Genomic DNA, 55,360 nt, shown 5'->3' on the forward strand with positions numbered 1-55,360 from the left:
CATGCGCCGGTAGGCCATGCGGTGATACGGCGCGGGCAACTCGGCCCAGGCCAGGAGACGGTATTCCTTCATGTGGATCCCCCAACGACTCTCATATTTGTGCCCCGGCGCACGCAGGTTTCGGGCCGGGACGCGCAGGGTAGAGCGCCAATGCGGTGCACGGGAAGCGGGTCGTGGGCCCATCCTGCGGTATTCGCGGGAAAACACCGATGCGAAGCTGTAGGGATCCACAGGCATTCAAGGGCGAAGTGTTGCGCTCGGTACACTCTTCCGAATGAACGTACTGGGAGTCGAGTCGTCGTGCGACGAAACAGGTGTGGCCTTGGTCGATGCCGATACGAGCGGCGTGCCGAAGCTCCTGGCCCAGGCCCTGCACAGCCAGATCGACATGCACCAGGCCTATGGCGGCGTGGTGCCCGAGCTCGCCTCGCGTGACCACATCCGACGTGTGCTGCCGCTGACGGGGCATGTGCTGTCCGAGTCGGGCCGCAGCCTCGAAGACATCGACGTGGTGGCGTACACCCGTGGCCCTGGGTTGGCCGGCGCGCTGCTGGTGGGCGCGGGTGTGGCTTGTGCGCTGGCGGCAGCGCTCGGCAAGCCGGTGGTGGGCGTGCATCACCTGGAGGGGCATCTGCTGTCGCCGTTCCTGGCGGCCGATCCGCCGGAGTTTCCGTTCGTGGCCTTGCTGGTGTCGGGTGGGCACACGCAGCTGATGCGCGTCGATGACGTCGGCAGCTACGAGTTGCTGGGCGAGACCATCGACGACGCGGCGGGCGAGGCCTTCGACAAGTCGGCCAAGATGCTCGGCCTCGGGTACCCGGGGGGGCCGGCGCTCGCACGGCTGGCCGAGTTCGGCAGCGGCGACGCCTTCGAACTGCCGCGCCCGCTGCTGCACAGCGGCAACCTCGATTTCTCGTTCGCCGGGCTGAAGACGGCGGTGCGCACCCAGGTGCTCAAGTTCGGCACCAACGTCTGCGAGCAGGACAAGGCACATCTGGCGGCCTCGACCCAGCAGGCGATCGTCGACGTGCTGGTGAAGAAATCGCTGGCGGCGCTCAAGCAGACGGGGCTCAAGCGCCTGGTGGTCGCGGGCGGGGTGGGGGCCAACGCGCGCTTGCGCGAGCAACTCAACGCCGCCTGCGCGAAGCGGGGCGTGAAGGTGCACTACCCGGAACTCGCGCTGTGCACCGACAACGGCGCCATGATCGCGCTCGCGGCGGCGATGCGGCTCCAGCGGGGCTTGGCGCAGCCGCGGCAGGAGTACGGGTTCGATGTGCAGCCGCGCTGGGATCTGTCGACCGTATGAGAAAGGCGATTGCGGGCCTGCCGGCCTCCAGGATCCGCGAAGTGGCCAACGCTGGCCTCGGCCGCAGCGACGTGCTGGCCTTCTGGTTCGGCGAGAGCGACGAGGTCACGCCCAGCCTGGCGCGCGACGCGGCCATCGCGTCCTTGCAGGCGGGTGAGACCTTCTATTCGCACAACCTCGGCCTTCCGGCGCTGCGCGAGGCGCTGAGCGCCTATACGAGCGAGCTGCACCGGCCGGTGGAAGTGGAGCGGATCGCGGTCACCTCGTCCGGCGTGAGCGCGCTGATGATCGCAGGCCAGCTGATCCTGGAGCCGGGCGACGACGTCGTGGCCGTGGTCCCGGTGTGGCCCAACGTGACGGCGCAGCCGGTGATCCTCGGCGCACGGGTGACGCGCATGTCGCTCGCCCCGCGCGACGGCGCCTGGGTGCTCGATCTGCAAGCGCTGCTCGACGCCATCACGCCGCACACGCGGGCCGTGATCCTGAATGCGCCCAACAACCCCACCGGCTGGACGCTCACACACGACGAGCAGCGTGCCATCCTCGACCGATGCCGCCAGACGGGCACCTGGATCCTGGCCGACGAGGTCTATGAGCGCCTCTATTTCGAGCCCGGAAGCCGGACAGCTCCAAGCTTCCTCGACATCGCAGACCCGACCGACCGCTTGATCGTCGCGCACAGCTTCTCGAAGAGCTTCCTCATGACCGGCTGGCGCCTGGGCTGGCTGGTGTTGCCCGAGGGACTGTCGGGCGAGGTGGCCAAGCTGATCGAGTTCAACACCTCCTGCGCCCCGGTGTTCGTGCAAAAGGGCGGCCTCGCGGCCTTGTCGGAGGCGGGTGAGTCGGTGCCCGGGCTCGTCGCCCGGCTTCAGGCCTGCCGCGACACGCTGGTCCCGCGCCTGGCCGCGCTCCCCGGGGTCACCGTTGCCCTGCCGCGAGGCGGGATGTACGCCTTCTTCCGGGTCGACGGGGAAGACGACTCGCTGGCTTTCGCAAAACGGCTGGTGGAACGCCACGGGCTCGGGCTCGCACCCGGTTCGGCCTTCGGCGACGAGGCCGAAGGGTGGCTGCGCTGGTGCTTCGCCGCCCGCGACCCCACGCGGCTCGTGCAGGGCGTGGGCCGGCTGGCCGACGCCCTTCGGCTATAATCGACGGGCTTTGTGCCGCCGGTCTGCCGGTGGCCCATCGCATTAGCACGGCGCGGGAAGGTTTCTCCCGCTACCGCAAGTCGCAACACCGGAAACCGCAGCGTCATCATTTGCAGGCGCCGGCGACCGGATTTTTCTGGAAACTGACATGTCTGTCGCTGATCTGAACAAGGCCGAAATCGTCAAGGCCAACGCCCGCGGTGCCGCCGATACCGGCTCCCCCGAAGTCCAAGTCGCACTGCTGACTGCTCGCATCAACGAGCTGACCCCCCACTTCAAGACCCATCTGAAGGACCACCACGGCCGCCGTGGCCTCCTGAAGATGGTCAACACCCGCAAGAGCCTCTTGGCTTACCTCAAGAACAAGGACGCAGAGCGCTACACCGCTCTGATCCAGAAGCTGGGTCTGCGCAAGTAAACCGAAGCGAAAAGTGAAGAGCCTGTCTGGACCTGCCAGCACAGGCTCTTTGCATTTGGAGACCGACAGCCACTGATGACGATGTGTCATTCCACCGGCGCTTCAACCGAAGCAGAGCCCCGCTGGAATGGCATCGCGCCAGGTTGTTGTGCTCCGGGCAGAAGGCGCCGCCCGTGAAGGCGCTGACAAGCAATAGGAGAGACGCATGAGCATGTTCAACAAAGTCACCAAGACCTTCCAATGGGGCCAGCACACCGTGAAGCTGGAAACGGGCGAGATTGCCCGCCAGGCTTCCGGCGCGGTGCTGGTCGATGTCGAAGACACCGTGGTGCTCGCCACCGTCGTGGGCGCCAAGAACGCCAAGCCCGGTCAAGACTTCTTCCCCCTGACCGTCGACTACCTCGAAAAGACCTATGCCGCTGGCAAGATTCCCGGCAGCTTCTTCAAGCGTGAAGGCCGCCCGAGCGAACTCGAGACGCTGACCTCGCGCCTGATCGACCGCCCGCTGCGCCCGCTGTTCCCGGATGGTTTCTACAACGAAGTGCAGGTCGTGATCCACGTCCTGTCGCTGAACCCCGAAGTCTCGGCCGACATCCCGTCGCTGATCGGTGCGAGCGCTGCGCTGGCCATCTCGGGCATTCCGTTCAACGGTCCCATCGGCGCTGCGCGCGTGGGCTACATCAACGGCCAGTACGTGCTGAACCCCGGCAAGACCCAGCTGCTTGACTCGCAGATGGACCTGGTGGTCGCTGGCACGCAAGCCGCCGTTCTGATGGTGGAAAGCGAAGCGCAGCAGCTGAGCGAAGAAGTGATGCTTGGCGGCGTGGTCTTCGGCCACGAGCAAGGCAACATCGCCATCGCCGCGATCAACGAGCTGGTGCGTGACGCCGGCAAGCCGGCCTGGGACTGGCAGCCGCCCGCGAAGGACGAAACCTTCATGGGAAAGGTGACCGCGCTGGCCGAAGAGAAGCTTCGCGCCGCCTACCAGATCCGCTCCAAGCAGGCCCGCACGCAAGCGACCCGCCAGGCCACCGCCGACGTCTTCGCCGCGCTGGACGCTGAAGGCACCGCCTATGACAAGGTGAAGGTCGAGACCATCCTGTTCGAGATCGAAGCCCGCATCGTTCGCAGCCAGATCCTCTCGGGCGAGCCCCGCATCGACGGCCGCGACACCCGCACCGTGCGCCCCATCGAGATCCGCAACGGCGTGCTGCCGCGCGTGCACGGCTCGGCACTGTTCACACGTGGCGAGACGCAGGCGCTGGTCGCGGCCACCCTCGGCACCGACCGCGACTCGCAGAAGATCGACGCGCTGGCGGGTGAGTTCAGCGAGCACTTCATGCTCCACTACAACATGCCCCCGTTCGCCACCGGCGAAACCGGCCGCGTGGGCTCGCCGAAACGCCGCGAGATCGGCCACGGCCGCCTGGCCAAGCGGGCGCTCGTCGCCGTGCTGCCGGATCGTGTCGAGTTCCCGTACTCGATGCGCGTGGTCTCAGAGATCACCGAGTCGAACGGCTCCTCTTCGATGGCCTCCGTCTGTGGCGGTTGCCTCGCGCTGATGGACGCTGGTGTGCCGCTCAAGGCGCACGTGGCCGGCATCGCCATGGGCCTGATCAAGGACGGCAACCGTTTCGCCGTGCTGACCGACATCCTCGGTGACGAAGATCACCTGGGCGACATGGACTTCAAGGTGGCCGGCACCACCGCCGGCGTGACCGCCCTGCAGATGGACATCAAGATCCAGGGCATCACCAAGGAAATCATGCAGGTGGCTCTGGCCCAGGCCAAGGAAGCCCGCCTGCACATCCTCGGCAAGATGACCGAAGCGATGGGTGAGGCCAAGGCCGAGGTGTCGCAGTTCGCGCCGCGCCTGTACACGATGAAGATCAACCCCGAGAAGATTCGTGACGTGATCGGCAAGGGCGGCGCCACCATCCGCGCGCTGACCGAAGAGACCGGCACCACGATCGACATCGGCGAAGACGGCACCATCACCATCGCCTCGGCCGATGCCGACAAGGCGGCCTACGCCAAGAAGCGCATCGAAGAGATCACCGCCGAGGTGGAAGTGGGCAAGATCTACGAAGGCCCGGTCACCAAGATCCTGGAGTTCGGTGCGCTCGTGAACCTGCTCCCGGGCAAGGACGGCCTGCTGCACATCAGCCAGATCGCGCACCAGCGTGTCGAAAAGGTCACCGACTTCCTGAAGGAAGGCCAGATCGTCAAGGTCAAGGTGCTCGAGACCGACGAGAAGGGCCGCGTCAAGCTGTCGATGAAGGCGCTGATCGAACGCGAGCCGCAGGCTTCCGCCACGCAGGAGTGATGCTGCTGGGCGGTGTGTCTGCCGCCCAGCGAATCGTTGTGCCATGAAAGCCATCGAAATCTCGTCCTACGGCAAGCCGGACGTGCTGCGGCCGGCCGAACGTCCTACGCCCTCTGCGGGCGCGGGTGAGGTGCTGATCCGCGTGAGCGCTTCGGGGGTCAATCGGCCCGATGTGCTCCAGCGCAAGGGGCACTATCCGGTGCCGCCTGGTGCGTCTGACCTGCCGGGGCTCGAAGTCGCGGGCGTCATCATCGATGGCGACCGCGAAGCGATGCGCGCTGCGGGCTTCAAGCCCGGTGATCGTGTGTGTGCGTTGGTGGCCGGTGGTGGTTATGCCGAGCAGTGCGTGGCGCCGATCGGGCAGTGCCTGCCGGTCCCGGGCTCGCTGAGCGATGTCGAAGCCGCCAGCTTGCCGGAGACCTTCTTCACTGTCTGGTCGAACGTGTTCGACCGTGGCGGGCTGCAGGCGGGCGAGACCTTCCTCGTGCAAGGTGGCACCAGCGGCATCGGCGTGACGGCCATCCAGCTCGCTAAGGCGGCCGGTGCGATGGTGATCGCGACGGCCGGGTCCGACGAAAAGTGCGATGCATGCCGCGCGCTGGGAGCCGACCACGCGATCAACTACCGCAGCCAGGATTTCGCGGCGGAAGTGGCGCGCATCACCGAGAAGCGCGGCGTTAATGTCGTGCTCGACATGGTGGCCGGCGAGTACGTGGCGCGCGAGCTGGGCTGCCTCGCCGAAGATGGCCGGCTCGTGATCATCGCGGTGCAAGGCGGCGTGGAAGCGCGCATCGATGCGGGTGTCGTCATGCGCAAGCGCCTCACCGTCACCGGCTCGACGCTGCGTCCGCGCCCGGTGGCGTTCAAGGCGGCGATTGCACAGGCACTGCGCGCAAAGGTATGGCCGTGGCTGGCGTCGGGTGCTGTCAAGCCGGTGATCTTCAAGACCTTCCCGGCCGAACAGGCAGCGCAGGCCCACGCGTTGATGGAATCGAACGAGCACATCGGCAAGATCGTGCTCACCTGGTGAAACTCTAGGAACTGAATTGATGCGTCGCAAACTGGTGGTTGGCAACTGGAAGATGAACGGCGGCCGTGTGGCCAACGCCGAGTTGCTGGCCGCATTGAAGGAAGCTGAGCCGTGGGATGCCGCGGTCGCGGTGTGTGCGCCATTTCCTTATCTCGCCGACACGGCGCTGTCGCTGCAGGGCAGCCGGATGCAATGGGGCGCGCAGGACTGCTCGGCCCACGAGTCGGGCGCCTACACCGGTGAGGTGTCGGCTGGCATGCTGGCCGAGTTCGGCTGCCACTTCGTGATCGTGGGTCACTCCGAGCGCCGCGCGTTGCACGGGGAGTCTGACCAGTTGGTGGCCGACAAGGCCAAGATTGCGCTGGCCCACAAGCTCACGCCGATCGTGTGCGTCGGCGAAACCCTCGCCGAGCGTGAAGCAGGGCAGACCGACGCGGTCGTCAAGCGCCAGCTGTCGGCGGTGATCCACACGCTCGGCCATTGCATCTCGCAGGTGGTGGTGGCGTATGAGCCGGTGTGGGCGATCGGCACAGGCAAGACGGCCACGCCCGAGCAGGCGCAGGCCGTGCACGCCGTGCTGCGTGCGCAACTGCATGCCGCCACGGAGAAATCGGCCGAGATGCTGATCCTCTACGGCGGCAGCGTGAAGGCCGACAACGCCAAGCAGCTGTTCGCACAAGGCGACATCGACGGTGGCCTCATCGGTGGTGCGTCGCTGAAGGCGGCCGATTTCGCCGCCATCTGCAAGGCCGCCGCCTGAGCGCCGGCCCTCAAGAACAAAACCAGGAGCTCGTAGCAATGCAAGTGTTGATGAATGTCGTGTTGGTGGTGCAGATCCTCGCAGCGCTGACGATGATCGGATTGGTGCTGATCCAGCACGGCAAGGGTGCGGACATGGGCGCGTCCTTCGGCAGTGGTTCGTCGGGCAGCCTTTTCGGGGCGACGGGCAGCGCCAACTTCCTCTCGCGCTCGACGGCCGTGTGCGCCGCCATCTTCTTCTGCTGCACGCTCGCCCTGACGTACTACTCCAGTGGTCGCTCGGCGTCGAGCACCGGCAATAGCGTGCTCGATCGCGCAGGTGCGGCACCTGCCGCTGCCAGCGCAGCGGCAAGTGCGCCCGCCGGTTCGATCATTCCGGGTGCCGTGCCTGCTGCGTCGGCCCCTGCGCCCGTGGCGTCTGGCCCGGCGCAGATCCCGGTCGACAAGTGATGTGACGCGCCGGGCGTTTGCCCGGCGTCAAATCACGCTGTAGGTAATACTGCAGCAGTGAGTTTGCGTGGTGTTTGAGGTTAGAATTGCGGGCTGTCTGGTGAGCTACTCCTCATGCAATCCAGGCGCCGTTGCTGGTAGTTGAACGGCAGACCCGTTAGGCCGACGTGGTGAAATTGGTAGACACGCTATCTTGAGGGGGTAGTGGCGAAAGCTGTGCGAGTTCGAGTCTCGCCGTCGGCACCAGATCTATCGACAAGGTACCTACCCGGCGCCTTGTCGAAATCACCAGCCCAGACGCCACCATGAACCTCGGCCCCTACCTTCCTGTGATCTTGTTCATCCTGGTAGGTGTGGCAGTAGGTGTGGCGCCCCAGGTGCTGGGTTTCCTTTTCGGGCCGCGTCGTCCTGACGCCGCCAAGAACTCCCCCTACGAATGCGGTTTCGAGGCGTTTGAAGACGCTCGCATGAAGTTCGACGTGCGCTACTACCTGGTGGCCATCCTCTTCATTCTCTTCGACCTCGAAATCGCGTTTCTTTTCCCCTGGGCCGTGTCGCTGCACGAGATCGGCGCTGCCGGCTTCTGGGCCATGATGTTGTTCCTGGGCATCCTCGTCGTCGGCTTCGCCTACGAGTGGAAAAAGGGCGCCCTCGACTGGGAATGATCGCGAGGTAGTACCGTGGGTATTGAAGGTGTCCTCAAGGAAGGCTTCATCACGACCAGTGTTGATGCCCTCGTGAACTGGTCCAAGACCGGATCGCTGTGGCCCATGACCTTCGGTCTGGCCTGTTGCGCGGTCGAGATGATGCATGCGGGCGCGGCCCGCTATGACATCGACCGCTTCGGCATGCTGTTCCGTCCAAGCCCGCGCCAGAGCGATCTGATGATCGTGGCCGGCACGCTGTGCAACAAGATGGCGCCGGCGCTGCGCAAGGTGTACGACCAGATGGCCGAGCCGCGCTGGGTGCTCTCGATGGGCTCCTGCGCCAACGGTGGCGGCTACTACCACTACAGCTATTCCGTCGTGCGCGGTTGCGACCGCATCGTCCCGGTCGACGTCTACGTGCCGGGTTGCCCGCCCACCGCAGAAGCGCTGCTCTACGGCATCCTGCAGCTGCAAACCAAGATCCGCCGCGAGAACACGATCGCCCGCTGAGCGCCCGCATGAGCAGACTCGACACACTCCAAACCGCTCTTGAGGCCGCGCTCGGTGACAAGATCAAGTCGCTGGTCAAAGACCGCGGCGAGATCACCATCACCGTGTCCGCCGCCAACTACCACGACGTCGCCACCCAGCTGCGCGATGACGGCACGCTTTACTTCGAGCAACTCGTCGACCTCTGTGGCGTCGACTACTCCTCGTACAAGGACGAGCCGCGCGATGGGCCCCGTTTCGCCGTCGTCTCGCACCTGCTGTCGGTGCGCCACAACTGGCGCGTGCGCCTGAAGGTGTTCTGCCCCGACGACGACCTGCCCTCCGTGGCGGCGCTCACGCCGGTCTGGAACTCCGCCAACTGGTTCGAGCGTGAGGCTTTCGACCTCTACGGCATCCTCTTCGAAGGTCACCTCGACCTGCGCCGCATCCTCACGGACTACGGCTTCATCGGCCATCCGTTCCGCAAGGATTTCCCGGTCAGCGGTCACGTCGAGATGCGCTACGACCCCGAGCAGAAGCGCGTGATCTACCAGCCGGTGACCATCGAGCCGCGCGAAATCACGCCGCGCATCATTCGCGAAGACAACTACGGCGGCCTTCACTGACATGGCTGAGATCAAGAATTACACGCTGAACTTCGGGCCCCAGCACCCAGCCGCACACGGCGTGCTGCGCCTCGTGCTCGAACTCGACGGCGAAGTCATCCAGCGTGCCGACCCGCACATTGGCCTGCTGCACCGCGCGACCGAAAAGCTCGCCGAGACACGCACCTACATCCAGTCGCTGCCCTACATGGACCGGCTGGACTACGTCTCGATGATGTGCAACGAGCACGCCTATTGCCTCGCCATCGAGAAGCTGCTGGGCATCGAGGTGCCCGAGCGCGCGCAGTACATCCGCGTCATGTTCTCCGAGATCACCCGCTTGCTGAACCACCTGATGTGGCTCGGCGCGCACGGCCTCGACTGCGGCGCGATGAACATGCTCATCTACTGCTTCCGCGAGCGTGAAGACCTGTTCGACATGTACGAGGCCGCTTCCGGCGCCCGCATGCATGCCGCCTACTTCCGACCGGGCGGCGTCTACCGCGACCTGCCGGACTCGATGCCCCAGTACAAGGCCTCGAAGATCCGCAATGCGCGCGCGCTCGCGCAGATGAACGAGAACCGCCAGGGCACGCTGCTCGACTTCATCGAGACCTTCGCGAACAATTTCCCAAAGCGCGTCGACGAATACGAGACCCTGCTCACCGACAACCGCATCTGGAAGCAACGCACCGTCGGCATCGGCGTCGTCTCGCCCGAGCGTGCGCTGAACCTAGGCTTCACCGGCCCGATGCTCCGCGGCTCTGGCATCCAGTGGGACCTGCGCAAGAACCAGCCCTATGACGTCTATGGCCGCATGGACTTCGACATCCCGCTGGGCAGCAACGGCGACACCTACGACCGCTACCTCGTGCGCGTGGAAGAGATGCGCCAGGCCAACCGCATCATCCAGCAGTGCGTGAAGTGGCTGAAGGCCAACCCTGGCCCGGTGATCACCGACAACCACAAGGTCGCACCGCCGTCGCGCGTGGACATGAAGTCCAGCATGGAAGAGCTGATTCACCACTTCAAGCTCTTCACCGAAGGCTTCCACGTGCCGGAGGGTGAGGTCTACTCGGCTGTCGAACACCCGAAGGGCGAGTTCGGCATCTACATCGTGAGCGATGGCGCCAACAAGCCGTATCGCCTGAAGATCCGTCCGCCCGGCTTCCCGCACCTCGCGGCGCTGGATGAAATGTCGCGCGGCCACATGATCGCCGACGCGGTCGCCGTGATCGGCACCATGGACATCGTGTTTGGAGAGATCGACCGGTGAGCGCCGCAACCGCAACCCTCAGCGAGGCCACGCGCGCTCGCTTCGACCGCGAGGTCGCCAAGTACCCCGCCGACCAGAAGCAGTCGGCTGTGATGGCTTGTCTGGCCATCCTGCAGCAGGAGCAGGGCTACGTGTCGGCCGACGGCGAGCGCCTGGTCGCCGACTACCTCGGCATGCCGCCCATCGCGGTGCACGAGGTCACGACCTTCTACAACATGTACAACCAACAGAAGCTGGGCACCTTCAAGCTCAACGTCTGCACCAACCTTCCGTGCCAGCTGCGCAACGGGCAGGGCGCGCTCAACCACCTGTGCGAGAAGCTCGGCGTGGAAGAGGGCGGCACCACCGCTGACGGCATGTTCACCGTTCAGAAGAGCGAGTGCCTGGGTGCCTGCGCCGACGCGCCGGTGATGCTGGTCAACGATCGCCAGATGTGCAGCTTCATGGACAACCAGCGGCTCGACTCGCTGGTCGACACCCTGCGCGCCGGCGCCAAGAAGTGAGTTCGACGATGCAACCCCAGATCGACCTGTCGCAGTTCCAGGCCAAGGGCACGGAGACCTGCTTCCACGGCCGCCACATCGGCGCGCAGATCTATGACGGCCTCGACGGCAAGAACTGGTCGCTGAAGGACTACGAAGCGCGCGGCGGCTACCAGGCGCTACGCCGCATCCTGACCGGCGGCAACGGCCTCGAGCCGATGACTCCCGAGCAAGTGATCGCAGAGGTCAAGACCTCGGGCCTGCGTGGCCGCGGCGGCGCAGGCTTTCCGACCGGCCTCAAGTGGAGCTTCATGCCCCGCATGTACCCGGGCGCGAAGTACCTCGTCTGCAATTCCGACGAAGGCGAGCCGGGCACCTGCAAGGACCGCGACATCCTCATGTTCAACCCGCACATCGTGATCGAAGGCATGGCCATTGCCGCCTTCGCGATGGGCATCGCCACCGGCTACAACTACATCCACGGCGAGATCTTCGAGGTGTACGAGCGCTTCGAAGCCGCGCTTGAAGAAGCGCGCGCTGCGGGCTATCTCGGCAACAACATCTTCGGCTCGTCGTTCAGCTTCCAACTGCACGCCGCGCACGGCTTCGGCGCCTACATCTGCGGCGAAGAAACTGCGCTGCTGGAGTCGCTCGAAGGCAAGAAGGGCCAGCCGCGCTTCAAGCCGCCGTTCCCCGCGAGCTACGGCCTGTACGGCAAGCCGACCACGATCAACAACACCGAGACCTTCGCGGCGGTGCCCTGGATCATCCGCAACGGCGGCCAGCAGTACCTCGAGATCGGCAAGCCCAACAACGGCGGCACGAAGATCTTCTCGGTGGTGGGCGACGTCAACAAGCCCGGCAACTTCGAAGTGCCGCTCGGCACGCCGTTCCCCAAGCTGCTCGAACTTGCCGGCGGTGTGCGCAGCGGCCGCAAGCTCAAGGCGGTGATCCCCGGTGGCTCGTCGGCCCCGGTGTTGCCGGCGTCGATCATGAACGAGTGCACCATGGACTACGACTCCATCGCCAAGGCCGGCTCCATGCTCGGCTCGGGTGCCGTCATCGTGATGGACGACTCGCGCTGCATGGTCAAGAGCCTGCTGCGTCTGTCGTACTTCTACATGCACGAAAGCTGCGGCCAGTGCACCCCCTGCCGCGAAGGCACGGGCTGGCTCTTCCGCATGGTCGAGCGCATTGCCAACGGCCAGGGCCGCATGGAAGACATCGACCTCTTGAATTCGGTGGCCGACAACATCCAGGGCCGCACCATCTGCGCACTGGGCGATGCCGCCGCGATGCCGGTGCGCGCCATGATCAAGCACTTCCGCGATGAGTTCGTCCACCTCATCGAGCACAAGACCAGCGTGGTCCCGGCCTACGTCTGACGCGGGCCCCCAAGGCAACACGACATGATCGAAATCGAACTCGACGGGAAGAAGGTAGAGGTCGCCGAAGGCAGCATGGTGATGCATGCGGCCGACAAGGCCGGCACCTACATCCCGCACTTCTGCTACCACAAGAAGCTCTCCATCGCCGCCAACTGCCGCATGTGCCTGGTCGAGGTGGAGAAGGCTCCGAAGCCCATGCCCGCCTGCGCCACGCCGGTCACGCAGGGCATGATCGTGCGCACCAAGAGCGACAAAGCCATCAAGGCCCAGCAGGGCGTGATGGAGTTCCTGCTCATCAACCACCCGCTCGACTGCCCCATCTGCGACCAGGGCGGCGAGTGCCAGCTGCAAGACCTGGCCGTGGGCTACGGTGGATCGGCCTCCCGCTACACCGAAGAAAAGCGCGTCGTCTTCCACAAGGAAGTCGGCCCGCTGCTGTCGATGGAGGAGATGAGCCGCTGCATCCACTGCACCCGCTGCGTGCGCTTCGGCCAGGAAGTGGCCGGCATCATGGAGCTTGGCATGGTGCACCGGGGCGAGCACTCCGAGATCACCACCATCACCGGCGACACCGTCGACTCCGAGCTCTCGGGCAACATGATCGACCTGTGCCCTGTGGGCGCGATCACCAGCAAGCCCTTCCGCTACAGCGCCCGCACCTGGGAGCTGTCGCGTCGCAAGAGCGTGAGCCCGCATGACAGCACCGGCGCCAACCTGATCGTTCAGGTGAAGAACCACAAGGTGCTGCGTGTCGTGCCGCTCGAGAACGAAGACGTCAACGAGTGCTGGCTGGCGGACCGCGACCGCTTCTCCTACGAAGCCGTCAACAGCGAAGATCGCCTGACCGCCCCGATGCTCAAGCAAGGCGGCGAATGGAAGACGGTCGACTGGACCACCGCGCTCGAATACGTGGCCAATGGCCTGAAGCAGATCAAGACCGATCACGGTGCCAAGGCCATCGGCGCGCTGGGCTCCGCCCACAGCACGACGGAAGAATTGCACCTGCTCGCGAAGCTGGTGCGTGGCCTCGGCAGCGAAAACATCGATCACCGCTTGCGCCACGCCGACTTCTCGAACACCGCGGGCGTGCGTTGGCTGGGCACTTCGATCGCTTCGCTTTCCACGCTGCAGAGCGCGCTGGTCGTCGGGTCCTTCCTTCGCAAGGACCACCCGCTCTTTGCCCAGCGCATCCGCCAGGCCGCACGCAAGGGCGCCAAGGTGTCGCGCATCAATGCGGTGGCCGATGACTGGCTGATCCCGACCTCGAACGACCTCATCGTGGCTCCGAGCCTCTGGACGCAGGCGCTGGCCGAAGTGGCAAGTGCCGTTGCCGCCAGCGAGGGTGTTTCGGCCCCCGTGCAAGCCGAAGCGACCGATGCCGCCAAGGCCATCGCGGCCGCACTGCTGGCAGGTGAACGCAAGGCTGTGCTGCTCGGCAACGCCGCCGCCCAGCATCCCCAGGCCAGCCAGCTGCTGGCCCTGGCGCAATGGATCGGCGAGCAGACCGGCGCGACCGTCGGCTACCTCATCGAAGCCGCCAACACGGTAGGCGCACAACTCGTCAACGCAATGCCCGGCAACGGCGGCCTGAACGCTGGCCAGATGCTGTCGACCGGCGGCCTGAAGGCCGTGCTGCTGCTCAACACCGAGCCTGCCTACGACGCCGCGAACCCGGCCGCCGCACGCGAAGCCCTCAACGGCGCGCAGATGGTGGTCGCGCTCACCTCGTTCAAGAACGCCGCGGTCGACAACGCCGACGTGCTGCTGCCCATCTCGCCGTTCAGCGAAACCTCGGGCAGCTTCGTCAACGCAGAAGGGCGCGTGCAGAGCTTCCACGGCGTGGTGCGCCCGCTCGGCGACACCCGCCCGGCCTGGAAGGTGCTGCGCGTGCTCGGCAACATGCTGGGCCTGAAAGGCTTCGAGTTCGAAACCTCGGAAGAGGTGAAGGCCGAAGCGCTGGGCGATCTCGCCACCGTGGCGGGCCGCCTGAGCAACAAGGCCGCCGTGGCGCCTGCCGACGTGGTGAAAGCCGCCGCCGGCCTCGAGCGCATTGCCGATGTGCCGATCTACTGCACCGACTCGTTGGTGCGCCGTGCCACCTCGCTGCAGCTCACCGCCGATGCGAAGCCGCCGGTGGCCGACATCCCGTCGGCGCTGTGGCTGCAACTCGGGCTGAGCGAAGGTGCTTCGGTGCGTGTCTCGCAAGGTCAGGCCCAGGCGGTGCTGCCTGCGCGCCTTGATGCCTCTCTCGCGTCGACCTCCGTGCGCGTGCCGGCCGGTCACCCGTGCACCGCCTCGCTGGGTGCGATGTTCGGCGCCATCACCGTGGAGAAGGCCTGACCATGGTCGACATGTTCAACCAGTTCACCCAGGCCTGGCCCAACACCTGGGCGGTCGCCTGGAGCCTGATCAAGATCATCGCGCTCGTCGCGCCGCTGATGATTTGCGTCGCCTACCTCACGCTCTGGGAGCGCAAGGCCATCGGCTGGACGCAGATCCGCCCCGGCCCGAACCGCGTGGGCCCTTGGGGCCTGCTGACCCCGATCGCCGATGCGGTGAAGCTGATCTTCAAGGAGATCATCCTCCCGACGGCGGCCAACAAGGGCCTCTTCCTGCTCGGCCCGATCATGACCATCATGCCGGCGCTGGCCGCCTGGGCGGTGGTGCCGTTCGGGCCCGAAGTGGCGGTGTCCAACATCAATGCCGGCCTGTTGTTCCTGATGGCGATCACCTCGATGGAGGTCTACGGCGTCATCATTGCCGGCTGGGCGTCCAACTCGAAGTACGCCTTCCTGGGCGCCCTGCGTGCGTCGGCGCAGATGGTCAGCTACGAAATCGCGATGGGCTTCGCGCTGGTCGTGGTGCTGATGGTCTCGGCCAGCCTCAACATGACCGACATCGTGCTCGGCCAGAACAAGGGCACCTTCGCATCGATGGGCGTCAACTTCCTGTCGTGGAACTGGCTGCCGCTGCTGCCGATCTTCGTCGTTTACTTCATCTCGGGTCTGGCTGAAACCAACCGCCACCCGTTCGACGTGGTGGAAGGCGAATCCGAGATCGTCGCCGGGCACATGATCGAGTACTCCGGCATGGCCTTCGCCATGTTCTTCCTGGCCGAGTACGCCAACATGATCCTCGTGTCGGCGCTGGCCGTGACCATGTTCCTCGGCGGTTGGCTGGCCCCGATCTCGTTCGCGGCGATCGGCATGCAGACGCCGGCGTGGATCCAAGCGTCTGCGTGGTTCTGGGACTGGTTCTGGTTCTTCGGCAAGACCTTCTGCGTCGTGACCATCTTCCTGTGGGTGCGCTCGACCTTCCCGCGCTACCGCTATGACCAGATCATGCGTCTGGGCTGGAAGATCTTCATCCCCGTCACCCTCGTCTGGCTGGTGGTCGTCGGCCTGTGGATCCAGTCGCCCTGGAACATCTGGAAGTAATCAGAGGGCAATGCCATGAGCGCTGTTGCATCCGTCAAGAATCTGTTTTCGAGCTTCCTGCTCGCCGAACTCTTCAAGGGCATGGCCCTGACCGGCCGCCACTTCCTGTCGCGCACGATCACCGTGCAGTTCCCGGAAGAGAAGACGCCGCTGTCGCCGCGTTTCCGCGGCCTCCACGCGCTGCGCCGCTATGACAACGGTGAAGAGCGTTGCATCGCCTGCAAGCTGTGCGAAGCGGTGTGCCCGGCGCTCGCGATCACCATCGAGTCGGACATCCGCGACGATGGCTCGCGCCGCACCACGCGCTACGACATCGACCTGACCAAATGCATCTTCTGCGGCTTCTGCGAAGAGAGCTGCCCGGTCGACTCGATCGTCGAGACGCACATCTTCGAATACCACGGCGAAAAGCGCGGCGACCTGTACTTCACCAAGGACATGCTGCTGGCCGTGGGCGACCGCTACGAAAAGGAAATCGCGGCCAACAAGGAGGCTGACGCGCGCTATCGCTGACCCTTCAGGGCCTTCATGCCCGTTCAGCGTGACCGTCACAAGAACCACATGGATACATCCACCGCGCTCTTCTACGTCTTTTCTGCCGTGCTGCTGGTCGCCGCGTTTCGCGTGATCACGGCCCGCAGCGCCGTGCATTCGGCGCTCTTCCTCGTGCTCGCCTTCTTCTCGGCTTCGTGCGTGTGGCTGCTGCTGCGCGCCGAGTTCCTGGCCATCTCGCTCGTGCTCGTCTACGTGGGCGCGGTGATGGTGCTGTTCCTCTTCGTGGTGATGATGTTGGACATCAACGTCGATGCACTGCGGGTCGGCTTCTGGAAGCACTTTCCCGTCGCAGCGATCGTCGGCGTGGTGATCGTCCTGGAGATGGCGCTCGTGCTCATTCCCGGCTTTGACGTTGTCAATGCGCCGCCCGCCGACGCCAAGTCGATCTCGATGGGCAACACCAAGTTGCTCGGCATCGAGATCTACACCAACTACCTTTACCCGCTGCAGATTGCGGCCCTGATCCTGCTCGTGGCCATCATCGCGGCGATCGCGCTGACCCTGCGCCAGCGCAAGGACAGCAAGGCGATCGACCCGTCGCAACAGGTCAAGGTGAAGAAGGCCGATCGCCTGCGCATCGTGAAGATGCAGCCGGTCGTCGAGCCGCCGCCTGCGCCCCCAGCACCCCCGGCCGCGCCGGCTGGAGAGACCAAATGACAAGCCTCTTTGCCGGCCCGGTCGCACTCGGGCACTACCTCACGCTGGGCGCGATCCTGTTTGCGCTGTCGGTGATTGGGATCTTCCTCAACCGCAAGAACCTGATCGTGCTGCTGATGGCCATCGAGTTGATGCTGCTGGCGGTCAACCTGAACTTCGTGGCCTTCTCGCACTACCTGGGCGACATGGCGGGCCAAGTGTTCGTGTTCTTCATCCTCACCGTGGCCGCCGCCGAGTCGGCGATCGGCCTCGCGATCCTGGTGGTGCTGTTCCGCAACCGCTCGAACATCAACGTCGACGAGCTCGACGCGCTGAAGGGCTGACGGCATGACCGCGACTCTCAATCCGAACCTGCTCCTCGCCGTTCCGCTCGCGCCGCTGGCCGGCGCCATCCTCGCCGGCTTTTTCGGCAAGCTGATCGGCCGCCGTGGCAGCCACGTCGCCACCATCCTCGGTGTGCTGGTGTCGTTCATCATCTCGGCGTTTGTGCTGAAGGACGTGATCGACGGCGCGCGCTTCAACGCCACTGTCTACGAGTGGATGGTGCTCGGTGGCCTGAAGATGGAAGTCGGCTTCCTCATCGACGGGCTGTCGGCGATGATGATGGTCGTCGTGACCTTCGTGTCGTTGATGGTGCACATCTACACCATCGGCTACATGGAAGAAGACCCGGGCTACCAGCGCTTCTTCTCGTACATCTCGCTCTTCACCTTCTCGATGTTGATGCTCGTGATGAGCAACAACTTCCTGCAGCTCTTCTTCGGCTGGGAAGCGGTGGGCCTGGTGTCGTACCTGCTGATCGGCTTCTGGTTCACCAAGCCGACGGCGATCTTCGCGAACATGAAGGCCTTCCTGGTGAATCGGGTCGGCGACTTCGGCTTCATCCTCGGCATCGGGCTGATCGTCGCCTACGCCGGCACGCTGAACTACAGCGAGACCTTTGCCAAGGCGGGTGACCTCGCGAAGCTCACGTTCCCCATGCCCTTGTGGGGTGGCGAGTGGATGCTGCTCACCGTCACCTGCATCTGCCTCTTCATCGGCGCGATGGGCAAGAGCGCGCAGTTCCCGCTGCACGTGTGGCTGCCCGACTCGATGGAAGGCCCGACGCCGATCTCGGCGCTGATCCACGCGGCCACGATGGTGACGGCCGGCATCTTCATGGTGGCGCGCATGTCGCCGCTCTTCGAGCTGTCGGACACGGCGCTGAGCTTCATCCTCGTGATCGGTGCCATCACGGCGCTCTTCATGGGCTTCCTCGGCATCATCCAGAACGACATCAAGCGCGTCGTCGCGTACTCCACGCTTTCGCAGCTTGGCTACATGACGGTGGCGCTGGGTGCGTCGGCGTACTCGGTCGCGGTCTTCCACCTGATGACGCACGCCTTCTTCAAGGCGCTGCTGTTCCTCGCTGCAGGCTCGGTGATCATCGGCATGCACCACGACCAGGACATCCGCAACATGGGCGGCCTGCGCAAGTACATGCCCATCACCTGGATCACCTCGCTGCTGGGCTCGCTCGCGCTGATCGGCACGCCGCTGTTCTCGGGCTTCTACTCGAAGGACAGCATCATCGAAGCGGTGCACGAGAGCCACCTGTGGGGCTCTGGCTTCGCCTACTTCGCGGTGGTGGCGGGCGTGTTCGTCACGGCCTTCTACTCGTTCCGGATGTACTTCCTCGTCTTCCACGGCAAGGAGCACTTCCACCACAAGCCGTTCCCCGGTGAACACGATCACCACGACGATGAGCATGGCCACCATGAGCCTCATACGCCGCACGAGCCGCCCTGGGTGGTGTGGCTGCCGCTGGCGTTGCTGGCCATCCCGTCGGTGGTCATCGGCTACCTGACGATCCAGCCAATGCTCTACGGCGAGTTCTTCAAGGATTCGATCTTTGTCGACCTCAGCAAGCACCACGCGATGAAGGAGATGGCCGAGGCCTTCCACGGCGCGGGCGCGATGGCGCTCCACGGTCTGCAGACGGCGCCTTTCTGGCTGGCGCTCGCGGGGGTGGTCACGGCCTACGTGTTCTACATGGTCAAACCCGAGATTCCTGCCGGGATCAAAGCCCGCACCGGCTTCATCAATCGCATCCTCGAGAACAAGTATTACTTCGACGCCTTCAACGAGAAGGTGCTGGCCGCGGGCGCACGCCTGCTCGGCACGGGCTTGTGGAAGGGCGGCGATGCCGGGCTGATCGACGGCGTGCTCATCAACGGCACGGCACGCGGCGTGGGTGGCATCGCCTCGCTGGTGCGTGAAGTGCAGACCGGCCGCCTGTACTGGTATGCGCTGGTCATGATCCTCGGGGTGCTGGGTTTGATGACCTGGCAGTTGTGGCCCTACCTCAGCACGACGCTGGGGCGCTGATCGGGCACGGAGAACAAGAACATGGGTTTGATCAGTCTCGCCATCTGGCTGCCGATCGTCGCGGGCGTCTTGCTGCTCGCGCTCGGCCGCGATGAACACGCCAAGGCCGTGCGCTGGATGGCGCTCATCGCCGCCGTCGTCAGCTTCCTCGTCACGATCCCGTTGATCACGGGCTTCGACAACGGCACCGCGGCCATGCAGTTCCAGGAGAACTTCGCCTGGATCGAACGCTTCCGCGTGCGCTACCACCTGGGCCTGGACGGCATCTCGGTGTGGTTCGTGCTCCTCACTGCCTTCATCACCATCATCGTGGTGATCGCCGCGTGGGAAGTGATCGACGAACGCGTGAACCAGTACATGGGCGCGTTCCTGATCCTCTCGGGGATCATGATTGGCGTTTTCTCGGCACTCGACGGCCTGCTGTTCTACGTGTTCTTCGAGGCGACGCTCATCCCGATGTACATCATTATCGGCGTGTGGGGTGGCCCGCGCCGGGTGTACGCGGCGTTCAAGTTCTTCCTCTACACGCTGGCCGGCTCGCTCCTGATGCTGATCGCGCTGATCTTCCTGTACTTCAAGTCGGGCAGCAGCTTCGAGATCCAGACCTGGCACAACGTGCCGCTCACCATGGGTGAGCAGACCTTGCTCTTCTTCGCCTTCTTCGCCGCCTTCGCGGTCAAGGTGCCGATGTGGCCAGTGCACACCTGGCTGCCCGACGCCCACGTCGAGGCACCCACCGGCGGCTCGGTGGTGCTGGCCGCCATCATGCTGAAGCTCGGGGCCTACGGCTTCCTGCGATTCTCGCTGCCGATCACGCCCGATGCCTCGCACAAGTGGACCTGGGTCATCGTGGCGCTGTCGCTCATCGCGGTGATCTACATCGGCCTCGTCGCGCTGGTGCAGCAGGACATGAAGAAGCTGGTGGCGTACTCGTCGATCGCTCACATGGGTTTCGTGACGCTCGGCTTTTTCATCTTCAGCGAGTTGGGCGTCTCGGGCGGCCTGATCCAGATGATCTCGCACGGCTTCGTGTCGGGAGCCATGTTCCTGTGCATCGGCGTGCTCTATGACCGTGTGCATTCGCGCGAGATCGCAAGCTACGGCGGCGTGGTCAACACCATGCCCAAGTTCACCGCGTTTGCGGTCTTCTTCGCCATGGCGAACTGCGGTCTGCCAGGTACCGGCGGGTTCGTCGGGGAGTGGATGGTGATCCTGGGGACCGTGAAGGCGAGCTTCTGGCTCGGTGCCTTGGCGGCGACGGCGCTGGTGTTCGGTGCGGCCTACAACCTGTGGATGGTCAAGCGCGTCTACTTCGGCCCCGTCGCCAACGACAACGTGCGCGCCCTGAAGGACATCAACGCCCGCGAATTCGCGATGCTGGCAGCGCTGGCCATCGCGACGCTCTGGATGGGCCTCTATCCGAAGCCTTTCACCGACACCATGCACGTGAGCGTGACCGAGCTGCTCAAGCACGTTGCAGTGTCCAAGCTGAACTGAGCCCGACAACATGAAAGACATGAACTGGTTGGCCGTCTATCCCGAGCTCGTGCTCCTGGTGATGGCCTGTGTGGTGGCGATGGTGGACCTGTGGGTCAAGCATCCGCGCCGCACGCCGACCTACCTGCTGACGCAAGCGACGCTGGCCGTGGTGGCCGTCATGCACTGGCTGTATTTCGACGGCGGCTTCACCATCTACGGCATGCAGCGCATGGTCGTGACCGACCCGCTCGGGCACCTGCTGGGTGTCTTCGCTGCGATCTCGGTGATGATCGCGCTCGCCTATGCCCGGCCCTATGCCGAGCACCGCGAGATCCTGAAGGGCGAACTCTTCACGCTGAGCCTCTTCTCGCTCCTGGGCATCTCGATCATGCTCTCGGCCAACAACTTCCTCGTGGTCTACCTGGGCCTGGAGTTGATGTCGCTGTCGCTCTATGCCCTGACCGCGATGCGCCGCGATCACACCGAGTCGACCGAAGCGGCGATGAAGTACTTCGTGCTGGGCGCGCTGGCCAGCGGCTTCCTGCTGTACGGCCTGTCGATGATGTACGGCGCGGCCGGCTCGCTCGACATCCCGAAGGTCTTCGAAGCCATCGCCACCGGCCAGATCAACAAGGCCGTGCTGGTGTTCGGCGTGGTGTTCATCGTCGCCGGCCTGGCCTTCAAGCTCGGGGCCGTGCCATTCCACATGTGGATTCCCGACGTGTACCAGGGTGCGCCGACGGCTGTCACGCTGCTGATCGCAGGCGCCCCGAAGCTGGCTGCCTTCGCGATCACCTTCCGCCTGCTGGTCGAGGGTATGTCGGGTGTCGCGACCGACTGGCAGCAGATGCTGATGTTCCTCGCCGTCGCGTCGCTCGTGGTCGGCAATCTGGCCGCCATCGCGCAGAGCAACTTGAAGCGCATGCTGGCCTACTCGACCATCGGCCAGATCGGCTTCATGCTGCTCGGCTTCACGCCGACCGTGGTGTCGAACAACACCTTCTCGGCGGCCAATGGCTACTCGTCGGCGCTCTTCTACCTGGTGAGCTACGTGCTGACCACGCTCGGCACCTTCGGCATCATCATGCTGCTGTCGCGCCGCGGCTTTGAAAGCGAAGAGATCGACGACTTCAAGGGTCTGGCCAAGCGCAGCCCCTGGTATGCCGCCGTCATGGCGATCTTCATGTTCTCGCTGGCCGGCATCCCGCCGACGGTCGGGTTCTACGCGAAGCTCGCCGTGCTGCAGGCACTGGTCTCCACCAACGACCCGACCTTCATCACGCTGGCCATCGTCGCGGTGGTGCTGTCGCTGATCGGCGCGTTCTACTACCTGCGCCTCGTGAAGGTCATGTACTTCGACGAGCCGGCCGAGACAGCTCCCATCACCAGCACCGGCGACGTGCGTGTGCTGCTGTCGCTCAACGGTGCGGCCGTGGTGCTCTTCGGCCTGCTGCCAGGCGGGCTGATGATGGTCTGCGCCAACGCCGTGCTGCTCGCGCTCAAGACCTGACGGCGCCCTTCATGAGCGACCGTCATCTGACCGAAGAGCGCATCAGCTCGCAGCAGGTCTACCGCGGTCACTTCCTCGACGTCCGCCGCGACGAGGTGCGGTTGCCCGACGGGACCGTGGCCGCGCGCGAATACATCGTCCATCCGGGCGCCGTGATGATCGTGCCGCTGCTCGACGACGGTCGCCTGGTGGTCGAGCGGCAATACCGCTACCCGATGGGCCAGGTGATGCTCGAATTCCCGGCCGGCAAGCTCGATGCAGGCGAGCCGCCGCTGCGGTGTGCCATCCGCGAGCTGGCTGAGGAGACTGGCTATACGGCTCGCGAATGGGCAAGGGCGGGCATCCTGCACAACGCTATCGCGTACTCCAACGAAGGCATCGAGGTCTGGTTCGCCCGGGGCCTGCAGGCAGGCGAGCGGTCGCTCGATGCGGGAGAGTTTCTCGACGTCGGCATCGCGACCGTCGACGAACTGGAGGCCCAAGCTGCCCGCGGCGAGCTGACCGATGCCAAGACCCTGATCGGCCTCCTGTGGTTGCAGAATTGGCGCTCGGGCCGCTGGGCCTTGAGTTGGGGGCCTGCGGAGGCTGCATCCCCCCGCCCATAATGTGGGCATCATGAAGGTCCTGAACCTCCGCTGTGCCCACGACCACGCCTTCGAAGGCTGGTTCGCATCCGAAGACGATTACCAGTCGCAAAACGATCGCGGGCTGATCGAATGCCCGATGTGCGGCGAAAAGGCCATCTCGAAGCTGCCGTCGGCGCCGCGCCTGAACGTTTCGGGCGCCCGCGAGCCGAGCGTGCCGGCCGCGGCTGACGTTTCAGGCGAGACGACCCAGGCGATGACGCTGCAGTCGATGTGGATGAAGGCAGTGCAGCACGTGATGGCGACGACGGTCGACGTCGGCGACAAGTTCGCCGAAGAGGCCCGCCGCATCCACTACGGCGAAACCGAAGAGCGAGCCATTCGCGGCAAGGCTTCGGCCGAAGATGCCCGGGCCCTGCAGGAAGAAGGCATCGAGGTCATGGCCTTGCCGATCCCGGCCGCGGCCAAGGGCAAGCTTCAGTAGGCTGCTGCCGCGCAATCGGGCAGCGCGAGCTTGTCTTCTGCCGCGGGCCTGGGGTTTTGGGCCAGGCTGGCCGACCGGCGGTAGACGAAGGCGGCATCCTTCAGGGCTGACACCACTGCCGTGCCCGCGCGGTCGAGCGTGAAGCACTCCCGCGGCCCGAGGATGATGTCGCGCGGGTCGCCGTCTTGCGTGACCCACAGTTCGCCGCTCTGGCATTCGATGCGCTCGCCGCGGCGGGCGCGCAGTTGGAAGGTCTGGCGCCGTTGCAGGCGGGTGACGGGAACGATGGCGACTTGCATGGTGAGCTCCTTCAGGTGGGGCCTGCATGCCTTGCCGTCATGTGATCGATCGGTGGCTGCGGGCTTGTGCTCAGTGTCGGCAGCCGACGGTTGCATGACAAACGATCGTTTGGCATCCTTTGTATGCAGATTTGGAATGCGAGGTGACTCCCATGCGACGCTACAGACTGCCCCCGCTCGACCTGCTCGAAGCCTTCGAAGCCGCCGCCCGGCATCTGAGCTTCACCCGTGCGGCCGATGAACTGGCGCTGACCCAGTCGGCCGTCAGCCGCCAGATCGCGGCGCTCGAAGAGAGCCTGGGTGTGCCGCTCTTCCAGCGCATGCACCGCGCCTTGCGCCTCACTGAGTCGGGCGAGTTGTTCGCCCGCACCGCCACGGGCGTGCTGATGCAGCTGCAGGGCGCCACCGAGCAGCTGCGCCACATCGAGCGGCAGAAGACAGTGGTCGTGACCACCACGCCTGGCTTTGCGGGCCTGTGGTTGATCCCCCGGCTGTCGTCGTTCACGGCGCGCTACCCCGGGGTCGATGTGCGCATCTCGGCCAGCTTCACCCTCGTCAAGCTCGAACGCGAGGGTGTCGACATCGCCATCCGCTACTGCGCCAGTGCCGTTGCCGGCCCGCAGGCGGTGAAGCTCTTCGGCGAGGTGATGACGCCGGTATGCAGCCCGGCCCTGCGGCGCACGCCCGGCAAGCCGCTCAAGAAGCCCGAAGACCTGCGCCACCACACCTTGCTCTACACCGAGCAGTCGCACAGTGCGCCGCTGTACGACTGGTCGATGTGGCTGCGCGCGATGCAGCTCGACATCAAGCCTGCCGCCGCACTGTATTTCTCCGACTACGACCAGATGGTGAGCGCCGCGTTGCGCGGGCAGGGTGTGGCGCTCGGCCGGCTGCCGCTGGTCGACCAGCTGGTGCGCGAGCGCAAGCTGGTCACGCCGTTCAACCAGAGCGTGGCGTCACCGATGGGCTACCACCTGTTGCGTTCGGAGACGTCGGCCGACAAGCCCGAAGTCAGCGACTTCAGTGCCTGGCTGATGGAGGAAGCGGCGCGCTAGGCGCGGCGTCCTCAGAGCACCCGGCCGGGGTTCATCAAGCCCTGAGGATCGAGCGCACGCTTGATCGCCCGCATCATTTGCAGGGCCACCGGCGACTTGCGGTGCGTCAGCTCGTCGCGCTTGAGCGCACCCACGCCGTGCTCGGCCGAGATCGAGCCGCCATAGGCAGTGACGGCGTCGTAGACGATGGTGTTGACCGAAGGCTCGTGCAGCCGCAGGAACTCCGCCCCGTCCACGCCCAATGGCGCTTGCAGGTTGTAGTGCAGGTTGCCGTCGCCCAGATGGCCGAAGTTGACCGACCGTGTGCCGGGGTGCGCCGCGTGCAGCGCCGCGTCGGTCTTGGCCACGAACTCGGGGATGCAGGAGACCGGCAGCGAGATGTCGTGCTTGATGTTGGGGCCTTCTTCGGGCTGCGCCAGTGGGATCGACTCGCGCAGGTGCCACATGGCACGCGACTGCTCGATGCTCTCGGCCACGGCGGCATCGGTGATGAGGCCGGCGTCCATTGCGGATTCCAGCAGGCCTTCGAACAGCGCCCGCGCGTGGGCCTCGCTCTCGGTGTCGGACTGCTCCAGCAGCACCGTCCACTCGGCCTCGGGCAGTGGCTGGCGCAGCTGCGGGAAATGCTTGCGGACCAGCGACAGCGAAAAGCGGTTCATCACCTCGAAGCCGGTGAGCCCGGCGCCCAGGCGCGCCTGCGCCATCTGCAGCAGCGCGACCGCGTTCGGAAGCGTTTCGAGCGAGGCCAGGGCCGTGGTGCGCGCCGCGGGCTGCGGGTAGAGCTTGAGTGTGGCGGCGGTGATGATGCCGAGCGTGCCTTCGCTGCCGATGAAGAGGTCGCGCAGGTCGTAGCCGGTGTTGTCCTTGCGCAGGCCGACCAGGCCGTCCCACAGCTCACCGTCGGCGTTGACCACTTCCAGGCCGAGGCAGAGCTCGCGCGCATTGCCGTAGCGCAGCACCTGCGTGCCGCCGGCGTTGGTGGCGAGGTTGCCGCCGATGGTGCAGCTGCCTTCGGCCGCCAGACTCAGCGGGAACAGCAGCCCGCGCGCGGCGGCGGCCTGTTGCGCCGCCTGCAGGATGCAGCCGGCCTCGACCGTCATCGTGAGGTTGGCCTCGTCGATCGCGCGCACCTTGTTCATGCGCTGCAGGCTCAGCAGCACCTGGGTGCCGCTGCCGTCGGGCACTGAGCCGCCCACGAGGCCGGTGTTGCCGCCTTGCGGCACCAAGCCCGCGCCGTGCCGCGCGCACAGCTTCACCACGGCGGCCACCTCGGTCGGGTTCGCGGGGCGCACCACGGCGAGTGCCTTGCCTCGATAGCGACGACGCCAGTCGAGCTCGTAGGCCGACAGGTCGCCCTCGACCATCACGTTGGCGGCACCGACCACGGTGCGCAGTGCGCTCAGAAGAGCAGTGCTCATGCCTGGGCCTCCTTCGCCGCCCGCAGCCGCCAGCGCACGTGCATCGCGCAGGCGGTGAAGAGCGCGAGGCACAGCAGCACCTCGGCGCCGGCGAGCCAGGCGCTGAGGCCGCGGTCGCTGGTGGCGCGCACGACACCTTCAGTGAAATACAGCCACACCATCAAGCTCACCCAACGGTAGGTGTACATGCGGTTGCGCAAGAGGCCGGGGATCGGGATGAGCAAGGGCAGGGCCTTGATCGCGAGCGTGCCGCGGCCCACCGGTGCGAGCCACAGCTCCCAGGCGAGGCAGAGCACGAAGAGCGCGATCAGGCTGGCCAGCGCCAGCGCGCGTGTGCGGGCGACGAAGGGCGGGATCGTGGCGGGCGCGGCCGGTTCGGCAGGCGCAGCCGGTGCTTGGGAAGAGGGCAGGGCAGAGGTCATCGCTGGCTATGATGCCGCAAATGAATGTCCCGACCGTCTTCAAGCAAAGCTTGCGAGCCCGTGCGAGCGAGCTGCTCGAGACGCTGCAGCACTGGCCGTGGCTCGACACCCTGCGCACGCTGCGCCATCGTTTTCGCGAAGACCGCCTGGGCCTGACGGCAGGTAGCCTCACCTTCACCACGCTGATTTCGCTGGTGCCGCTGGTCACGGTGATGCTGGCGCTCTTCACCGCGTTCCCGATGTTCAGCCAGTTCCAGGTGTCGCTGCAGAAGTACTTCCTGCAGGCGCTGGTGCCCGACACGATCGCCCGCCCGGTGCTGGGCGCGCTCACGCAGTTCGCAAGCCAGGCCAACCGCCTGGGCACTTTTGGCCTGATCGTGCTCGTGCTCACGGCGCTCGCGCTCATGCTCACCATCGACCGCACGCTCAACGCCATCTGGCGCGTGCGCAAGTCGCGCCCCATGACGCAGCGTGTGCTGGTGTATTGGGCCGCCGTCACGCTGGGCCCGCTCGCATTGGGCGTCAGCCTGTCGATCACCTCGTATTTCATCTCGGCCAGCAAGGGCCTGGTGAGCGATGTGCCGGGCGTGGTGAGCGTGGTGCTCAACACCTTGCAGTTCGCCTTGCTCGCGGCCGGCATGGCAAGCCTCTTCCACTACGTGCCCAACACCCACGTGCAATGGCGGCACGCGCTGGCCGGCGGCATCTTCGTGGCGGTGGCGTTCGAGGTGGCCAAGCGCGGGCTGGCCTTCTATCTCGCGAGCGTGCCGACCTATCGCACGGTGTACGGGGCGTTTGCCACCGTGCCCATCCTGCTGATCTGGATCTACCTCGCGTGGGTGATCGTGCTGCTGGGCGCGGTGATCGCGGCCTATGCACCCAGCCTGCAGATGCGGGTCGTGCGCAGGCCGTCGGTGCCCGGCTTCCGCTTCCTGCTGGCCGTGGGCATGCTGCAGGAACTGCTACTCGCGCGCCAGCTCAGCACGCATGGGCTGAGCGCGGCGCAGCTGTCGGCCCGCCTGCGCACCGACCCGCTGCAGATCGAGCCCCTGCTCGACACGCTGGTGGCCATCGACTGGGTGGGCCGGCTCGACGAGGCCGGCAGTGCGCGCTACGTGCTGCTGTGCGACCCCGAGGCCACGCCAGCCAAGCCGCTGCTGGAACAGGTGCTGCTCGACCCGGCCCCCGCCGTGCGGGCCTTCTGGGACCACGCGCGGTTTTCGGAGCTCAAGCTGAAGGACGTGCTCCAGGCCTGAACCGGTAGCTCAGAGCGGGATGCGGCCGAGCCAGATGTCGCGGTACATCACCCAGTCGCCCATGAAGCTCCAGAGCGGGCGCTTGAACGAGGCCGGTTTGTTCTTCTCGAAGCCGAAGTGCCCGAGCCAGGCGAAGCCATAGCCGCACAGCAGGCCCAGCAGGATGAACAGCGGCGCGGCGAGCGTGATCGCTGCGGCCAGGCAGAGCAGGGCCAGCGTGGAGCCCGCGAAGTGCAGGCGGCGGCAGATCCGGTTGCTGTGCTCGCTCAGGTAGAACGGGTAGAACTCGTCGAAGCTCTTGAGCGACTTCGGGTCCAGGGCGGCGGGGTTCATGGTGTACGGCTGAGGAATGAACTGATGCCATTCAACACCCCGTCGGGGGCTTCTCCCATCAGGGAATGTCCTGCGGGCAGGACCAGCCTGTCGGCCTTCAGCGCCGAGGCTAGCGCGTCGGCCGCTTTGGGCGGCGTCATTTGGTCGGCCGAGCCGAGGATCATGCGCGTGGGGCACTGCACCTGAGCCGCTGCGTCCAGGCCGCGCGCGTACCGGTCGCAGGCCAGGAAGTCCTGGTGGAAGAGGTTGCCGTGGCCTTGAGCCGCGTAGGCTGCCTGCAGGCGCCGCATCAGCGCCCGGTTGCCGCCATGCAGCCAGAAGCCGGGGGCCGGCGACGACGGCTTGGCTGCGAGCGTCGAATGTGAAAACGCGTTGACCATGTCGATGGCCTTCAGCGGTGTTTCTTCCGCCGTGGCGATCAGTGCTGGCGACACCTTCATCGGAAACGCCGTCCCCACCATCAGCAGGTGCGTGGCGCGGGCACCGAGCTGCGCCGCCGCTTCGAGCGCGATCAGCGATCCCATGCTGTGGCCGACCAGTGCGGCGCGCTCGACGCCGGCTGCCTGCAGCAGCGCCACGACCCACTGCGCCGCCGCTTCCACGCTGGCGAGCGCCGGCCCTTCGCTGCGGCCGTGGCCCGGCAGATCGACTGCGAGCACGGCATGGCCGTGGTGCGCCAGCGAGCGCGACTGCAAGCCCCACACGCTGTGGTCGTGCATCGCCCCGTGGATGAAGACGACCACCGGCAGCGCCGCATCGAAGGTCTTGCCTCCGGTGTACGCGTAGGCCTCGCGGCCTTGCACGCCGAGCTTCATGCGCCCGCCTTCTGCGCGGCCTTGAGCGCGCGCGAGAGGTCGTCGATCAGGTCGTCGGCGTCTTCCAGCCCGATCGACAAGCGGATCGTTCCCTGCGTGATGCCGGCCTGCGCGAGCGCCGCGTCGTCCATGCGGAAGTGCGTGGTCGACGCCGGGTGGATGACGAGCGAGCGGCAGTCGCCCACATTGGCGAGGTGCGAGAACACCTTCAGTGCCTCGATGAAGGCTTTGCCCTGCGCGCGATTTCCCTTGAGGTCGAAGCTGAACACCGAGCCGCAGCCGCGCGGCAGCAGCTTCTTCGCCAGCGCATGGTCGGGGTGTTCGGGCAGCTCGGGGTAGCCCACACGCGCGACCATCGGGTGTGCGGCGAGAAACGCCACCACCTTGCGCGCATTTGCCACATGCCGCTCCATGCGCAGCGACAAGGTCTCGATGCCTTGCAGGATCAGCCACGCGGTGTGCGGGCTCATGCAGGCGCCGAAGTCCCGCAGGCCTTCGCGGCGCGCGCGCAGCAGGAAGGCGCCAACCGTGCTTTCCTCGGCGAACACCATGTTGTGGAAGCCCGCGTAAGGCGCGGCGAGTTCGGGAAAGCGGCCGGAGGCCGACCAGTCGAAGCGCCCGCTGTCCACCAGCACGCCGCCCACCACCGTGCCGTGGCCGCTCAGGAACTTGGTGGCCGAGTGGTAGAGCAGGTCGGCCCCATGGTCGAAGGGCTTGATGAGGTAGGGCGAAGTGAGGGTCGAGTCGACCAGCAGCGGCAGCCCCTGCTCGTGCGCGATGTCGCTCACGCTCGGGATGTCGAGCACGTCGAGACCGGGGTTGCCGAGCGTCTCGCCGAAGAGCAGCTTGGTGTTGGGCCGGATCGCGGCACGCCACCCATCGAGGTCGCCGGGCTTGACGAAGGTGGTCTCGATGCCGAAGCGCGCCAGCGTGTAGTGCAGCAGGTTGTGCGAGCCGCCGTAGAGCGCGCTGCTCGACACGATGTGCGAGCCCGCACCCGCGAGTGTCGCAATCGCGAGGTGCAGTGCGGCTTGGCCGCTCGCGGTGGCGATGGCGCCCACACCGCCTTCGAGCGCGGCCACACGCTCCTCGAACACCGCCGTGGTGGGGTTGGAGATGCGGCTGTAGACGTGCCCCGAGCGCTCCATGTTGAAGAGCGCGGCGGCGTGGTCGCTGCTCTCGAAGACGAAGCTCGTGCTCAGGTAGATCGGCAAGGCGCGCGCGCCGGTGGCCGGGTCGGGCGCTGCTCCGGCGTGCAGCGACAGCGTGTCGAAACCGGGGTCGGAAGAGCCGGGCATGGGGATTCCCCTGGCAGAAATCGAGGGTGTTGCGCCCGGGCATTGTGGGCTATATTGGCCCGACACCTGCCACGGGAGATACCTATGAAAGTCTCGGACATCCTGCGTGTCAAGGGCGGCACCCTGTACACGGTTTCGCCCGATCAACCTCTGGGCGATGCGGCCAGGACCATGGCCGAGTTCGACATCGGGTCGCTGGTGGTCATGGACCATGGCGACCTCGTGGGCATGCTGACCTTCCGCGAAGTGATCCTCGCCGTGGTGGGCAATGGCGGCACGGTGGGCAACAGCACCGTGCGTGGTGTGATGGACGACCACCCGCTCACCTGCACCCCCGAGACCGAGATCGACGAAGTGCGCCGCATGATGCTCGAGCGCCATGCGCGGTACATGCCGGTGGTGAGCCAGCGCACCCTGATGGGCGTGATCTCCTTCTACGACGTGGCCAAGGCGGTGGTCGACAGCCAGGACTTCGAGAACCGCATGCTCAAGGCCTACATCCGCGACTGGCCGGCGGCCGAAGACGCCCAGCCCCAGGCCCGGCTCTGAGCGGCTTCGCTCGCGAGGGATAATCGCCGCCCATGAGCGGCAGCACCTTCGGCACACTTTTTCGCGTCACCAACTTCGGTGAATCCCACGGCCCGGCCATCGGCTGCGTGATCGACGGCTGCCCCCCGGGCATGGAACTGTCGGAAGCCGACATCCAGCCCGAACTCGACCGCCGCCGCCCTGGCACCTCGCGCCACGTCACGCAACGCAACGAGGCCGATGCGGTCGAGATCCTTTCGGGCGTGTACGAAGGCAAGACCACCGGCACGCCGATCGCGCTCCTGATCCGCAACACCGACCAGCGCAGCAAGGACTACGGCAACATCCTGCAGACCTTCCGCCCGGGGCATGCCGACTACACCTACTGGCACAAGTACGGCATCCGCGACCCGCGCGGTGGCGGCCGCTCTTCGGCGCGCCTCACGGCGCCCACCGTTGCGGCCGGTGCGGTGGCCCGCAAGTGGCTGCAGCAGAAATTCGGCACCACCTTCGTCGGTCACATGACGCAGCTGGGAGAGATCGCGGTGCCCTTCGAGTCGCTCGAGCACATCCCGAACAACCCCTTCTTCGCCGCCAACGCCACCGACATCCCGCGCCTCGAGGCCTACATGGACGAGTTGCGCAAGGCTGGCGACAGCTGCGGCGCCCGCATCGACGTGGCAGCGCGCAACGTGCCCGCGGGTCTGGGCGAGCCGCTCTACGACCGACTCGATGCCGACATCGCCCACGCGATGATGGGCTTGAACGCGGTGAAGGGTGTCGAGATCGGTGCCGGCTTCGCGAGCATCGCGCAGCGCGGCACGGTGCATGGCGACGAGCTCTCGCCCGAGGGCTTTCGCAGCAACAACGCCGGCGGCGTGCTGGGCGGCATCTCCACCGGCCAGGACATCACTGTCTCCATCGCCATCAAGCCCACGAGCTCGATCCGCTCGCCGCGCCAGTCGATCGACCTGCAGGGCCAGCCGGCGACGGTCGAGACCTTCGGCCGCCACGACCCCTGCGTCGGCATCCGCGCCACGCCCATCGCCGAGGCGCTGCTCGCGCTGGTGCTGATGGACCACGCCCTGCGCCACCGCGCCCAGTGCGGTGACGTGCGCGTGGAGCCCGGCCCTATCCCCGGTCAGGCCTGAGCGCCGCCCAACCGGCACAACGCCACACCTGGGCCGCCCTCGCGCTCAAGTTTCCCGCCGCGCTCGCCGAAACCCGTCCTGAGCCGCCACAGAGGCGAGGGCAGGGGTCAGCCTGCCAAAGCATCGGGGAATGCCATGAGCACGAAGTCGGGTGTGCAGGATCACACGGACGGTTTCTTTCGGTTCCACGGGGCCTGGGCCCCGGGCGTGCGCCTGTTCCGGCGCCTGCAGTTCAGGGCCAAGGCGGCGATGGTGTCGGTGATGTTCCTCGTGCCCATCGTGGCGTTGGGGTGGAGCTTCTACAACGACAAGGCGGCGTCGATCGGCTTCTCCGCCAAGGAGCGCCTGGGCATCGAGTACATCCGCGAGCTGATGCCGGCGCTCAAGCTGGGCGTGCAGCAGCGTGCCGCAGCGGGCACGCCGGGCGCTGCAGAGATCGCGACCAAGCTCGAGGCACAGCTCAAGCAGGTGGCCGCGGTCGAGCAGCGCCTGGGCGCCGAGTTGGGCACGGCTCCGCTCTACGCCAAGCTCGTCGAGGCGCACAAGGCAACGCTGGCCAGCGCCGGCAAGGCCGACGAGGCAGCCTTCAACGCCCGCACCCAGTTCGTGACGGCCGTGCTCGACGTGCTCGGCCAGGCCACCGACGGCTCCAACCTCATCCTCGACCCCGACCTCGACACCTACTACCTCATGGACCTGTCGACCACCCGGGTGCCGCAGCTCATCGAGTTGGTCGCCCGCGTGCAGGCCGCCGGTATACCGGTGCTGGAATCGGGGGCCACGCCGGCCGCGATGCGGGTGCTGGCCGATCGAGTGCCGCTGGTCGAGTTCCACGAAGAGCAGACCAGGATCGGGCTGGCCAAGAGCACCGGCGCAACCGCCGAACTCGCCGCCACGCTGAAAGCCGAAACGCCGACGAAGGACCTGCGTGCGTTCATCGAGCTGTCGCGTGCGTCGTTCTTCGGCGATGCGGTCAAGGGCGACAAGGCCGCGTTCGTGCAGGCCGCCTCCAAGGTGATCGATTCGCAGGTCGAGTTCTCGACCCGCCTGCTCGACGATCTCGACCGCCTCATTGCCAAGCGCGTGGCCGGCATGGCCCTGGTCCGCGATGTGACGACCGCGATCGTGGCCGTGGCGCTCGCGGCTGGGGCGTACCTTTTCTACAGCTTCTTCCTGGTCACGCAGGGCGGGTTGCGCGAAGTGCAGAAGCATCTCGAAGCCATGACGTCCGGCGACCTCACCACCCACCCGCAGCCCTGGGGCCGCGACGAGCAGGCGCACCTGATGGTCACGCTGGCGGAGATGCAGCACTCGCTGCGCGCCATCGTGTCGCGCGTGCGCGGCTCCTCGGATCAACTCGTGCAGGCGAGCGGCGAGATCGCCTCCGCGGCGATGGACCTGTCGTCGCGCACCGAGCAGACCGCGTCCAACCTGGAAGAGAGCGCGGCGTCGATGGAGCAGATTTCCTCGACGATCAAGCACACCGCCGACAACGCCCATGAAGCGGCCAGCGTGGCCGTCACCAACTCGGGCGTGGCGCAGCGCAGCGGCGAGGTGATCGGCCAGGTGGTGAGCACCATGCAGGAGATCCATGCCTCGTCGGCGAAGATTTCCGACATCATCGGCGTGATCGACGGCATCGCCTTCCAGACCAACATCCTCGCGCTCAATGCGGCGGTGGAAGCCGCCCGTGCGGGCGAGCAGGGCCGCGGCTTCGCGGTGGTGGCGAGCGAGGTGCGCAGCCTCGCGCAGCGCAGCGCGCAGGCGGCGAAAGAGATCAAGAGCCTCATCTCCGCCAGCGTGGAGCGCGTCGACACCGGCACGCGCGTGGTGCAGGGCGCCGGCGCCACGATGGACGAGCTGCTCGGCAGCGCGCGCCGCATCAGCGACCTGCTGCACGAGATCTCGACGGCGGCCAAGGAAGAAAGTGCCGGCGTCACGCAGGTGGGCGCCGCCGTTCAGGAGCTCGATCGCATGACGCAGCAGAATGCCGCGCTCGTCGAGCAGACAGCCGCCGCGGCGTCGTCGCTGAAGGACCAGGCCACCGACCTCGCCGCCGAAGTGGCGAGGTTCCGCCTGCCGTAGCGCGGGGTTCAAGCGGCTGCGTTAGGCTCGGCGCTTCTGAGAAAGGAGCGCCCCGATGAAATACACCCGCCTCGGATCGACCGGCCTTCAGGTCTCGCGCCTGTGCCTGGGCATGATGACCTACGGCACGCCCGAGTGGCGACCCTGGGTGCTGGACGAAGCCGCCAGCCGCCCGCTGGTCAAGAAGGCCGTCGAACTCGGCATCAACTTCTTCGACACCGCCGACACCTATTCCGCCGGCGAGAGCGAGGTGCTCACGGCCAAGCTGCTCGGCGAGTTCTGCAAGCGCGACGAGATCGTCATCGCCACCAAGGTCTTCTTCCCCGTGTCGATGGAGACCAAGTTCGGCACCCACACCTCGGCCCAGCGCGTGCCGCTCAACACGCACGGCCTGAGCCGTAAGCGCATCTTCCACGCCATCGATGCGAGCCTGAAGCGCCTCAACACCGACTACGTCGACCTCTACCAGATCCACCGCTGGGACCCGCACACGCCCATCGAAGAGACGATGGAAGCGCTGCACGACGTGGTGAAGGCCGGCAAGGCGCGATACATCGGCGCGAGCTCCATGTGGGCGTGGCAGTTCGCCAAGGCGCAGCAGGTGGCCAAGGAGAACGGTTGGACGCGCTTCGTCAGCATGCAGAACCACTACAACCTCGCCTACCGCGAGGAAGAGCGCGAAATGCTCCCGCTCTGCCGCGACCAGGGCGTGGCCGTGATCCCGTGGAGCCCGCTGGCCAGAGGCTTCCTCGCCGGCAACCGGGCGCGCGACGACAAGACGAGCGGCGCCACGGAACGCGCGAAGACCGACGACCTGGCCCAGCACCTCTATTACCGCGACAGCGATTTCGCGACCGTCGACCGCCTGAAGGCCATGGCCACGCAGCGCGGCGTGAGCGCGGCGACGCTCGCCTACGCCTGGCTGCTGCACCAGCCGGGCGTCAGCGCGCCCATCATCGGCGCGAGCAAGCTGCCGCAGTTCGACGATGCGGCGGCGGCGGTGGAGCTGCACCTGTCGGCCGAGGACCTCAAGCAGCTCGGCCAGGGCTACGAGCCGCACCCGATCCTCGGGCACGCCTGACCGACGGGCACCTTCAGGTGCTCTGCCGCTGCATCAGCTGGTAGCCCACGTCGATCGACGCCTGCGCCACCGGCTCGCGCCGCATCAACGCGAGCAGCATGCGCGCCGCCTCTTCGCCGATCTCGGTACGGGGCGTGTGCACGGTGGTGAGTGGCGGCAGCATCTGGTCGCTGCCCGCCAGGTCGTTGAAGCCGGCCACGGCCACGCGCTCGGGCACCTTCACGCCCATGCGCAGCGCGGCGAGCAGGCCGCCCTGGGCCAGGTCGTCGTTGCAGAAGAACATGGCGTCGACATCCGGCCTAGTCTTCAGCACCTCTTCGAAGAGCTGGCCGCCGAGCGCCATCGACGAGCGCTCGGGGTTGAGCAGCTCGAGCTTCGGGTCGTAGAGGCCGGCCTCGCGCAGGCAGCGGCGGTAGCCCTCGGCACGCTGCATCACGCGCGGGTCGAGCTGCGCGGCGACGAAGGCGATGCGCTTGCGGCCGCGTGCGAGCAGGTGGGCGGTGATGGCGTGCCCCGCGTCGGTCTGCGAGAACCCCACGCTGTGCACGCCGGGCGCTTGCGTCGTTTCCATCACGTGCACGCAGGGCACGCCGCTCGCCGCGATGAGCTGGCGGCTCGCTTCGGTGCGGTCGAAGCCGGTGACGAGCAGGCCGGCGGGGCGGTGCGCCATGTAGCTGCGCAGGAGCTGCTCTTCTTCCTGCGGGTCGTAGTGCGTGACGCCGATGAGCGTCTGGAAGCCGGCCGGCAGCAGCGTGCGGTGCACGGCTTCGAGCAGGTCGACGAAGAGGGTGTTGGTCAGCAGGGGGATCAGCACGGCCACGTGGGAGCTGCGGGCCGAGGCCAACGCACGGGCCGCGGGGTCGGGCACGTAACCGAGCTGCTGCGCGGCGGATTGCACGCGGGCCACGAGTTCGGCGGCCACGCTGCGCTCGCCGCGCAACGCGCGTGAGACGGTGATCGGGCTGACGCCCGCCGCGGCGGCGACGTCTCCGAGGGTCACCCGGCCGGTGGCACGGGGACGGCGGGAAGAGGACATGGGAGTGTTGACAGGAAGCTACGGGTTAGCCCGCATGACGATCAATGGGGTGGGGCCTAGGATAGCGCTGTCCAACGCAGTGCAGCAAGGCCAAGCCCTGGTGGGTTTCCCTGAGAGAGGCTGACGCAGCGAAAGGAACGGCGGCCGCATGCAAGGGCCGTTTTTCGGCATCAACGAGATAGCGCTATCCAATGTCTTCCGTCGTCTTCATGGGTGTGGCCGGTTGCGGCAAATCGAGCGCAGGCCAGGCCGTGGCGCAGCGCATGGGCTGGCCGCTGATCGAAGGCGACGACTACCACCTGGAGGCGAGCAAGGCCAAGATGCGCCAGGGCATTGCGCTCACCGACAGCGACCGCGCCGAGTGGCTCGCCATCCTCGGTGGGCTGCTGGCCGACCAGCAGCGGCGCGGCCAGTCGGCGGCGCTCACCTGCTCGGCGCTCAAGCGCAGCTACCGCGATCTGCTGCGCAGCCGCAACGCGGGCCTGCGCTTCGTGTACCTCGAGATCGACAAGCCCCATGCCCTGCAGCGCGTGGCAGCGCGGGCGGGCGAGCATCTCTTTCCGCCGAGCCTGGTCGACAGCCAGTTCGCCACGCTGGAGGCGCCGCACGGGGAGCCCGGCGTGCTGTGCATCGATGCGCTGCTGCCGCGCGACGAGCTGGCCGACCGTGTGGCCGAGTGGCTGAGGAGCAACCCATGACCCGACACGATGCCCCGCGCAACGGTGCGCAACGCCTGGCCGAGATGGCGATGGCGCTCGCCTTGGCCGTGATGGCCCTGGCCGTCTTCGTCAACGTGGTGCTGCGCTACGGCTTCGGCAGCGGCATCGCCGCCAGCGAAGAACTCTCGCGCCTGCTCTTCGTGTGGATGGTCTTCATCGGCGCCACCGCGGCCTACCCGCTGGGTGAGCACATGGCGTTCACGAGCCTGCTGCGGCCTCTGCAGGCAAAGCCTCTGGCGCTGAAGGTGCTGACGCGGGTGATCCACGCGCTGGTGGTCGGCACCTGCGTGTTGGTGGGCTGGGGCGCCTGGCAGCAGGTGGTGGTGGGCATGGACAGCAAGAGTGTGGTGCTCGGTTACCCCTCGGCGCTGCTGCCGCTGCCCGCGCTGCTGTGTGCGGCGGCCATCGGGGTGATGGCGCTCGTCGACCTGGTGCGTGGCAAGCCGATCGACTTCGGCCACGAAGTCGACGTCGAGTAAGAGGCGAGGGGAACACACCATGGACCAAGGCCTCGTCGCCGTCATCTTCATCGTCGCCATGCTCGGCTTCATGGGCATCGGCGTGCCGATGGCCTTTGCACTCGTGCTCACCGGGGCCTCGATGGCCTGGGTGCTCGGCTTCTTCGACACCCAGCTCTTCGCGCAGAACCTGGTGGCCGGCATCGACAGCTTCCCGCTGCTCGCCGTGCCGTTCTTCATCCTCGCCGGCGAGCTGATGAACGCGGGCGGCATCAGCCGCCGCATCATCGACATGGCGCAGGCCTGGGTCGGCCACATCCGCGGCGGCCTGGGCTTCGTGACCATCGGCGCGGCCATCCTCATGGCGAGCATGAGCGGCTCGGCCCTGGCCGACACCGCGGCGCTCGCGACCATCCTGCTGCCGATGATGCGGGCGCACGGCTACCCGATGGCCACCTCCGCCGGCCTCATCGCCTCGGGCGGGATCATCGCGCCCATCATTCCGCCGTCGATGCCGTTCGTGATCTACGGCGTCACGACCAACACCTCGATCTCCTCGCTCTTCCTCTCGGGCATCGTGCCCGGGCTCATCATGGGCGTGGGCCTCGTGATCGCGTGGAAGCTGCAGGTGCGCGGCATGACGCTCGTCGAGAACCCGCCCGTGCCGATGGGCCAGCGCGTGAAGATCACCGTCAAGGCGTTCTGGGCCCTGCTGATGCCGCTCATCATCATCGGCGGCATGAAGACGGGCGTCTTCACGCCCACGGAAGCGGCGGTGGTGGCGGCGTTCTACGCGATGGTCATCGCCTTCTTCGTGCACCGCGAGATGACGCTGCCGCAGTTCCACGGCGTGCTGGTGCGCGCGGCCAAGACGACGGCCATCGTGATGTTTCTCTGCGCCGGGGCGCAGGTCACGAGCTACATGGTGACGCTGGCCGACCTGCCGGCCACGCTCACCGCCTGGCTGGGCCCGCTGGTGGAGCACCCGCGCGTGCTGATGGCGGTGATGATGATCGTGCTGGTGTTGATCGGCACGGCGCTCGACCTCACGCCCACCATCCTCATCTTCGCGCCGGTCATGCTGCCCATCGCGGCCAAGGCCGGCATCGACCCGGTGTACTTCGGCCTGATGTTCGTGCTCAACGGCGCCATCGGCCTCATCACGCCGCCGGTGGGCACGGTGCTCAACGTGGTGGCCGGCGTGGGCCGGCTTCGGCTCGACCAGGTCATCAAGGGGGTGAACCCCTTCCTCACCGTCTACCTCGCGATCCTCACCTTGTTCGTCGTGTTTCCCCAGATCGTCATCGCGCCCGTCAAGTGGATGCGGTGACCACGCTCGCTCTCGTTCTCACGCTCACACCAGGAGACAAACCATGAAGCTCTTCCGCCGCACCCTGCTCGCCGCGCTCGCCGTGGCCAGCGTCGCCCCTGCCTTCGCCCAGGACATCAAGCCCCGCCTCATCCGCTTCGGCTACGGCCTCAATGAACAGTCAAACCAGGGCCGCGCCACCAAGGTCTTCGTCGACGAGGTCGAGAAACTCTCGGGCGGCAAGATGAAGGTGCGTGCCTTCGGCGCCGCGAGCCTGGGCACCGACGTGCAGATGCAGCAGGCGCTGATCGGCGGCGCGCAGGAGATGATGGTCGGCTCGACCGCCACGCTCGTGGGCATCACCAAGGAAATGGCGCTGTGGGACACGCCGTTCCTCTTCAACAACGCGCAAGAGGCCGACGCCGTGCTCGACGGCCCGGTGGGCACCAAGGTCAAGGCCAAGCTCGAAGAGAAGGGCCTGGTCGGCCTCGTCTACTGGGAAAACGGCTTTCGCAACCTCACCAACAACAAGCGTGCGGTCGCCAAGCTCGAAGACCTCGACGGCATCAAGCTGCGCGTGATGCAGAACAACGTCTTCCTCGACAGCTTCAAGACGCTCGGCGCCAACGCGATCCCGCTGCCGTTCAGCGAACTCTTCAGCGCGCTGGAGACCAAGGCGGTCGACGGCCAGGAGAACCCGTACAACACCATCCTCTCCAGCAAGTTCTACGAGGTGCAGAAGTACCTGACCGTCACCAACCACGTCTACAGCCCGTGGATCGTCACGGTGAGCAAGAAGTTCTGGGACCAGCTCTCGCCCGCCGAGAAGAAGGTGCTGCAAGACGCCGCCGTGAAGAGTCGCGACTTCGAACGCAAGGACACGCGCGACGAAGCCGCCAAGGCGCTCGCCGACTTGAAGGGCAAGGGCATGCAGATCAACGAACTGCCGGCGTCCGAAGCCGCGCGCATGCGCGAGAAGCTGGGGGCGATCAACAGCTCGATCGCGGCCAACGTGGGCCAGGACCTGTGGAACGAGACCCAGGCTGAGCTGGGGAAGCTGCGCAAGAAATGAGGTCGTTCACTGAGAGACGTGGATCACGTCTCTCACGACCGGATAGATCTGGCTTCTCCAGCGGCGCCCGCTGAATACCCCGTAGTGCCCCACGCCGGCCTGCACGTAGTGCGTCCGCATGTACGGCCGCAGGTTGGTGCAGAGGTCTTGCGCGGCGAGCGTCTGCCCCGTGGCGCAGATGTCGTCGCGCTCGCCTTCCACCGTCAGCAGCGCCGTGCGGCGAATCTTTGACGGATCGATCGTGCGCCCGCGAAACTTCAGTTGCCCCTGCGGCAGCGCGTATTCCTGGAAGACGAGGCTCACCGTCTCCAGGTAGAACTCCGCCGGCAAATCGGCCACCGCGAAGTACTCCTCGTAGAACTTGCGGGTGTGTTCGGCCGCCTGGATCGTCTCTTCGTCGGGATCGGGGTGCGCCAGGTTGGCGTAGTAGGTCTTGAATGCCTCCATGTGCCGCTCCTTGTTCATCGCCATGAACGCCGTGAGCTGCATGAAGCCCGGGTACACGCGCCTCCCGCCGCCCTTGAAGCGCCAGGGCACGCGGCTCACGAGGTTGTGTTCGAACCACTCGATGCCCTTGGTCATCGCGAGCTTGTTCACCTCGGTCGGGCTGATGCGGCAGTCGATGGGGCCGGCCATCAGCGTGAGGCTCGCGGGCGTGGCCGGGTCGCCGTCTTCCGACATCAGCGCCACCGCACTCAGCGCCGACACGCAGGGTTGGCAGATCGCCATCAGGTGCGCGCCGGGGCCGAGCACGCGCAGGAAGTCCATCAGGTGCTCGGTGTACTCGTCGAGGCCGAAGCGTCCGTGCATCAAGGGCACGTCGCGCGCGTTGTGCCAGTCGGTGATGTAGACGTCGTGGTCGGGCAGCATGGTCTCGACCGTGTCGCGCAGCAGCGTGGCGAAATGGCCCGACATCGGCGCGACGATCAGCACCCGCGGCTGCGCCGGCGTGCCGGCCGGCAGTGCTTTCTTGAAGTGCAGCAGCGTGCCGAAGGGGGTGACGTGGGTCGCTTCTTCCGTCACGCCGACCGGCTCGCCCTTGACGAGCACGCGGTCGAGGTCGAAGGGCGGCCGATGGTGCGTGATCTCGCCGAGCTTGATGACTTCGAGCATCGCGGCGAACTTGCGGTTGGAGTCGACTGCATCCAGGCCCAGGCTCTTGTCGCGCAGCCAGGGCAGGGTGCTCCGGGCGAAGGTGCGCAGCGGCCACATCAAGTCGGCATGGGCTTGGTAGGCCTCGTACATGGGCGTCTCCTCTCGCGCTGTTCGATGTGCGTGTGCTTCTGCAACTTGCGCGCCAACACACGAGCACCGCGTTGGGGTGCCGGTTTGGCACATGCCTTGCAGATCGTTGGCCAGCCCACAACCACGGGAGACACGCCTCATGGCCACCGTTGCCGCCAAGCCCGCCCCGAAGAAGACGTCCGCGAAGCCGGCCGCCAAGCCCGCCGGCAAGCCTGCGCCCAAGGCGGCGAAGAAGCCGGCGGCCACGCTGAGCCTGTCGAGCAAGAACTATTCGTCGTGGTCGCTGCGCGGCTGGTTGCTCGCCAAATTCGCCGGGCTCGACTTCGAGGAGGTGATGGTCCCGCCCGACGATGCCGACGCGCGCAAGGAGCTGCTGCTGCTCGCCCCGTCGATCCGCGTGCCCTGCCTCACGCACGAGGGCGCCAAGGTGTGGAACACGCTCGCCATTGCGCAGTACCTCGACGAGATCAAGCCCGACGCCGGCCTCATGCCGAGCGACCGCATCGCCCGCGCGCATTGCCGCTCGGTGAGCGGCGAGATGAACTCAGGCTTCTCGAACCTGCGTTCGTCCTTGCCGATGAACCTCAAGGCCCGTCACCCGGGCTACAAGATCTGGGCCGGCGCCCAGCCCGACATCGACCGCATCGTCGAGATCTGGACCGAGTGCCTCGCCACCTACGGCGGCCCCTTCCTTTTCGGCAAGCAGCGCACGATGGCCGATGCGATGTACGCGCCGGTGTGCACCCGGTTCCTCACCTATGACGTGAAGCTGCCCAAGAGCTGCATCGTCTACTGCCAGACCATCATGGCGATGCCGGAGATGAAGGAATGGGTCGCCGCCGCCAAGGCCGAGCCTGACGACATCGAAGAGCTCGACATGGATTTTTGAGTGAAAGAGGCGGCTGGGCCGCCTCTTTCACTTCCAGGGGGTGAAGGGGGGCACTTCGCAGGGGCCTTCGACGTCGATGGTCTTGAAGTCCGCCGGGCTCACGATCTCCAGGTACTCCATGTCGGGCGAGTAGTCGAAGAGGTAGTGGACGATGCCAGGCCGCTGGTGCACGCAGTCGCCGGCCGAGACGAGCGTTTCCTTATTCCCGTACATGAAGCGCGCCCAGCCCTTGATCATGATGACGATCTGGAACTCCGCTTCATGGCGGTGCCAGCCGGTGCCCTTTTCGGGTGCCATGTTGGCCTTCACGAGGTGGGCGATGACCTTTCCATGCGTGGCCTCGGCCACGCCGAGGTCGCGGTAGAGAAAGAAGTCGCGAAGCCCCTCGCCCCGCCATTCGGTGTCGCCCGGTTTCACGTGTGAAAACTGGGTCTGGCGCGCTTCCAACACCTTGTCCAACATCTCCGCTCTCCTGGTTTGCTGCGACGCGCCATCGGCATGCATGAAGCGTTCCGCCCCGACTTGGCGTGAAACAGGCGCAGAAAAGCCGGAAAAAGGCATCGAAGGGCTGTTTCGCCTGGGAACGCTTTGCCGCCCGCGCTGTCGGAGAATGCGAACCATGAGTACCTGGGCACATTTCAAGGGCGCACTGCGCCTGGCCACCGGGGCGCTGGCCAGCCTGGTGCTGGCCACGGGCGCGCTGGCCGCCGACGAGTTTCTCGACCCCGAGGTGGCGTTCCGCCTCTCGGCCCGCGCGCTCGATGCCACGCACGTGGAGGTGCGCTTCGACATCGCCCCCGGCTACTACCTCTACCGCGAGCGCATGAACGCGGAAGCCCAGCCGGCCAGCGTGCAGGTCACCGAGGCGAAATTGCCGCCCGGCAAGGTCAAGTACGACGAGACCTTCCAGAAAGACGTGGAGACCTACCGCGACACGGTCACCATGACGGTCGCGCTGGCGCAGATGCCGGCCACCCCCTTCAAGCTTTCCGTCGGACTGCAAGGCTGCGCCGACAAGGGCCTGTGCTACTCGCCCCAGAAGCGCGGCTTCAAGGTCGAACCGGGGCAGGGCGCCGGGGGCGCACCGCGCTTCACCTACCTCAACGAAGCCCAGGCCGCGGCCTGGACGCCCGGCGGCAGCACGAGCGCCGTGACCTCCGCGCTCACCGGCCCGGCGCCGGCACAAACCGCCACCGCCGCCGTGCCAGATGTGGCGGCGCCTGCCAGCACCACCGCCGAGCCCACCGAGCCGGTGGGCCGCGCCCTGCAATCGGGCAGCACTGCGCTCGTGGTCGGGCTCTTCCTGCTGCTGGGTCTGGGCCTGTCGTTCACGCCCTGCGTCCTGCCGATGCTGCCCATCCTCTCGTCGATCATCGTCGGGCAGGGGCAACCCGTGTCGAAGGCTCGGGGCTTCTCGCTGGCCGTGGCGTATTCGCTGGGCATGGCCTTCGTCTACACGCTCTTCGGCGTGGCCTCGGCGCTGGCCGGCGAAGGGCTGGGCCAGGCCCTGCAGAACGTGTGGGTGCTGGGCGCCTTTGCGCTGCTGCTGGCGGTGCTGTCGCTCTCGATGTTCGGCTTCTACGAGTTGCAGATGCCGCTGGCGCTGCAGAACCGGCTCAACCATTTCTCGCAGCGTTTCAAGGGCGGCCAGCACCTGAGCGTGCTCGCGATGGGCGGCTTGTCGGCGTTGATCGTCGGCCCCTGCGTGGCCGCGCCGCTGGCCGGGGCGCTCGTCTACATCAGCCAGACACGCGACGTGCTGCTGGGTGCCACCGCGCTCTTCTCGATGGCGGTGGGCATGAGCGTGCCGCTGCTGCTCGTGGGCTTGTCGGCCGGGGCGCTGCTGCCCAGGGCCGGCGCCTGGATGACCTACGTGAAGCTCGTCTTCGGCGTGATGCTGCTGGCCGTGGCCGTGTGGATGGTGGCGCCGGTGCTTCCCACCTGGGCCGGCATGCTGCTCACGGCGGGGGTGCTGGTGGTGGCCGCCGGTTGCCTGGGCGCCTTCACCACGCTGCCCAGGCCTGCCACGGCACTGCGCAAGATCGCCAAGGGCGCCGGCCTGTTGCTCGGCCTCTTTGCCGTGGCCCAGGTGGTGGGCGCGGCGACCGGCGGGCGTGAACTCACGCGCCCCCTCGCGCACCTGGGGCGCGGGGCGCAGCCGGCCGCGGCCGAGGTGCAGTTCCAGACCGTGCGCAGCCTGGCCGAGCTCGACGCCGCCGTGCGCGCCTCCACCAAGCCGGTGATGCTCGACTTCTATGCCGACTGGTGCGTGGCCTGCAAGGAGCTGGAGAAGTTCACCTTCACCGATGAGGCCGTGGCCAAGCGCATGGCCGGCATGACGCTCCTGCGCGCCGACGTCACCGCCAACAACGACGACGACCGGGCGCTGCTCAAGCGCTACACGCTCTTCGGGCCGCCTGCGCTGATCTTCTTCGCGCCGGCCGGCAACGAGCTGCCCGGATCGCGTGTGATCGGCTACCAGGACGCCCGTCAGTTCGGCACCCACCTCGACCGGGTGCTGGCTTCGGCCAAGCCGCTCAGCGGCCCGCAGGTCGGCCTGAAGTGAGCGCGACGCCCGCCAGCCAGCGCTTCGACCGGCTCGACGCGCTGCGTGCGGTCGCCATCCTGTGGATGGCGGTCTTCCACTTCTGCTTCGACCTCAACTACTTCAAGTTCATCCACGAGAACTTCTACCGCGACCCGTTCTGGACGGTGCAGCGTTCGGTGATCGTGACGCTCTTCGTCTTCGTCTCGGGCCTCGGCCAGGCCATCGCATGGGAGCAGGGCCAGAGCTGGCCGCGCTTCTGGCGGCGCTGGGCGCAGGTGGCGGGGTGCGCGCTGCTCGTCACCGCGGGCTCGTACCTGATGTTCCCGAAGAGCTACATCAGCTTCGGCGTGCTGCACGGGTTTGCGGTGATGCTGATCCTCTGCCGGCTCACCGCGAATGCGGGCGTGTGGCTGTGGCCCATGGGTCTGGTGGCGGTGCTCTTGCCGCACTTGGTGCAACACCCGTTCTTCGACACGCGGCTCACCAACTGGGTGGGCCTCGTCACGCACAAGCCCATCACCGAAGACTACGCGCCGGTGCTGCCCTGGATCGGCGTGATGTGGTGGGGCCTGGCCTCGGGCCAATGGGTGCTCAGGCACAAGCGCCACTGGCTCTCGGGCGCGCTGCCGCAGCGGCTCTCGCCGCTGGCGGTGCTCGGGCGCTGGTCGCTCAGCTTCTACATGGTCCACCAGCCGGTGCTCATCGGCCTGCTGATGGGGGTGGTGGCACTGGTTCGCTGATCGGCGGATCGGCCTTCGGGTCGACCAGCGACTCGAGCGCCGCCCCAGGGTCTTCTTCACCGGCGACGGATTCCTCGGCGATGTCGACGGGCGCGGGTGCCGACGAAGGCCGCCGAGGCGGCGGCGGGGCGGGGGGCATCGGTGTGTGGGCCATGCCCCTGCGCAGCAAGCCGCGTTCCGTCAGTTCCGCTCGCAGCGCCGCTCGTTGACCAGGCAGCGCGCGTAGTCGGAGTCGTTCTTCAGCAGGTACATCGCGCGAGCCGCGTAGGCGGTGTCGGCGAAGTCGCTGAAGAGGCCGTCGACGCCCAGCTCGTAGAACGCCAGGTACTCGTTGACCGGGTTGCCCTGGTAGTTGCTTGCCAGGCGCTTGGGCTCGTTGCGGAAGGTGTAGGGGTGCACCACCAGCGCCAGCTTGTGGGCATTGGCCACGACGTCGGTGGCCGGCAGCAGGCGGCGGTCGCGCTCGTCGACCACGCCGTCGCCGTTGACATCGGCACACGCGCCGTTGCGAACGGTGATGCACGCGCTGCTGATGAGGTAGGTTTTCCAGGGGCCGATGCCGTCGGCATAGCTGCGCACCTCGGCCAGGCCTTGCGGGGTGAGCAGGTCGCGGAAGAGGCCGGCCCGGCCCGCCACCGTCCAGTCGTACGGGCGGTCGTAGGGCGGCGTGAAGTCGAGCGAGCCGTCGGCATTCACGTCGTTCGCGTCCACCAGCTGCACCAGGCGCACGCTGGTGCGCGAGCGCAGGTACTTGAGGTTGGCCGTCTCGAAACTCTGGATAAACACCGGCGCGCTGCGGTGGTTCCAGCCGGCGCGGGTGAGTGCGGCCAGCAGGCGGTCTTCCAGCGGCAGGCCGAGCTTCTGGTGGTAGGTGGGGTGCTTGGTCTCGGGGTAGATGCCGATCTGGCGGTCTTTCTCGCGCGACTTGCGCTTCACGAATTCGATGATCTCCGGCAGCGTGGGGATTTCGAACTTGCCGTTGAAGCTCTGGTCTCGGTCGCCGAACGACTGCACCGCCCGCAGCTGCTTGATCTCGGCGAGGGTGAAGTCGCTGGCGAAGAACCCTTCCTCCTCTGCACCGTCGACGACAGCCTTGCGCCTGCGGTTGGCGAACTGCGGCAGGGTGCTCACGTTCGTCGTGGCAATGAGATTGGGCTCGTGGCGGGCGATCAGGTGGCCGTCTTTCGTGGCCACGAGGTCGGGCTCCACGTAGTCGGCGCCAAGCTCGATGCCGAGGGCATAGGCCTCGAGCGTGTGCTCGGGCAGGTAGCCGTTGGCCCCGCCGCGGTGGCCGATGACCAGCGGGGCCGGAGTGGCTCGCTGCGCATGCCGGCCTTGCGGCTCGGCCGCGGCAGGCACCGCGCAGCCGGCACAGGCGGCCAGCACGGCCAGTGCCATCGGCAGTTTGTTCAGGGACAGCTCGTTCAGGATCCGCATTGCCAGTTCTCCTCGTGATGTGGAAGCCGGCGCACCTTAGGGCTGCGCGATGACACCGCCATGAAAAGCGGATTGTGAGCAAGCGGCATTCCCCAGGGGCGATGGGCCTTCTTGCGACGGGGCCTGACACATGTGTCAGTTGTGGCGAGGTGTGAGCGGCGGTACGTTCGCTCCAGGAGACGGCATGAAACGAATCTCGATGCAGCGGGCGATGTTGTTGGGCATGTTGGTGGCTGCGGCCGCCGTGGCAGCCTTGGGTTATTTCGCGTGGGACTACGCCCGCCAGACGGTCGAAGCGGGCCGCTTCGTCAACCACACCCATGAGGTGAAGGCGGTCATCCGCGACCTCGAATCGAGCCTGTACCGGGCCGAGGCGGGCCAGCGCGCCTATCTCGTGACACGCCTCACCTCTTACCGCAGCGAGCGCGACGTGGCGCTGGAGTCGCTTGAAAAAGGCCTGGTCGAACTCACCCGCCTCACCACCGACAACCCCGAGCAGGCCATGCGCGTGGCTAACCTGCGGCGCGAGGTCGGCACGCGAGTGGCCGTCTACCGCGTGAGCGACGGGCTCCTGCAGAGCGGCAACCCCTATTCGGCAGAGCAGCGCATCGAGATCGGCTCGCAGGCGCTGGCCGACATCCGCCCCCACATCGACCTGCTCGTGGCCGAGGAAGACCGCCTGCTCACCGAGCGCGAATCCGTGCAGGCGGCGCGCACGCGCAGCACGGTGCTGATCTTCGCCAGCTTCGTGGCCTTGCTGCTGGTGCTGCTGCCGACCACCTTCTGGCGCATGTCGCGCGATCTCAAGGCGCGCGCGTTGGCCGAGGTGCTGGTGGCCGAAGAGCGCGCCTACGACGCGGTGCATGCCCGCGCACTCATCCTCTACAACGCCGAGAACGACCGCAAGCGCGTGCTCGAGGGCACGCTCTCGCTGCTGGGCGAGAACCCGCTCTTCCCCGTAGGCGCCTTCTATTGCTACGACGAATGGGCGGGTGGCCTTCGCCTGGACGCAGCGCGAGGCGCACCCGCCGACATCAAGCGCATGGTGCGCCTCGACGACGGGCCGATCGGCACCGCCGCGCGCGAGGGCCACAGCCTTTACCTCGAAGGGCTGGAGGGGGCGGGCGCGATGAACATCGAGACGGGTCTGGCCACGGTTCGCCCGGCCGCGGTGCTGATGTGCCCGGTGCAATACCAGTCGCGTCTGCTCGGCGTGCTGGTGCTCGGCACCGGGAAGCCGCTCGGCGAGCGCGACCGCGAGTTCGTCGACCGCCTGTCTGCCCAGCTGGCCGTGGCGCTCAACAACCTGAGCCATCTCGAGGAGATGAGCCTGCTCACCGACCAGCTGCGCAGCCGGGGCGAAGACATCCAGCGCAAGAACGCCGAGCTGGAGCGGGCCAACCGCATGAAGAGCGAGTTCCTTGCCAACATGAGCCACGAGCTGCGCACGCCGCTCAACGCCATCATCGGTTTCTCCGAGATCATGAAAGACGGCCTCACCGGGCCGCTGGGCACGGAGCAGCAGGAGTACGTGGAAGACATCCACGGCAGCGGCAAGCACCTCCTGTCCCTCATCAACGACATCCTCGACCTCTCGAAGGTCGAGTCGGGCCAGGTCATCCTCGAACTCGAAGGCGCCGACCCGCAGCTGCTCGCGGCCAGCACGATGTCGGTGCTGCGCGAGCGCGCCGCCACCGCGCGCGTGCGCCTCAACGTGCAGTGCCCCCCGGGCATCGGCCACCTCTGCCTGGACATGCGCAAGGCCAAGCAGATCGTCTACAACCTCGTGTCCAACGCGCTCAAGTTCACGCCCGAGGGCGGCACCGTGACGCTCGCGATGGAGCGCGTGCCGGCCGAGCGGGTGCGTGGCATCCAGCCCGAGCCGGGCACGCGGGTGTTCCCGCCCGTCGATACCCGGTGGGAGCATTACCTCGAGCTGCGCGTCACCGATTCGGGCATTGGCATCGCGCCTGCGGACCTGCAGCATCTCTTCCAGGCCTTCGTGCAGATCGACTCGTCGCTCTCACGCCAGTACGCCGGCACCGGCCTCGGCCTCACGATGGTGAGGCGCCTGGCCGAGCTGCACGGCGGCGGCCTCATGGTGCGCAGCGTGGAAGAGAAGGGCTCGACCTTTGCGGTGTGGCTGCCGTGGCGCGAAGTCGAGGCCAAGGCCGAGACCGCCCAGCCCCCCGCGATCGCCGAAGGCTCGCACGGCGATGCGCGCGTGCCCGCCGTCGCCCAAGCCGAGGGCAAGCCGCTCGTGCTCGTGGTCGAAGACGACCCGCGCGCCGCCAACCTGATGCGCCTGCAGCTCGAAGCCAACGGTTACCGGGTCGAATTCGCCGGCACCGCGGAGGACGGCCTGCGGCGCGCCGCCGAGCTGAACCCTGCGGCCGTGGTGCTCGACATCATCCTGCCCGGCATGGACGGCTGGGACATGCTCGCCCGGCTGAAGGACCAGCCCGACACCACCAACATCCCCGTTGTCATCGTCTCGATCACCGACGAGGTTCAGCGCGGCTTTGCGCTCGGCGCGGCACAGGTGCTGGTGAAGCCGGTGACGCAGGGCGACCTGTTGGCCGCACTCGCTGCCGCCGGCCTCGACGAGCCGCACACCGGGGCGCGCGTGCTGGTGGTCGACGACGACCCGAAGGCGGTGTCCCTCGTCAGCAAGCACCTGCAGGTGGCGGGCTACACGCCGGTGGGTGCCTATGGCGGGCAGGAGGCGCTCGACATCGTGCGCGCCGAGGCGCCGGCGCTCATCGTGCTCGATCTGATGATGCCGCAGGTGACGGGCTTCGACGTGGTGCAAGGCCTGCGCAACAGCCCCGAGACCGCGGGCATTCCCGTCATCGTGCTGACCGCCAAGCTGCTGACGCGCGAAGACCGCGCACTGCTCAGCGGCAAGGTGCAGCAGGTGATGGAGAAGACCCATTTCAATTCGATCGGCCTCCTGGCCGAAGTCAAACGCGCATTGGCCGGGCGACAACACACGACCTGGCACTGACCCCTCCCACTGGAACTGCATGCACGCCGACCCTGCGATCCTCATCGTCGACGACAACCCGGCCAACCGCCGCCTCTACCAGGCCACGCTCAGCGACCTGGGCGCGCAGCTCTACATGGCCAGCTCCGGCGAGGAGGCCCTCGACAAATGCACCGACCAGCCCTATGCGATGGTGCTGCTCGACGTGCACCTCTCCGGCATGGACGGCTTCCAGGTGGCGCAGGCCATCCGCGACAAATGCCCCGGCCTCGACGCCCCCATCGTCTTCGTCTCGGCGGTCTACGTGCACGAGCAGGACACCTACCGCGGCTACCGGCTCGGCGCGGTCGACTACATCCTCTCGCCCATCGTGCCGGAGATCCTGCGTGCCAAGGCGGCGATCTTCATCCGCATGCACCGCCTGCGCGCCGAGGCCGAGCTGCACGCGCACGCCATCGAGAAGGCGTATCGCGAGCTGCGCACCGTGCACGCCGAGATGGAAGGCTTCAGCTACTCCGTCTCGCACGACCTGCGCACACCGCTCGGGCAGATCGCAGGCTTCGCCGACCTGCTGCAGATGGGGCACGCCGGCCCGCTCAACGAGAAGGCGCTCGACTACGTGGGCTACATCCAGAGTGCGGCCCACCGCATGAACAGCCTCATCGACGACATGCTGCTGCTGGGCAACATGAGCCGCACCGAGATGCAGATCCAGCCGGTCGACCTGTCGCACCTGGCGCAAACGCTGCTGACGGAGCTGGAGGCCCTGCGCCCGCAGGTGCATGCGTCGTGGCAGGTGCAGCAGGGCCTGCAGGCGCAGGGCGACCAGCGGCTGCTGCGGGTGGCCCTGTCGAACCTGCTGTCGAACGCCTGGAAATACAGCGCCGGGGTGCCGCGCCCCTTCATCGACTTCGGCAGCCGAGAGGCAGACGACAAGGACGACGGCCAGGTCTTCTACGTGCGCGACAACGGCGCCGGCTTCGACGTGCACGCCGCCGGCGAGCGGCTCTTCCGGCCCTTCCAGCGCTTCCATTCCGATTCGAACTTCCAGGGCAACGGCGTGGGGCTGGCCATCGTGCAGCGCGTGATCGACAAGCACGGCGGCCGCCTGTGGGTCGAGTCGGCTCCGGGCCGCGGGGCGACCTTCTTCTTTACGCTGGGGCGATTGTCGAGCCGGCCGGCCCCGCTGGTTTGAAAGGAGCACTGCATGGCCAACATCCTCGTCGTCGAAGACAACCCGCAGAACCTGAAGCTCGCCCAGCTGGTGCTGCACAAGGCGGGGCACGCGACCCTGGCCGCCGAGAGCGGCGAGATCGGCCTGCAGCTCGCGCACGACAGGCAGCCCGACCTGGTGCTGATGGACGTGCAGATGCCCGGGCTCGACGGGCTGGAGGTCACGCGCCGGCTGAAGTCGAACCCGAGCACCTCGCACATCAAGGTGGTGGCGCTCACGGCGCTCGCGATGAAGGGCGACGCCGAGCGAATCCTCGCGGCAGGCTGCGACGCCTACCTCGCCAAGCCCTACCAGTACCAGCAGCTGATGGACGTGGTGAACAAGGCGCTGAACTGAGGCGTGCCCGCGGCGTGGCGCAGATACCATCGCCGCATGACCAGCAAGACTTCGATTCTTTTCGGCTTCCACGCCGTCACCGTGCGGCTGAAGACGGCCGCCGACTCCATCACCGAGATCCACGTCGACGCCTCGCGGCGCGACCAGCGCATGCGCCAGTTCGTCGAGCGCGCGAAGGAGGCCGGCGTGCGCCTGATCGAGAGCGACGACGACCGCCTGCAGAAGCTGTGCGGCACGCACCGCCACCAGGGCGTGGTGGCGCGTGTGAGCGCGGTGGCCAAGAGCCACTCGCTCGACGACACGCTCGACGCGGTGGAAGGCCCGCCGTTGCTGCTGGTGCTCGACGGCATCACCGACCCGCACAACCTCGGCGCCTGCCTGCGCGTGGCCGATGGCGCCGGCGCGCATGCGGTGATCGCGCCGAAGGACCATGCGGTCGGCATCAACGCCACGGTCGCCAAGGTGGCGAGCGGCGCGGCCGAGACGGTGCCGTACTTCATGGTGACCAACCTCGCGCGTACGCTGGGCGAACTGAAGGAGCGTGACATCCGCGTGATCGGCACGTCCGACGCCGCCGAGAAGTCGCTCTACGAGATCGACCTCAGCGGCCCGGTGGCGCTGGTGCTCGGGGCCGAAGGCGCCGGCATGCGCCAGCTCACCGCCAAGACATGCGACGAGCTCGTGCGCCTGCCGATGAAGGGCGCGGTGGAGAGCCTCAACGTGTCGGTCGCGTCGGGCGTGTGCCTGTACGAAGCGCTGCGTCAGCGCGAGGCGAAGGGATGAACGAGCCGGCACCGCTGCGCGAGGCCCGTGCCTGGGTGCACGGGGCTGGCACGCTGGCGGTGCTCACCGGCGCGGGCATGTCGGCCGAGAGCGGCATCGCCACCTTCCGCGATGCACAGACCGGCCTCTGGGCGAAGTTCGACCCCGCCCAGCTCGCAAGCCCGGAGGGCTTTCGCACCAACCCGTCGCTCGTGTGGGACTGGTACGCGGAGCGCCGCAAGGGCGTGCAGCGTGCGCTGCCGAACGCGGGCCATGTGGCGCTCGCGCAGTACGAGAAAACGCACCTTGGCCGCGTGACCATCGTGACGCAGAACGTGGACGACCTGCACCAGCGCGCCGGCAGCACCGACGTGATCCGTCTGCACGGCGACATCCTGCAAGACGTGTGGCTCGACACCGGGCGTTGCCGGCCGTGCGACATGAGTCGCGCCGTGCCCGGCAGCCCACCGCGCTGCGCCGCCTGCGGCAACCTCGTGCGCCCCGGCGTGGTGTGGTTCGGCGAGATGCTGCCGGCCGAGGCCTTGTCGCGCGCCGAGCTGCTGGCGCAGAGCTGCGACGCGATGCTCGTGATCGGCACCTCGGGCGCCGTCTACCCGGCAGCGGGGCTCGCGCACACGGCGCGGCGCGCCGGCGCGAAGGTCATCATCCTCAACCCCGAGCCGAGCGAGATCGACGACGAGGCGCACCTGCTGCTGCGCGGCACGGCGGCGCGGATCTTGCCTGCGTTGCTGCAAACGGAGTGAACCGAACCATGCCAGTCATCGACGTCAAGCACCCTCTCGTCAAACACAAGATCGGTCTCCTGCGCGAGGCCGACATTTCCACCAAGAAGTTCCGCGAACTCACGCACGAGCTGGCACGCCTGCTGGCGTATGAAGCGACCGCCGATTTCCCGCTCGAGAAGACCACCGTCGCATGCTGGAGCGGCCCGGTCGAGATCGACCAGGTGAAGGGCCGCAAGGTCACCGTGGTGCCCATCCTGCGCGCGGGCCTGGGCATGCTCGACGGCGTGCTCGACATGGTGCCCAACGCCAAGGTGAGCGTGGTGGGCCTGAGCCGCAACCACGAGACGCTTGAACCCGAGCACTATTTCGAGAAGTTCGTCGGCCACCTCGACGAGCGCACCGCACTCATCGTCGACCCGATGCTCGCCACCGCCGGCTCGATGATCGCGACCGTCGACCTGCTGAAGCGACGTGGTTGCACGGACGTGCGCGCCCTCGTGCTCGTGGCCGCGCCCGAAGGGATCGCGGCATTGCAGAAGGCACACCCCGACGTGCGCTGCTGGACGGCCGCCATCGACAGCCACCTCAACGAGCTGGGCTACATCATTCCCGGCCTGGGCGACGCGGGCGACAAGATCTTCGGCACGAAATAGGCGGCAAGCCCCCACGCAAGGGGCGGGTCAACGTCTTGTCACACATCGGCGCCATGCTCGAGGAACGCATGCCGCAGTGCGTCATCAGACGACTGCGGGAAGCACCCGAGTGCTTTTACGTTTCTTCGCTTTGCAGTGCCTTGACCGACGGTTTGAAGCAGTCGTAACGTCGGCGCTCCGAGCGCAAAAGGAGCTTTCTGATGAAGAAACCGTTTCGCTTCTGGATGACCAGTGGTGTGGCGATCATGGTCGCGGCCGTCAGCGGTGGCAGAAGTTTTGCAAGCGAAGACGAGCGTCTCACGCTCACCAGGATCAGCCGCTACGGAGTGTCTGAAACGGTTCAGCGCATCGAGGCCAGCGCACAACGCCACGGCATGCACGTGCTCGCCTGTCTGCCGCAGAAGCTCAACGAGGTCACCGGCGAATCACGCTACATGCTCGTGTTCGAGTCGTCGCAGGGCGGTACGCCGGTGATGATGGAAAGCGAGGGCGCCAAGCCCAACCTGCTGCTCACGGTCTACCTCAAGCAGGCGGCGGCGGGCGGCACCGAAGTCTTCCTGCCGCGCGACGTGCTGCGCGATGCGCCGGAAGGCTTGTCAGACCAATTGCAGAGCGACCTCGCCGGCCTCCCGGCGGTGGTCGACGAGGCGCTCTCGGCCTGAGGCCGCTCGTCTCCTGCCGCTACTGCGGCGAGTAGTCGAAGTAGTCGAAGTCCGCATGCAGCCCTGAGCCGCTCAGGTCTTGGCAGGCGAGGCCGATGTAGTTGCCGGTGAAACCGAAGCTGCGCGGGAAGCCGTCGTCGAAACGCGTGGCGTGTTCGTCCGACAGGATGGCCGCACGCAACGTCTCGCCGAACGGCCGCCAGTCGCCTTCGGCCAGCGCATACGAGAAGCGCAGCGCCTCGCCTTCGAAACGCAGCTTCAGCCACACGCGCGGCACGTTGCCGATGGCAATGGGCGCCGCCGCCTCGCGCAGCTTGCCGTGGTCGTTGACCGACAGCCGCAGCACACGCCCGTTGCGCTCTTCGTCGTGCGAGACGTGCAGGTAGGCGTGGTTCTGGGTGTTGTAGTAGGCGACGAGGCCGGCCATCTGCTGGAACACCACCGGCTGGAACTCGACCACCGTCTCGGCTTCGCAATCGAAGTGCTGCTGGCGGCGAGCGATGAGGCTCTGGTCGAAGGTGGACATCAGCGAGCAGCGGCCGACCAGACGCAGGTGGCCGGGGCGAGCGCTGAGCGACAGCCAGCTCGCATCGGCCGGTTCGCGCAACGTGTTCCAGTGGCCGCTCAAGGTGGTGGACGAGAAGTCGTCGCGCACCGGCTCGCGCTCCACCGGCGCAGGCGGCAGCTTGGGCGCCGGTACTTCCGTGCGTGGCGCGTTGTCGCCATGCGCGAGGCGTGGCCAGCCATCGGCCGTCCACTCGACGCGCTGCAGCGCGGTCTCGCGGCCCAGGTTGCAGTGCAGGCCGTCGTAGCTCTCGGGGGGCGTGGCAGGCGGGTGCTCGCGCCATTCGAGCGGCCGGCCGCACAGGTGGGCCATGTACCACTCGCCCTCAGGTGTGTCGACGAGGCTTGCATGGCCCGCACGTTGCAGCCCGGCCGGCGACTTGTGCCACGCGGTGAGCATCGGGTGGTGCGGGCTCAGCTCGTAGGGGCCGTCGATGCTGCGCGAGCGTGCGATCGTCACGGCGTGTTCGTAGAAGGTGCCGCCCTCGGCCGTCAGCAGCACGTACCAGCCGTCGCGCTTGTAGAGGTGCGGGCCTTCCACCACGCCGAGCGAGGTGCCCGGGAAGATGTTCTTCACCGGGCCGGTGACGCAACGCTTCTCGTGGTCGTACTCCTGCAGCAGGATGCCGTGGAAGGCGTTGTGCCCGGGCCGGTGGTCCCATTGCATGCTGAGCACCCAGCTGCGGCCGTCGTCGTCATGGAACATCGAGGCGTCGAAGCCGCGGCTGTGGAGGTAGACCGGCTCCGACCACGGGCCGCTCGGGTGCGGCGCGGTGACCACGTAGTTCGGCGTGTCCTTGTAGCCGCCGAGCTTGCTGCGCACGTT

The 55,360-nt window shown here is 66.8% G+C and carries 55 protein-coding genes and 1 tRNA gene (2 of these 56 only partly in view); 44 read left to right on the forward strand and 12 right to left on the reverse strand.

The genetic code is table 11. The features are described from left to right. Nucleotides 1-72: the start of a hypothetical protein gene (locus tag RXV79_RS10205; protein ID WP_316703320.1), read on the reverse strand. 216 nt of this gene lie to the left of the window's left edge; 72 of the gene's 288 nt are visible here — the first part of the coding sequence; its start codon is at nt 70-72; its stop codon lies beyond the left edge, outside the window. Between the two features lie 202 nt (nt 73-274). On the opposite strand from RXV79_RS10205, the gene tsaD reads away from it, so the two are divergent. The 24 genes from tsaD (at nt 275) to RXV79_RS10325 (ending at nt 23,397) form a co-directional block, all read left to right on the forward strand. Further along, entirely contained in the window at nt 275-1,306 is a 1,032-nt protein-coding gene (gene tsaD, locus RXV79_RS10210) for a tRNA (adenosine(37)-N6)-threonylcarbamoyltransferase complex transferase subunit TsaD (protein WP_316703321.1), read from the forward strand. Beyond that, nucleotides 1,303-2,454 carry a pyridoxal phosphate-dependent aminotransferase gene (locus tag RXV79_RS10215; RefSeq protein WP_316703322.1) on the forward strand — a complete coding sequence of 384 codons (1,152 nt, stop codon included), beginning with the start codon at nt 1,303-1,305 and terminating at the stop codon, nt 2,452-2,454. The genes tsaD and RXV79_RS10215 overlap by 4 nt, the downstream gene beginning before the upstream one ends. Nucleotides 2,455-2,602: 148 nt before the next feature. Continuing rightward, nucleotides 2,603-2,872, forward strand: coding sequence for a 30S ribosomal protein S15 (gene rpsO, locus RXV79_RS10220; RefSeq protein WP_316703323.1), 270 nt, complete (start codon nt 2,603-2,605; stop codon nt 2,870-2,872). A 205-nt stretch (nt 2,873-3,077) separates the two neighbouring features. Then, nucleotides 3,078-5,198, forward strand: a complete 2,121-nt coding sequence (gene pnp / locus RXV79_RS10225; RefSeq protein ID WP_316703324.1) for a polyribonucleotide nucleotidyltransferase — start codon at nt 3,078-3,080, stop codon at nt 5,196-5,198. A 43-nt stretch (nt 5,199-5,241) separates the two neighbouring features. Continuing rightward, entirely contained in the window at nt 5,242-6,228 is a 987-nt protein-coding gene (locus RXV79_RS10230; protein WP_316703325.1) for an NAD(P)H-quinone oxidoreductase, read from the forward strand. 19 nt (nt 6,229-6,247) lie between these two features. Then, a complete protein-coding gene (gene tpiA / locus RXV79_RS10235; protein WP_316703326.1) occupies nt 6,248-6,988 on the forward strand; it encodes a triose-phosphate isomerase in 741 nt (246 codons plus the stop codon). A 38-nt stretch (nt 6,989-7,026) separates the two neighbouring features. Further along, nucleotides 7,027-7,437 carry a preprotein translocase subunit SecG gene (gene secG / locus RXV79_RS10240; RefSeq protein ID WP_316703327.1) on the forward strand — a complete coding sequence of 137 codons (411 nt, stop codon included), beginning with the start codon at nt 7,027-7,029 and terminating at the stop codon, nt 7,435-7,437. A 161-nt stretch (nt 7,438-7,598) separates the two neighbouring features. Then, nucleotides 7,599-7,683 (forward strand) — tRNA-Leu (locus RXV79_RS10245). Nucleotides 7,684-7,742: 59 nt separating this feature from the next. Continuing rightward, complete coding sequence (locus tag RXV79_RS10250) at nt 7,743-8,102, forward strand: NADH-quinone oxidoreductase subunit A (RefSeq protein ID WP_201804163.1); 360 nt, start codon at nt 7,743-7,745, stop codon at nt 8,100-8,102. A gap of 15 nt (nt 8,103-8,117) precedes the next feature. Next, a complete protein-coding gene (locus RXV79_RS10255; RefSeq protein WP_201804161.1) occupies nt 8,118-8,594 on the forward strand; it encodes a NuoB/complex I 20 kDa subunit family protein in 477 nt (158 codons plus the stop codon). An 8-nt stretch (nt 8,595-8,602) separates the two neighbouring features. Continuing rightward, nucleotides 8,603-9,199 carry an NADH-quinone oxidoreductase subunit C gene (locus tag RXV79_RS10260; protein ID WP_316703328.1) on the forward strand — a complete coding sequence of 199 codons (597 nt, stop codon included), beginning with the start codon at nt 8,603-8,605 and terminating at the stop codon, nt 9,197-9,199. Nucleotide 9,200: 1 nt separating this feature from the next. Then, entirely contained in the window at nt 9,201-10,454 is a 1,254-nt protein-coding gene (locus RXV79_RS10265) for an NADH-quinone oxidoreductase subunit D (protein WP_316703329.1), read from the forward strand. Beyond that, the gene (gene nuoE, locus RXV79_RS10270; protein WP_316703330.1) at nt 10,451-10,957 is read left to right on the forward strand and encodes an NADH-quinone oxidoreductase subunit NuoE family protein; all 507 of its coding nucleotides are present in this window, start codon (nt 10,451-10,453) and stop codon (nt 10,955-10,957) included. Before RXV79_RS10265 ends, nuoE begins: the two co-directional genes overlap by 4 nt. Nucleotides 10,958-10,965: 8 nt before the next feature. Continuing rightward, nucleotides 10,966-12,321 carry an NADH-quinone oxidoreductase subunit NuoF gene (gene nuoF / locus RXV79_RS10275; protein ID WP_316703331.1) on the forward strand — a complete coding sequence of 452 codons (1,356 nt, stop codon included), beginning with the start codon at nt 10,966-10,968 and terminating at the stop codon, nt 12,319-12,321. A gap of 24 nt (nt 12,322-12,345) precedes the next feature. Then, a complete protein-coding gene (nuoG, locus tag RXV79_RS10280; RefSeq protein WP_316703332.1) occupies nt 12,346-14,664 on the forward strand; it encodes an NADH-quinone oxidoreductase subunit NuoG in 2,319 nt (772 codons plus the stop codon). 2 nt (nt 14,665-14,666) lie between these two features. Beyond that, entirely contained in the window at nt 14,667-15,761 is a 1,095-nt protein-coding gene (gene nuoH / locus RXV79_RS10285; protein WP_316703333.1) for an NADH-quinone oxidoreductase subunit NuoH, read from the forward strand. A gap of 15 nt (nt 15,762-15,776) precedes the next feature. Then, nucleotides 15,777-16,274, forward strand: a complete 498-nt coding sequence (gene nuoI / locus RXV79_RS10290) for an NADH-quinone oxidoreductase subunit NuoI (protein WP_316703334.1) — start codon at nt 15,777-15,779, stop codon at nt 16,272-16,274. A gap of 48 nt (nt 16,275-16,322) precedes the next feature. Beyond that, the gene (locus RXV79_RS10295; protein ID WP_316703335.1) at nt 16,323-16,973 is read left to right on the forward strand and encodes an NADH-quinone oxidoreductase subunit J; all 651 of its coding nucleotides are present in this window, start codon (nt 16,323-16,325) and stop codon (nt 16,971-16,973) included. Beyond that, nucleotides 16,970-17,296 carry an NADH-quinone oxidoreductase subunit NuoK gene (nuoK, locus tag RXV79_RS10300; RefSeq protein ID WP_296720270.1) on the forward strand — a complete coding sequence of 109 codons (327 nt, stop codon included), beginning with the start codon at nt 16,970-16,972 and terminating at the stop codon, nt 17,294-17,296. Before RXV79_RS10295 ends, nuoK begins: the two co-directional genes overlap by 4 nt. A 4-nt stretch (nt 17,297-17,300) precedes the next feature. Beyond that, nucleotides 17,301-19,340 carry an NADH-quinone oxidoreductase subunit L gene (gene nuoL, locus RXV79_RS10305; RefSeq protein ID WP_316703336.1) on the forward strand — a complete coding sequence of 680 codons (2,040 nt, stop codon included), beginning with the start codon at nt 17,301-17,303 and terminating at the stop codon, nt 19,338-19,340. 21 nt (nt 19,341-19,361) lie between these two features. After that, the gene (locus tag RXV79_RS10310; RefSeq protein ID WP_316703337.1) at nt 19,362-20,837 is read left to right on the forward strand and encodes an NADH-quinone oxidoreductase subunit M; all 1,476 of its coding nucleotides are present in this window, start codon (nt 19,362-19,364) and stop codon (nt 20,835-20,837) included. Nucleotides 20,838-20,847: 10 nt separating this feature from the next. Then, entirely contained in the window at nt 20,848-22,329 is a 1,482-nt protein-coding gene (gene nuoN / locus RXV79_RS10315; protein WP_316703338.1) for an NADH-quinone oxidoreductase subunit NuoN, read from the forward strand. Between the two features lie 11 nt (nt 22,330-22,340). Then, a complete protein-coding gene (locus RXV79_RS10320; RefSeq protein ID WP_316703339.1) occupies nt 22,341-22,934 on the forward strand; it encodes an NUDIX domain-containing protein in 594 nt (197 codons plus the stop codon). Nucleotides 22,935-22,944: 10 nt separating this feature from the next. Then, complete coding sequence (locus tag RXV79_RS10325; RefSeq protein ID WP_316703340.1) at nt 22,945-23,397, forward strand: DUF1178 family protein; 453 nt, start codon at nt 22,945-22,947, stop codon at nt 23,395-23,397. On the opposite strand, the gene RXV79_RS10330 is transcribed toward RXV79_RS10325, so the two are convergent. Further along, the gene (locus tag RXV79_RS10330) at nt 23,391-23,696 is read right to left on the reverse strand and encodes a DUF2917 domain-containing protein (RefSeq protein ID WP_316703341.1); all 306 of its coding nucleotides are present in this window, start codon (nt 23,694-23,696) and stop codon (nt 23,391-23,393) included. The genes RXV79_RS10325 and RXV79_RS10330 overlap by 7 nt on opposite strands. Before the next feature lie 152 nt (nt 23,697-23,848). On the opposite strand from RXV79_RS10330, the gene gcvA reads away from it, so the two are divergent. Beyond that, nucleotides 23,849-24,751: a transcriptional regulator GcvA gene (gene gcvA / locus RXV79_RS10335; RefSeq protein ID WP_316703342.1), complete on the forward strand. Its 903-nt coding sequence runs from the start codon at nt 23,849-23,851 to the stop codon at nt 24,749-24,751. Between the two features lie 11 nt (nt 24,752-24,762). Here the strand turns inward: gcvA and RXV79_RS10340 are convergent, their stop codons facing one another. Beyond that, on the reverse strand, nt 24,763-26,169 hold the full coding sequence (locus RXV79_RS10340) for an FAD-binding oxidoreductase (RefSeq protein WP_316703344.1): 1,407 nt from the start codon (nt 26,167-26,169) through the stop codon (nt 24,763-24,765). Further along, nucleotides 26,166-26,591: a DUF2069 domain-containing protein gene (locus RXV79_RS10345; protein ID WP_316703345.1), complete on the reverse strand. Its 426-nt coding sequence runs from the start codon at nt 26,589-26,591 to the stop codon at nt 26,166-26,168. Before RXV79_RS10345 ends, RXV79_RS10340 begins: the two co-directional genes overlap by 4 nt. 20 nt (nt 26,592-26,611) lie before the next feature. Between RXV79_RS10345 and RXV79_RS10350 the strand changes: the two genes are divergently transcribed. Beyond that, nucleotides 26,612-27,847 carry a YihY family inner membrane protein gene (locus RXV79_RS10350; RefSeq protein ID WP_316703346.1) on the forward strand — a complete coding sequence of 412 codons (1,236 nt, stop codon included), beginning with the start codon at nt 26,612-26,614 and terminating at the stop codon, nt 27,845-27,847. 9 nt (nt 27,848-27,856) lie between these two features. Here RXV79_RS10350 and RXV79_RS10355 read toward each other — a convergent pair whose 3' ends face one another. From RXV79_RS10355 to RXV79_RS10365, 3 genes are read right to left on the reverse strand one after another with little or no spacing between them, the layout of a single operon-like run. Then, nucleotides 27,857-28,180, reverse strand: a complete 324-nt coding sequence (locus RXV79_RS10355; RefSeq protein ID WP_316703347.1) for an Mpo1-like protein — start codon at nt 28,178-28,180, stop codon at nt 27,857-27,859. Then, nucleotides 28,177-28,995: an alpha/beta fold hydrolase gene (locus RXV79_RS10360; protein WP_316703349.1), complete on the reverse strand. Its 819-nt coding sequence runs from the start codon at nt 28,993-28,995 to the stop codon at nt 28,177-28,179. Before RXV79_RS10360 ends, RXV79_RS10355 begins: the two co-directional genes overlap by 4 nt. Beyond that, complete coding sequence (locus RXV79_RS10365; RefSeq protein WP_316703350.1) at nt 28,992-30,293, reverse strand: O-acetylhomoserine aminocarboxypropyltransferase; 1,302 nt, start codon at nt 30,291-30,293, stop codon at nt 28,992-28,994. The genes RXV79_RS10360 and RXV79_RS10365 overlap by 4 nt, the downstream gene beginning before the upstream one ends. A gap of 84 nt (nt 30,294-30,377) precedes the next feature. Here RXV79_RS10365 and RXV79_RS10370 point away from each other — a divergent pair, with 84 nt between their 5' ends. From RXV79_RS10370 to RXV79_RS10385, 4 genes are all read left to right on the forward strand, one after another. After that, a complete protein-coding gene (locus RXV79_RS10370; RefSeq protein ID WP_316703351.1) occupies nt 30,378-30,842 on the forward strand; it encodes a CBS domain-containing protein in 465 nt (154 codons plus the stop codon). Nucleotides 30,843-30,874: 32 nt separating this feature from the next. Beyond that, on the forward strand, nt 30,875-31,972 hold the full coding sequence (gene aroC, locus RXV79_RS10375) for a chorismate synthase (protein WP_316703352.1): 1,098 nt from the start codon (nt 30,875-30,877) through the stop codon (nt 31,970-31,972). Between the two features lie 135 nt (nt 31,973-32,107). After that, nucleotides 32,108-34,057: a methyl-accepting chemotaxis protein gene (locus RXV79_RS10380; RefSeq protein WP_316703353.1), complete on the forward strand. Its 1,950-nt coding sequence runs from the start codon at nt 32,108-32,110 to the stop codon at nt 34,055-34,057. Between the two features lie 55 nt (nt 34,058-34,112). Continuing rightward, the gene (locus tag RXV79_RS10385; RefSeq protein ID WP_316703354.1) at nt 34,113-35,138 is read left to right on the forward strand and encodes an aldo/keto reductase; all 1,026 of its coding nucleotides are present in this window, start codon (nt 34,113-34,115) and stop codon (nt 35,136-35,138) included. A gap of 13 nt (nt 35,139-35,151) precedes the next feature. Here the strand turns inward: RXV79_RS10385 and RXV79_RS10390 are convergent, their stop codons facing one another. Continuing rightward, the gene (locus tag RXV79_RS10390) at nt 35,152-36,174 is read right to left on the reverse strand and encodes an HTH-type transcriptional regulator GntR (RefSeq protein ID WP_316703355.1); all 1,023 of its coding nucleotides are present in this window, start codon (nt 36,172-36,174) and stop codon (nt 35,152-35,154) included. 191 nt (nt 36,175-36,365) lie between these two features. On the opposite strand from RXV79_RS10390, the gene RXV79_RS10395 reads away from it, so the two are divergent. Genes RXV79_RS10395 through RXV79_RS10410 form a run of 4 tightly spaced genes read left to right on the forward strand, consistent with a single transcriptional unit; the run spans nt 36,366 to nt 39,732 of the window. Next, nucleotides 36,366-36,872: a gluconokinase gene (locus RXV79_RS10395; RefSeq protein ID WP_316703356.1), complete on the forward strand. Its 507-nt coding sequence runs from the start codon at nt 36,366-36,368 to the stop codon at nt 36,870-36,872. Next, entirely contained in the window at nt 36,869-37,372 is a 504-nt protein-coding gene (locus RXV79_RS10400) for a TRAP transporter small permease subunit (protein WP_316703357.1), read from the forward strand. The genes RXV79_RS10395 and RXV79_RS10400 overlap by 4 nt, the downstream gene beginning before the upstream one ends. Before the next feature lie 19 nt (nt 37,373-37,391). After that, the gene (locus RXV79_RS10405) at nt 37,392-38,681 is read left to right on the forward strand and encodes a TRAP transporter large permease (protein WP_316703358.1); all 1,290 of its coding nucleotides are present in this window, start codon (nt 37,392-37,394) and stop codon (nt 38,679-38,681) included. A 43-nt stretch (nt 38,682-38,724) separates the two neighbouring features. After that, nucleotides 38,725-39,732: a TRAP transporter substrate-binding protein gene (locus RXV79_RS10410; RefSeq protein WP_316703359.1), complete on the forward strand. Its 1,008-nt coding sequence runs from the start codon at nt 38,725-38,727 to the stop codon at nt 39,730-39,732. Between the two features lie 6 nt (nt 39,733-39,738). On the opposite strand, the gene RXV79_RS10415 is transcribed toward RXV79_RS10410, so the two are convergent. Then, nucleotides 39,739-40,977 (reverse strand): polyhydroxyalkanoate depolymerase, encoded by a 1,239-nt coding sequence (locus tag RXV79_RS10415; protein ID WP_316703361.1) that lies wholly within the window; start codon nt 40,975-40,977, stop codon nt 39,739-39,741. A gap of 139 nt (nt 40,978-41,116) precedes the next feature. Between RXV79_RS10415 and RXV79_RS10420 the strand changes: the two genes are divergently transcribed. After that, on the forward strand, nt 41,117-41,866 hold the full coding sequence (locus RXV79_RS10420) for a glutathione S-transferase family protein (protein WP_316703362.1): 750 nt from the start codon (nt 41,117-41,119) through the stop codon (nt 41,864-41,866). A gap of 27 nt (nt 41,867-41,893) precedes the next feature. Here RXV79_RS10420 and RXV79_RS10425 read toward each other — a convergent pair whose 3' ends face one another. Then, nucleotides 41,894-42,328, reverse strand: a complete 435-nt coding sequence (locus RXV79_RS10425) for a cupin domain-containing protein (protein WP_316703363.1) — start codon at nt 42,326-42,328, stop codon at nt 41,894-41,896. A 157-nt stretch (nt 42,329-42,485) separates the two neighbouring features. Here RXV79_RS10425 and dsbD point away from each other — a divergent pair, with 157 nt between their 5' ends. Both dsbD and RXV79_RS10435 read left to right on the forward strand, forming a co-directional pair. Next, nucleotides 42,486-44,432 (forward strand): protein-disulfide reductase DsbD, encoded by a 1,947-nt coding sequence (gene dsbD, locus RXV79_RS10430; RefSeq protein ID WP_316703364.1) that lies wholly within the window; start codon nt 42,486-42,488, stop codon nt 44,430-44,432. 65 nt (nt 44,433-44,497) lie between these two features. After that, nucleotides 44,498-45,154 carry an acetyltransferase domain-containing protein gene (locus RXV79_RS10435; protein ID WP_413816695.1) on the forward strand — a complete coding sequence of 219 codons (657 nt, stop codon included), beginning with the start codon at nt 44,498-44,500 and terminating at the stop codon, nt 45,152-45,154. A 180-nt stretch (nt 45,155-45,334) separates the two neighbouring features. On the opposite strand, the gene RXV79_RS10440 is transcribed toward RXV79_RS10435, so the two are convergent. Beyond that, nucleotides 45,335-46,591 (reverse strand): glycerophosphodiester phosphodiesterase, encoded by a 1,257-nt coding sequence (locus RXV79_RS10440; RefSeq protein ID WP_316703366.1) that lies wholly within the window; start codon nt 46,589-46,591, stop codon nt 45,335-45,337. 184 nt (nt 46,592-46,775) lie between these two features. Between RXV79_RS10440 and RXV79_RS10445 the strand changes: the two genes are divergently transcribed. The 7 genes from RXV79_RS10445 to RXV79_RS10475 all read left to right on the forward strand — a co-directional run bounded on the left by RXV79_RS10445 (nt 46,776) and on the right by RXV79_RS10475 (nt 53,970). Then, nucleotides 46,776-49,598: a response regulator gene (locus RXV79_RS10445; RefSeq protein WP_316703367.1), complete on the forward strand. Its 2,823-nt coding sequence runs from the start codon at nt 46,776-46,778 to the stop codon at nt 49,596-49,598. Between the two features lie 19 nt (nt 49,599-49,617). Further along, nucleotides 49,618-50,772: a hybrid sensor histidine kinase/response regulator gene (locus RXV79_RS10450; protein ID WP_316703368.1), complete on the forward strand. Its 1,155-nt coding sequence runs from the start codon at nt 49,618-49,620 to the stop codon at nt 50,770-50,772. Nucleotides 50,773-50,784: 12 nt separating this feature from the next. After that, entirely contained in the window at nt 50,785-51,147 is a 363-nt protein-coding gene (locus RXV79_RS10455; RefSeq protein ID WP_316703369.1) for a response regulator, read from the forward strand. 36 nt (nt 51,148-51,183) lie between these two features. Continuing rightward, the gene (gene rlmB, locus RXV79_RS10460) at nt 51,184-51,930 is read left to right on the forward strand and encodes a 23S rRNA (guanosine(2251)-2'-O)-methyltransferase RlmB (protein ID WP_316703370.1); all 747 of its coding nucleotides are present in this window, start codon (nt 51,184-51,186) and stop codon (nt 51,928-51,930) included. After that, nucleotides 51,927-52,673, forward strand: coding sequence for an SIR2 family NAD-dependent protein deacylase (locus tag RXV79_RS10465; protein ID WP_316703371.1), 747 nt, complete (start codon nt 51,927-51,929; stop codon nt 52,671-52,673). The genes rlmB and RXV79_RS10465 overlap by 4 nt, the downstream gene beginning before the upstream one ends. An 8-nt stretch (nt 52,674-52,681) precedes the next feature. Next, nucleotides 52,682-53,308: a uracil phosphoribosyltransferase gene (upp, locus tag RXV79_RS10470; protein ID WP_316703372.1), complete on the forward strand. Its 627-nt coding sequence runs from the start codon at nt 52,682-52,684 to the stop codon at nt 53,306-53,308. Nucleotides 53,309-53,508: 200 nt separating this feature from the next. Further along, nucleotides 53,509-53,970: a DUF302 domain-containing protein gene (locus RXV79_RS10475; RefSeq protein WP_316703373.1), complete on the forward strand. Its 462-nt coding sequence runs from the start codon at nt 53,509-53,511 to the stop codon at nt 53,968-53,970. Between the two features lie 19 nt (nt 53,971-53,989). On the opposite strand, the gene RXV79_RS10480 is transcribed toward RXV79_RS10475, so the two are convergent. Beyond that, a protein-coding gene (locus RXV79_RS10480) for a glycoside hydrolase family 43 protein (protein WP_316703374.1) crosses the window boundary here: on the reverse strand, nt 53,990-55,360 show its 3' portion. Its footprint extends 273 nt past the window's final position; the window shows 1,371 of its 1,644 coding nt (coding positions 274-1,644); its start codon lies off the right edge, out of view — the gene reads right to left on this strand; its stop codon occupies nt 53,990-53,992.

Source organism: Piscinibacter gummiphilus, from assembly GCF_032681285.1.
Classification (GTDB): Bacteria; Pseudomonadota; Gammaproteobacteria; order Burkholderiales; family Burkholderiaceae_C; genus Rhizobacter; species Rhizobacter gummiphilus_A.

Coding starts and splice junctions, on each gene's coding strand:
- RXV79_RS10260 (WP_316703328.1), top strand. CDS start 8,603: ATGAGCAGACTCGACACACTCCAAACCGCTCTTGAGGCCGCGCTCGGT.
- RXV79_RS10415 (WP_316703361.1), bottom strand. CDS start 40,977: ATGTACGAGGCCTACCAAGCCCATGCCGACTTGATGTGGCCGCTGCGC.
- RXV79_RS10455 (WP_316703369.1), top strand. CDS start 50,785: ATGGCCAACATCCTCGTCGTCGAAGACAACCCGCAGAACCTGAAGCTC.
- RXV79_RS10310 (WP_316703337.1), top strand. CDS start 19,362: ATGGGTTTGATCAGTCTCGCCATCTGGCTGCCGATCGTCGCGGGCGTC.
- RXV79_RS10435 (WP_413816695.1), top strand. CDS start 44,498: ATGGCGGTCTTCCACTTCTGCTTCGACCTCAACTACTTCAAGTTCATC.
- RXV79_RS10295 (WP_316703335.1), top strand. CDS start 16,323: ATGGATACATCCACCGCGCTCTTCTACGTCTTTTCTGCCGTGCTGCTG.
- rlmB (WP_316703370.1), top strand. CDS start 51,184: ATGACCAGCAAGACTTCGATTCTTTTCGGCTTCCACGCCGTCACCGTG.
- RXV79_RS10400 (WP_316703357.1), top strand. CDS start 36,869: ATGACCCGACACGATGCCCCGCGCAACGGTGCGCAACGCCTGGCCGAG.
- RXV79_RS10390 (WP_316703355.1), bottom strand. CDS start 36,174: ATGTCCTCTTCCCGCCGTCCCCGTGCCACCGGCCGGGTGACCCTCGGA.
- RXV79_RS10355 (WP_316703347.1), bottom strand. CDS start 28,180: ATGAACCCCGCCGCCCTGGACCCGAAGTCGCTCAAGAGCTTCGACGAG.
- nuoF (WP_316703331.1), top strand. CDS start 10,966: ATGCAACCCCAGATCGACCTGTCGCAGTTCCAGGCCAAGGGCACGGAG.
- upp (WP_316703372.1), top strand. CDS start 52,682: ATGCCAGTCATCGACGTCAAGCACCCTCTCGTCAAACACAAGATCGGT.
- RXV79_RS10405 (WP_316703358.1), top strand. CDS start 37,392: ATGGACCAAGGCCTCGTCGCCGTCATCTTCATCGTCGCCATGCTCGGC.
- RXV79_RS10325 (WP_316703340.1), top strand. CDS start 22,945: ATGAAGGTCCTGAACCTCCGCTGTGCCCACGACCACGCCTTCGAAGGC.
- RXV79_RS10450 (WP_316703368.1), top strand. CDS start 49,618: ATGCACGCCGACCCTGCGATCCTCATCGTCGACGACAACCCGGCCAAC.
- nuoI (WP_316703334.1), top strand. CDS start 15,777: ATGAGCGCTGTTGCATCCGTCAAGAATCTGTTTTCGAGCTTCCTGCTC.
- gcvA (WP_316703342.1), top strand. CDS start 23,849: ATGCGACGCTACAGACTGCCCCCGCTCGACCTGCTCGAAGCCTTCGAA.
- RXV79_RS10380 (WP_316703353.1), top strand. CDS start 32,108: ATGAGCACGAAGTCGGGTGTGCAGGATCACACGGACGGTTTCTTTCGG.
- RXV79_RS10340 (WP_316703344.1), bottom strand. CDS start 26,169: ATGAGCACTGCTCTTCTGAGCGCACTGCGCACCGTGGTCGGTGCCGCC.
- RXV79_RS10265 (WP_316703329.1), top strand. CDS start 9,201: ATGGCTGAGATCAAGAATTACACGCTGAACTTCGGGCCCCAGCACCCA.
- RXV79_RS10410 (WP_316703359.1), top strand. CDS start 38,725: ATGAAGCTCTTCCGCCGCACCCTGCTCGCCGCGCTCGCCGTGGCCAGC.
- nuoG (WP_316703332.1), top strand. CDS start 12,346: ATGATCGAAATCGAACTCGACGGGAAGAAGGTAGAGGTCGCCGAAGGC.
- RXV79_RS10475 (WP_316703373.1), top strand. CDS start 53,509: ATGAAGAAACCGTTTCGCTTCTGGATGACCAGTGGTGTGGCGATCATG.
- RXV79_RS10445 (WP_316703367.1), top strand. CDS start 46,776: ATGAAACGAATCTCGATGCAGCGGGCGATGTTGTTGGGCATGTTGGTG.
- nuoN (WP_316703338.1), top strand. CDS start 20,848: ATGAAAGACATGAACTGGTTGGCCGTCTATCCCGAGCTCGTGCTCCTG.
- rpsO (WP_316703323.1), top strand. CDS start 2,603: ATGTCTGTCGCTGATCTGAACAAGGCCGAAATCGTCAAGGCCAACGCC.
- RXV79_RS10360 (WP_316703349.1), bottom strand. CDS start 28,995: ATGAAGCTCGGCGTGCAAGGCCGCGAGGCCTACGCGTACACCGGAGGC.
- RXV79_RS10425 (WP_316703363.1), bottom strand. CDS start 42,328: ATGTTGGACAAGGTGTTGGAAGCGCGCCAGACCCAGTTTTCACACGTG.
- RXV79_RS10330 (WP_316703341.1), bottom strand. CDS start 23,696: ATGCAAGTCGCCATCGTTCCCGTCACCCGCCTGCAACGGCGCCAGACC.
- RXV79_RS10465 (WP_316703371.1), top strand. CDS start 51,927: ATGAACGAGCCGGCACCGCTGCGCGAGGCCCGTGCCTGGGTGCACGGG.
- RXV79_RS10370 (WP_316703351.1), top strand. CDS start 30,378: ATGAAAGTCTCGGACATCCTGCGTGTCAAGGGCGGCACCCTGTACACG.
- RXV79_RS10320 (WP_316703339.1), top strand. CDS start 22,341: ATGAGCGACCGTCATCTGACCGAAGAGCGCATCAGCTCGCAGCAGGTC.
- nuoH (WP_316703333.1), top strand. CDS start 14,667: ATGGTCGACATGTTCAACCAGTTCACCCAGGCCTGGCCCAACACCTGG.
- nuoL (WP_316703336.1), top strand. CDS start 17,301: ATGACCGCGACTCTCAATCCGAACCTGCTCCTCGCCGTTCCGCTCGCG.
- RXV79_RS10215 (WP_316703322.1), top strand. CDS start 1,303: ATGAGAAAGGCGATTGCGGGCCTGCCGGCCTCCAGGATCCGCGAAGTG.
- RXV79_RS10440 (WP_316703366.1), bottom strand. CDS start 46,591: ATGCGGATCCTGAACGAGCTGTCCCTGAACAAACTGCCGATGGCACTG.
- RXV79_RS10250 (WP_201804163.1), top strand. CDS start 7,743: ATGAACCTCGGCCCCTACCTTCCTGTGATCTTGTTCATCCTGGTAGGT.
- tpiA (WP_316703326.1), top strand. CDS start 6,248: ATGCGTCGCAAACTGGTGGTTGGCAACTGGAAGATGAACGGCGGCCGT.
- RXV79_RS10420 (WP_316703362.1), top strand. CDS start 41,117: ATGGCCACCGTTGCCGCCAAGCCCGCCCCGAAGAAGACGTCCGCGAAG.
- nuoK (WP_296720270.1), top strand. CDS start 16,970: ATGACAAGCCTCTTTGCCGGCCCGGTCGCACTCGGGCACTACCTCACG.
- RXV79_RS10385 (WP_316703354.1), top strand. CDS start 34,113: ATGAAATACACCCGCCTCGGATCGACCGGCCTTCAGGTCTCGCGCCTG.
- tsaD (WP_316703321.1), top strand. CDS start 275: ATGAACGTACTGGGAGTCGAGTCGTCGTGCGACGAAACAGGTGTGGCC.
- RXV79_RS10230 (WP_316703325.1), top strand. CDS start 5,242: ATGAAAGCCATCGAAATCTCGTCCTACGGCAAGCCGGACGTGCTGCGG.
- RXV79_RS10350 (WP_316703346.1), top strand. CDS start 26,612: ATGAATGTCCCGACCGTCTTCAAGCAAAGCTTGCGAGCCCGTGCGAGC.
- RXV79_RS10345 (WP_316703345.1), bottom strand. CDS start 26,591: ATGACCTCTGCCCTGCCCTCTTCCCAAGCACCGGCTGCGCCTGCCGAA.
- dsbD (WP_316703364.1), top strand. CDS start 42,486: ATGAGTACCTGGGCACATTTCAAGGGCGCACTGCGCCTGGCCACCGGG.
- pnp (WP_316703324.1), top strand. CDS start 3,078: ATGAGCATGTTCAACAAAGTCACCAAGACCTTCCAATGGGGCCAGCAC.
- secG (WP_316703327.1), top strand. CDS start 7,027: ATGCAAGTGTTGATGAATGTCGTGTTGGTGGTGCAGATCCTCGCAGCG.
- aroC (WP_316703352.1), top strand. CDS start 30,875: ATGAGCGGCAGCACCTTCGGCACACTTTTTCGCGTCACCAACTTCGGT.
- RXV79_RS10365 (WP_316703350.1), bottom strand. CDS start 30,293: ATGCCCGGCTCTTCCGACCCCGGTTTCGACACGCTGTCGCTGCACGCC.
- RXV79_RS10395 (WP_316703356.1), top strand. CDS start 36,366: ATGTCTTCCGTCGTCTTCATGGGTGTGGCCGGTTGCGGCAAATCGAGC.